This is a genomic window from Pseudomonas sp. NPDC087612 (assembly GCF_044743505.1).
Taxonomy (GTDB): Bacteria; Pseudomonadota; Gammaproteobacteria; order Pseudomonadales; family Pseudomonadaceae; genus Aquipseudomonas.
In genome coordinates, this window is sequence record NZ_JBIUWO010000009.1 from 51,048 (window position 1) to 106,679 (window position 55,632).

General features: G+C 63.3%; 53 protein-coding genes, 1 tRNA gene and 3 pseudogenes (2 of these 57 running past the window's edge). 38 read left to right on the plus strand and 19 right to left on the minus strand.

Annotated features, from left to right (window positions below; all coding sequences use genetic code 11):
• On the plus strand, window positions 1–114 hold the 3' portion of the coding sequence (locus ACIOVF_RS19175) for a DNA cytosine methyltransferase (RefSeq protein WP_401291604.1). 1,485 nt of this gene lie to the left of the window's left edge; only the last 114 of its 1,599 coding nucleotides appear in the window; its start codon lies beyond the left edge, outside the window; its stop codon occupies window positions 112–114.
• Here ACIOVF_RS19175 and ACIOVF_RS19180 read toward each other — a convergent pair.
• Entirely contained in the window at window positions 111–266 is a 156-nt protein-coding gene (locus tag ACIOVF_RS19180) for a hypothetical protein (RefSeq protein WP_401291607.1), read from the minus strand. The two genes, ACIOVF_RS19175 and ACIOVF_RS19180, sit on opposite strands and share 4 nt — an antisense overlap.
• 186 nt (window positions 267–452) lie before the next feature.
• Here ACIOVF_RS19180 and ACIOVF_RS19185 point away from each other — a divergent pair.
• From ACIOVF_RS19185 to ACIOVF_RS19195, 3 genes and pseudogenes are all read left to right on the plus strand, one after another.
• A pseudogene (locus tag ACIOVF_RS19185) lies at window positions 453–545 on the plus strand (DNA cytosine methyltransferase); the annotation flags it as partial.
• A 351-nt stretch (window positions 546–896) separates the two neighbouring features.
• Complete coding sequence (locus tag ACIOVF_RS19190; protein WP_401291610.1) at window positions 897–1,073, plus strand: hypothetical protein; 177 nt, start codon at window positions 897–899, stop codon at window positions 1,071–1,073.
• Window positions 1,074–1,175: 102 nt separating this feature from the next.
• Window positions 1,176–1,409, plus strand: coding sequence for a hypothetical protein (locus tag ACIOVF_RS19195; protein ID WP_401291613.1), 234 nt, complete (start codon window positions 1,176–1,178; stop codon window positions 1,407–1,409).
• A gap of 42 nt (window positions 1,410–1,451) precedes the next feature.
• On the opposite strand, the gene ACIOVF_RS19200 is transcribed toward ACIOVF_RS19195, so the two are convergent.
• Complete coding sequence (locus ACIOVF_RS19200; protein WP_401291616.1) at window positions 1,452–1,751, minus strand: hypothetical protein; 300 nt, start codon at window positions 1,749–1,751, stop codon at window positions 1,452–1,454.
• A 147-nt stretch (window positions 1,752–1,898) separates the two neighbouring features.
• Here ACIOVF_RS19200 and ACIOVF_RS19205 point away from each other — a divergent pair, with 147 nt between their 5' ends.
• From ACIOVF_RS19205 to ACIOVF_RS19225, 5 genes are all read left to right on the plus strand, one after another.
• Complete coding sequence (locus tag ACIOVF_RS19205; protein WP_401291619.1) at window positions 1,899–2,288, plus strand: hypothetical protein; 390 nt, start codon at window positions 1,899–1,901, stop codon at window positions 2,286–2,288.
• The gene (locus ACIOVF_RS19210) at window positions 2,285–2,569 is read left to right on the plus strand and encodes a hypothetical protein (RefSeq protein ID WP_401291621.1); all 285 of its coding nucleotides are present in this window, start codon (window positions 2,285–2,287) and stop codon (window positions 2,567–2,569) included. Before ACIOVF_RS19205 ends, ACIOVF_RS19210 begins: the two co-directional genes overlap by 4 nt.
• Entirely contained in the window at window positions 2,566–2,922 is a 357-nt protein-coding gene (locus tag ACIOVF_RS19215; protein ID WP_401291624.1) for a hypothetical protein, read from the plus strand. Before ACIOVF_RS19210 ends, ACIOVF_RS19215 begins: the two co-directional genes overlap by 4 nt.
• A gap of 394 nt (window positions 2,923–3,316) precedes the next feature.
• A complete protein-coding gene (locus ACIOVF_RS19220; protein ID WP_401291627.1) occupies window positions 3,317–3,562 on the plus strand; it encodes a DUF4224 domain-containing protein in 246 nt (81 codons plus the stop codon).
• Window position 3,563: 1 nt separating this feature from the next.
• Window positions 3,564–4,616 (plus strand): tyrosine-type recombinase/integrase, encoded by a 1,053-nt coding sequence (locus tag ACIOVF_RS19225; protein WP_401291630.1) that lies wholly within the window; start codon window positions 3,564–3,566, stop codon window positions 4,614–4,616.
• Between the two features lie 96 nt (window positions 4,617–4,712).
• Here the strand turns inward: ACIOVF_RS19225 and ACIOVF_RS19230 are convergent.
• Window positions 4,713–4,786, minus strand: a tRNA-Cys gene (locus ACIOVF_RS19230).
• A gap of 309 nt (window positions 4,787–5,095) precedes the next feature.
• Here ACIOVF_RS19230 and alkB point away from each other — a divergent pair.
• Together alkB and ACIOVF_RS19240 are read left to right on the plus strand one after the other, a co-directional pair.
• Window positions 5,096–5,752 carry a DNA oxidative demethylase AlkB gene (gene alkB, locus ACIOVF_RS19235; protein ID WP_045196661.1) on the plus strand — a complete coding sequence of 219 codons (657 nt, stop codon included), beginning with the start codon at window positions 5,096–5,098 and terminating at the stop codon, window positions 5,750–5,752.
• Between the two features lie 105 nt (window positions 5,753–5,857).
• Entirely contained in the window at window positions 5,858–7,135 is a 1,278-nt protein-coding gene (locus tag ACIOVF_RS19240) for a bifunctional O-acetylhomoserine aminocarboxypropyltransferase/cysteine synthase (protein WP_045196659.1), read from the plus strand.
• Between the two features lie 54 nt (window positions 7,136–7,189).
• Here the strand turns inward: ACIOVF_RS19240 and ACIOVF_RS19245 are convergent, their stop codons facing one another.
• Entirely contained in the window at window positions 7,190–9,040 is a 1,851-nt protein-coding gene (locus tag ACIOVF_RS19245; protein WP_045196657.1) for a polyurethanase, read from the minus strand.
• Window positions 9,041–9,292: 252 nt separating this feature from the next.
• On the opposite strand from ACIOVF_RS19245, the gene ACIOVF_RS19250 reads away from it, so the two are divergent.
• On the plus strand, window positions 9,293–11,233 hold the full coding sequence (locus ACIOVF_RS19250) for a DNA topoisomerase III (protein ID WP_401291634.1): 1,941 nt from the start codon (window positions 9,293–9,295) through the stop codon (window positions 11,231–11,233).
• 43 nt (window positions 11,234–11,276) lie between these two features.
• Here the strand turns inward: ACIOVF_RS19250 and ACIOVF_RS19255 are convergent, their stop codons facing one another.
• Window positions 11,277–12,101 carry a class I SAM-dependent methyltransferase gene (locus tag ACIOVF_RS19255; RefSeq protein ID WP_401291637.1) on the minus strand — a complete coding sequence of 275 codons (825 nt, stop codon included), beginning with the start codon at window positions 12,099–12,101 and terminating at the stop codon, window positions 11,277–11,279.
• 98 nt (window positions 12,102–12,199) lie between these two features.
• Between ACIOVF_RS19255 and ACIOVF_RS19260 the strand changes: the two genes are divergently transcribed.
• Entirely contained in the window at window positions 12,200–12,592 is a 393-nt protein-coding gene (locus ACIOVF_RS19260) for a VOC family protein (protein WP_045196649.1), read from the plus strand.
• A gap of 9 nt (window positions 12,593–12,601) precedes the next feature.
• Here the strand turns inward: ACIOVF_RS19260 and ACIOVF_RS19265 are convergent, their stop codons facing one another.
• The 5 genes from ACIOVF_RS19265 to ACIOVF_RS19285 form a co-directional block, all read right to left on the minus strand.
• On the minus strand, window positions 12,602–14,695 hold the full coding sequence (locus ACIOVF_RS19265) for a TonB-dependent siderophore receptor (RefSeq protein WP_401291640.1): 2,094 nt from the start codon (window positions 14,693–14,695) through the stop codon (window positions 12,602–12,604).
• Window positions 14,696–14,798: 103 nt separating this feature from the next.
• The gene (locus ACIOVF_RS19270; RefSeq protein ID WP_401291643.1) at window positions 14,799–15,746 is read right to left on the minus strand and encodes a p-hydroxyphenylacetate 3-hydroxylase reductase component; all 948 of its coding nucleotides are present in this window, start codon (window positions 15,744–15,746) and stop codon (window positions 14,799–14,801) included.
• Window positions 15,747–15,804: 58 nt separating this feature from the next.
• Window positions 15,805–16,974 carry a p-hydroxyphenylacetate 3-hydroxylase oxygenase component gene (locus tag ACIOVF_RS19275; RefSeq protein ID WP_401291646.1) on the minus strand — a complete coding sequence of 390 codons (1,170 nt, stop codon included), beginning with the start codon at window positions 16,972–16,974 and terminating at the stop codon, window positions 15,805–15,807.
• A gap of 218 nt (window positions 16,975–17,192) precedes the next feature.
• Window positions 17,193–18,605 carry a DOPA decarboxylase gene (locus ACIOVF_RS19280; RefSeq protein WP_401291649.1) on the minus strand — a complete coding sequence of 471 codons (1,413 nt, stop codon included), beginning with the start codon at window positions 18,603–18,605 and terminating at the stop codon, window positions 17,193–17,195.
• An 84-nt stretch (window positions 18,606–18,689) separates the two neighbouring features.
• Entirely contained in the window at window positions 18,690–19,634 is a 945-nt protein-coding gene (locus ACIOVF_RS19285) for a LysR family transcriptional regulator (RefSeq protein ID WP_045196636.1), read from the minus strand.
• 159 nt (window positions 19,635–19,793) lie between these two features.
• On the opposite strand from ACIOVF_RS19285, the gene ACIOVF_RS19290 reads away from it, so the two are divergent.
• The 9 genes from ACIOVF_RS19290 to ACIOVF_RS19330 all read left to right on the plus strand — a co-directional run bounded on the left by ACIOVF_RS19290 (window position 19,794) and on the right by ACIOVF_RS19330 (window position 32,781).
• Window positions 19,794–21,281: an aldehyde dehydrogenase family protein gene (locus ACIOVF_RS19290; RefSeq protein WP_401291652.1), complete on the plus strand. Its 1,488-nt coding sequence runs from the start codon at window positions 19,794–19,796 to the stop codon at window positions 21,279–21,281.
• A gap of 139 nt (window positions 21,282–21,420) precedes the next feature.
• Window positions 21,421–22,854: a purine-cytosine permease family protein gene (locus ACIOVF_RS19295; protein WP_401291655.1), complete on the plus strand. Its 1,434-nt coding sequence runs from the start codon at window positions 21,421–21,423 to the stop codon at window positions 22,852–22,854.
• Window positions 22,851–23,681 (plus strand): nitrilase family protein, encoded by an 831-nt coding sequence (locus tag ACIOVF_RS19300; protein WP_401291658.1) that lies wholly within the window; start codon window positions 22,851–22,853, stop codon window positions 23,679–23,681. The genes ACIOVF_RS19295 and ACIOVF_RS19300 overlap by 4 nt, the downstream gene beginning before the upstream one ends.
• Window positions 23,682–23,877: 196 nt before the next feature.
• Entirely contained in the window at window positions 23,878–24,741 is an 864-nt protein-coding gene (locus ACIOVF_RS19305) for a LysR family transcriptional regulator (RefSeq protein ID WP_123567655.1), read from the plus strand.
• Between the two features lie 167 nt (window positions 24,742–24,908).
• Window positions 24,909–26,939: a type VI secretion system Vgr family protein gene (locus ACIOVF_RS19310; protein WP_401291663.1), complete on the plus strand. Its 2,031-nt coding sequence runs from the start codon at window positions 24,909–24,911 to the stop codon at window positions 26,937–26,939.
• On the plus strand, window positions 26,936–27,874 hold the full coding sequence (locus ACIOVF_RS19315) for a hypothetical protein (protein WP_401291666.1): 939 nt from the start codon (window positions 26,936–26,938) through the stop codon (window positions 27,872–27,874). Before ACIOVF_RS19310 ends, ACIOVF_RS19315 begins: the two co-directional genes overlap by 4 nt.
• Window positions 27,871–31,122, plus strand: coding sequence for a T6SS effector BTH_I2691 family protein (locus ACIOVF_RS19320; protein ID WP_401291669.1), 3,252 nt, complete (start codon window positions 27,871–27,873; stop codon window positions 31,120–31,122). Before ACIOVF_RS19315 ends, ACIOVF_RS19320 begins: the two co-directional genes overlap by 4 nt.
• Window positions 31,123–31,174: 52 nt before the next feature.
• Complete coding sequence (locus tag ACIOVF_RS19325; RefSeq protein WP_401291672.1) at window positions 31,175–31,978, plus strand: DUF6708 domain-containing protein; 804 nt, start codon at window positions 31,175–31,177, stop codon at window positions 31,976–31,978.
• A gap of 194 nt (window positions 31,979–32,172) precedes the next feature.
• Complete coding sequence (locus tag ACIOVF_RS19330) at window positions 32,173–32,781, plus strand: DUF6708 domain-containing protein (RefSeq protein WP_326839236.1); 609 nt, start codon at window positions 32,173–32,175, stop codon at window positions 32,779–32,781.
• Between the two features lie 34 nt (window positions 32,782–32,815).
• Here ACIOVF_RS19330 and ACIOVF_RS19335 read toward each other — a convergent pair.
• Window positions 32,816–34,019: pseudogene (locus tag ACIOVF_RS19335) on the minus strand (HPP family protein).
• Between the two features lie 285 nt (window positions 34,020–34,304).
• A complete protein-coding gene (locus ACIOVF_RS19340; protein ID WP_401291675.1) occupies window positions 34,305–35,228 on the minus strand; it encodes a hypothetical protein in 924 nt (307 codons plus the stop codon).
• Window positions 35,229–35,455: 227 nt separating this feature from the next.
• Between ACIOVF_RS19340 and ACIOVF_RS19345 the strand changes: the two genes are divergently transcribed.
• From ACIOVF_RS19345 to ACIOVF_RS19355, 3 genes are all read left to right on the plus strand, one after another.
• A complete protein-coding gene (locus ACIOVF_RS19345; protein WP_401291678.1) occupies window positions 35,456–36,076 on the plus strand; it encodes a hypothetical protein in 621 nt (206 codons plus the stop codon).
• A gap of 99 nt (window positions 36,077–36,175) precedes the next feature.
• On the plus strand, window positions 36,176–36,700 hold the full coding sequence (locus tag ACIOVF_RS19350; protein WP_093384146.1) for an AAA family ATPase: 525 nt from the start codon (window positions 36,176–36,178) through the stop codon (window positions 36,698–36,700).
• A gap of 45 nt (window positions 36,701–36,745) precedes the next feature.
• The gene (locus ACIOVF_RS19355; protein WP_401291681.1) at window positions 36,746–37,576 is read left to right on the plus strand and encodes an alpha/beta fold hydrolase; all 831 of its coding nucleotides are present in this window, start codon (window positions 36,746–36,748) and stop codon (window positions 37,574–37,576) included.
• Window positions 37,577–37,597: 21 nt separating this feature from the next.
• Here ACIOVF_RS19355 and ACIOVF_RS19360 read toward each other — a convergent pair.
• Window positions 37,598–37,957: pseudogene (locus ACIOVF_RS19360) on the minus strand (glyoxalase superfamily protein); the annotation flags it as partial.
• 361 nt (window positions 37,958–38,318) lie between these two features.
• On the opposite strand from ACIOVF_RS19360, the gene ACIOVF_RS19365 reads away from it, so the two are divergent.
• The 7 genes from ACIOVF_RS19365 (at window position 38,319) to ACIOVF_RS19395 (ending at window position 44,816) form a co-directional block, all read left to right on the plus strand.
• Window positions 38,319–38,990 carry a bifunctional 2-polyprenyl-6-hydroxyphenol methylase/3-demethylubiquinol 3-O-methyltransferase UbiG gene (locus ACIOVF_RS19365; RefSeq protein ID WP_093384155.1) on the plus strand — a complete coding sequence of 224 codons (672 nt, stop codon included), beginning with the start codon at window positions 38,319–38,321 and terminating at the stop codon, window positions 38,988–38,990.
• A gap of 36 nt (window positions 38,991–39,026) precedes the next feature.
• A complete protein-coding gene (locus ACIOVF_RS19370; RefSeq protein ID WP_045201321.1) occupies window positions 39,027–39,245 on the plus strand; it encodes a DUF4287 domain-containing protein in 219 nt (72 codons plus the stop codon).
• Window positions 39,246–39,261: 16 nt separating this feature from the next.
• Window positions 39,262–39,927, plus strand: coding sequence for an ABC transporter ATP-binding protein (locus tag ACIOVF_RS19375; RefSeq protein ID WP_093384163.1), 666 nt, complete (start codon window positions 39,262–39,264; stop codon window positions 39,925–39,927).
• Window positions 39,927–42,380, plus strand: a complete 2,454-nt coding sequence (locus ACIOVF_RS19380; RefSeq protein ID WP_401291686.1) for an ABC transporter permease — start codon at window positions 39,927–39,929, stop codon at window positions 42,378–42,380. The genes ACIOVF_RS19375 and ACIOVF_RS19380 overlap by 1 nt, the downstream gene beginning before the upstream one ends.
• Window positions 42,370–43,434, plus strand: coding sequence for a lipocalin-like domain-containing protein (locus ACIOVF_RS19385; RefSeq protein WP_401291689.1), 1,065 nt, complete (start codon window positions 42,370–42,372; stop codon window positions 43,432–43,434). The genes ACIOVF_RS19380 and ACIOVF_RS19385 overlap by 11 nt, the downstream gene beginning before the upstream one ends.
• A gap of 550 nt (window positions 43,435–43,984) precedes the next feature.
• Window positions 43,985–44,386 (plus strand): hypothetical protein, encoded by a 402-nt coding sequence (locus ACIOVF_RS19390; protein WP_045201317.1) that lies wholly within the window; start codon window positions 43,985–43,987, stop codon window positions 44,384–44,386.
• Between the two features lie 37 nt (window positions 44,387–44,423).
• Entirely contained in the window at window positions 44,424–44,816 is a 393-nt protein-coding gene (locus ACIOVF_RS19395; RefSeq protein WP_045201316.1) for a GFA family protein, read from the plus strand.
• Here ACIOVF_RS19395 and ACIOVF_RS19400 read toward each other — a convergent pair.
• On the minus strand, window positions 44,813–45,004 hold the full coding sequence (locus tag ACIOVF_RS19400) for a hypothetical protein (protein WP_401291693.1): 192 nt from the start codon (window positions 45,002–45,004) through the stop codon (window positions 44,813–44,815). The two genes, ACIOVF_RS19395 and ACIOVF_RS19400, sit on opposite strands and share 4 nt — an antisense overlap.
• Before the next feature lie 123 nt (window positions 45,005–45,127).
• Here ACIOVF_RS19400 and ACIOVF_RS19405 point away from each other — a divergent pair, with 123 nt between their 5' ends.
• Window positions 45,128–46,156 (plus strand): DUF1176 domain-containing protein, encoded by a 1,029-nt coding sequence (locus ACIOVF_RS19405; RefSeq protein WP_401291696.1) that lies wholly within the window; start codon window positions 45,128–45,130, stop codon window positions 46,154–46,156.
• Window position 46,157: 1 nt separating this feature from the next.
• On the opposite strand, the gene ACIOVF_RS19410 is transcribed toward ACIOVF_RS19405, so the two are convergent.
• Window positions 46,158–47,087, minus strand: a complete 930-nt coding sequence (locus ACIOVF_RS19410; protein ID WP_258610385.1) for a LysR family transcriptional regulator — start codon at window positions 47,085–47,087, stop codon at window positions 46,158–46,160.
• A 139-nt stretch (window positions 47,088–47,226) separates the two neighbouring features.
• On the opposite strand from ACIOVF_RS19410, the gene ACIOVF_RS19415 reads away from it, so the two are divergent.
• Both ACIOVF_RS19415 and ACIOVF_RS19420 read left to right on the plus strand, forming a co-directional pair.
• Window positions 47,227–48,354 carry an alkene reductase gene (locus tag ACIOVF_RS19415; protein WP_401291700.1) on the plus strand — a complete coding sequence of 376 codons (1,128 nt, stop codon included), beginning with the start codon at window positions 47,227–47,229 and terminating at the stop codon, window positions 48,352–48,354.
• Between the two features lie 112 nt (window positions 48,355–48,466).
• On the plus strand, window positions 48,467–50,884 hold the full coding sequence (locus ACIOVF_RS19420) for a TonB-dependent siderophore receptor (RefSeq protein WP_401291703.1): 2,418 nt from the start codon (window positions 48,467–48,469) through the stop codon (window positions 50,882–50,884).
• 137 nt (window positions 50,885–51,021) lie between these two features.
• On the opposite strand, the gene ACIOVF_RS19425 is transcribed toward ACIOVF_RS19420, so the two are convergent.
• Entirely contained in the window at window positions 51,022–51,501 is a 480-nt protein-coding gene (locus tag ACIOVF_RS19425) for a VOC family protein (RefSeq protein WP_045201310.1), read from the minus strand.
• A 65-nt stretch (window positions 51,502–51,566) separates the two neighbouring features.
• Here ACIOVF_RS19425 and ACIOVF_RS19430 point away from each other — a divergent pair, with 65 nt between their 5' ends.
• Entirely contained in the window at window positions 51,567–51,917 is a 351-nt protein-coding gene (locus ACIOVF_RS19430) for a hypothetical protein (RefSeq protein WP_401291707.1), read from the plus strand.
• A gap of 16 nt (window positions 51,918–51,933) precedes the next feature.
• Here the strand turns inward: ACIOVF_RS19430 and ACIOVF_RS19435 are convergent, their stop codons facing one another.
• Window positions 51,934–52,107: a hypothetical protein gene (locus tag ACIOVF_RS19435; protein ID WP_177329180.1), complete on the minus strand. Its 174-nt coding sequence runs from the start codon at window positions 52,105–52,107 to the stop codon at window positions 51,934–51,936.
• 141 nt (window positions 52,108–52,248) lie between these two features.
• On the opposite strand from ACIOVF_RS19435, the gene ACIOVF_RS19440 reads away from it, so the two are divergent.
• A complete protein-coding gene (locus tag ACIOVF_RS19440; protein ID WP_401291710.1) occupies window positions 52,249–53,274 on the plus strand; it encodes a DUF1176 domain-containing protein in 1,026 nt (341 codons plus the stop codon).
• 66 nt (window positions 53,275–53,340) lie between these two features.
• Window positions 53,341–54,486, plus strand: coding sequence for a hypothetical protein (locus ACIOVF_RS19445; protein ID WP_045201307.1), 1,146 nt, complete (start codon window positions 53,341–53,343; stop codon window positions 54,484–54,486).
• Between the two features lies 1 nt (window position 54,487).
• Here ACIOVF_RS19445 and ACIOVF_RS19450 read toward each other — a convergent pair whose 3' ends face one another.
• Entirely contained in the window at window positions 54,488–55,117 is a 630-nt protein-coding gene (locus ACIOVF_RS19450; protein WP_045201306.1) for a DUF3885 domain-containing protein, read from the minus strand.
• A gap of 87 nt (window positions 55,118–55,204) precedes the next feature.
• On the minus strand, window positions 55,205–55,632 hold the end of the coding sequence (locus ACIOVF_RS19455; protein WP_401291715.1) for a U32 family peptidase. The gene runs 1,570 nt beyond the window's last position; 428 of the gene's 1,998 nt are visible here — the last part of the coding sequence; the start codon falls outside the window, past its right edge; the stop codon is at window positions 55,205–55,207.

Consider the following 55,632-nt stretch of genomic DNA (forward strand, 5'->3'; position numbering starts at 1 on the left):
GAGGACTGCCCAGACGGCCCACGCTACAAGGCGATCGGCAACAGCAAGGCCGTGTTAGTCGTCCGGTGGATCGGGCTCCGGATTCAACGGCAGCTCACTTCTAGCGCTGTCTAAATTTGTGGCAGATCGTTTTCTCGGTATATTTCAACTATTCGGTTCTCCTCACTGAGAAGCACCGTGATGCGGCCGGGTTCGTAGCTTTCAGGAAACTTGTCAGATTCCTTTACGAACCGGCACTTCTTGCCGATGAGGTCGGTGATCTGCATGGACTTCATCTTCGACCTTATAGGCCAAGGCGTCCAATCATCCCTGGAAATGCTCCAAGGCCATGGATGTGAATCGTCCCCCGGACCCTTCGCTTGTTTCATCACCAGCCCCTTCGTGATAACGAGCCACTCTTCCTCCTATTAGCAATAGTCGAACTGCTGCATAACCGCCAGCGAGGTATCCCCATGCCCACAGCAATCGATCTATTCGCCGGCCTCGGCGAATGGAGCACCGGCGCGCACGCCGCAGGCGTCCAGGTTCTCTGGGCGACCACCCATCAGCGAGTGATCGAAGCGTTTTTGCGAGCTGCATAGGATTACTGGTCGATATCGAGCCGTATCGAGAAGAGGCAGTTGTTGGCGCCATCCGGAATCACCAACTCCTCGCCGACTCGATAGATTGGCCCAACTAGGTCACCGCTCATTGCGTACAGACCGTTATCGATAATTTGAAAGCGCTGCACTCCCTGGTCATTAAGCACAGTGCCGTCAGGCTGTATCGGGCCAACCGCGGATGCGACAGGCCAATGACCTGCATAGAGCGTGTACCTGTGCGTCTTGAATCCCTCGAACATAACAAATGATCCATGGCCAAAAAATCAACTGTAACTGATACGAGTAGGTATCCCCATGCCCACAGAAAACCGATCCAGCAACACCGAAAAAATGGTCAGCGAGAACCAACGCGAATGGCTGAAGACCCTGGCTGACGCGATCCAGCATACAGATGGCAAGCCTATGCCAGTAGACCCGGTTGTGGCCGAATTGCTGCGCACCCTTCTCGCCCAACCAGCCGCCCAGCACTAGGGCGAGCCGGTGGCGTACTGGGTAATTGATGAGTTCGGGCAGAAGAAGGTTGTCTTGCCCGGGTCGGAAACCGTAGCAAGAGGAAAGGCCCGGGGTTACGCCATGCGACCGCTGTACTTCCACCCACCAACCTCCGATGGCTTCAGCGCCGGTGACATAGCCGACCAGGGTGCCAAGGCGTTCGCTGCGCGTGATCTGGAAGTTGAAGAGTTGCGCCGGGCGCTGGGCGGCATGCTCTTCGCCTTCGACGATGGCGTTGGCCAGGATTGGTCGCAGAGCCTGCTCGATTACGCCCGCAAACTGACATCAGCGGTCGAGTTCAAGCCGGCCGAATGAACAAGGAGCACATTTATACTCCACTCGACAGCAGTGGGGTGTTCAGGCTTTCAGGGCAAGCGGCTGCGAGTTGGCGACCCTCTGCTCAGCCATCCGCCGGGCCTTGTCAACGCCCCAGGCCAGTGCGCGAGTCATCGACTCGTTAGGCCTAGAGTTGAACGCCTCCTCGTAGATAGCCATGCCAGCGGAGCCGTACACGCCAATGAACATCTGGGTAACCCCAGTGCGCGAAAGTCTTACCTGAACATCGATGGACGTACCGTCCCCGAGAGCCTCTTCGTGGCTTTGAGAATGAAGAGCAGGATCGGCCCATCCCCAATATTTATCGCCTCTGGTTCGCATTTTGATTTCCTCTGTATCCCTTAATTAAGGCACACAAAACTTTAGTGCGATGCACCTTCGGGCAGTTGCACTGAACCATTTGGCTATCAAGCGGCATCCATACACCCCTCTATTGAACAGCCGCGATATGGCGGCAAGGAAGAAGTCATGCCTCAACAAAAGCAACAGGCCGCACCGAAGGCATGCACCTTCCAGCGCGGCACCTGGGAGTGTCGTGGTGACGGCTATCTGTGGGATGCGGATAGCGATGGCTGGGACCCCAGCGAAAAAGATAATCCCTGCCCATGCTGCAACACGCTCGAATACCTGGAGCGTGCAAAAGAAGAGGCTGAGAGCTGTAGCGCTTGGTCGAATGGGTATTCCTCAGGCACGGGCGAAGACATCTGGCTCAATTGCTTGAGCTGGGCGGAGGCGGCAAACCCTGAAGGGCTTCCGGCGATCCTCCAGCAGATCGGCCCGGTAGAAGCCCTGGTCAGTGATCCAGGGTCGCCCGACGGCTACTTTGTCCGCACCAACAACGCTGAGGTGCGCCCATGACCCGCCTCGCCCTCTGCCTCCTGCTGCTGGCCACCCTGGCCGGCTGCGACACGCGACCGGAAACGCCTCCGCAGGCCTTGGACGTGCTGCACGATGATGCCCGTGGCGTGACCTGCTGGCAGAGCAGCAGAAACTACGTATCTCTTTCGTGCCTTCCAGATTGGATGCTGCAAGGCCAGTTGCAGGCCGGCAACAAGCGCCAGCTCTCCCCGCACGAACAAGACACCCCTACCCCTGCAAAGGCGCCAGTGCGCTGGAATGAAGAGAGGTATGAGCTGTGAAGCTGACCGACAAACAGCAGGGTGTTCTCGATGCCCTTCGCGAGGTTTCCCGCGCAAACGTGCTCCGATACCGAAACAAAACGCCGTACCTCTATGAGCAAGACTGCAAAAAGCTTGCGCGCGGCGACCAAGCCTGCGCCTTCGGCCTGGGCGGGTTGAGCTACCAGGTGGGTGCCCGCCTCGACCTCTCCGCTGCATCTGTGCTCAGCACGTTCAAAGCCCTTGAGCGCAAAGGCCTTGTTCTGCGCGAAGCCAGCTACCCCGAGCATCACCGCCCGCGCTACTGGTGGCCGGTGGGTTTCGCTGCCGAGATGGCTGCCGAACTGCTTCCCGCTGAAGGACTGACACCATGATCCTCCTACCCATCGCCGCCCCGCTCTTCATGGCCTGGTTGATCGGGAGAGAGGGGCGTTTCGGACGCATTGGGTTCTGAGGCGGAGAGAGCTGCAACGAAGGCGCTCCAGGCCTCGAAGCTATCTCGGTGACGTTTGCATGACGCACCCCATATGGGGCCGCTCATTTCATTACTCGAGACCAGCCCCATCGCATACGACGTTTCCGCATCGAGCTGGATCAACAACTTATAGGCCTGTATGCGCCCATCGTCTTTTGTAGACATCACGCGAACTCACTTCTGACGTTCTGGGACATGGATTGCAGCATTATGCGCTATTAGTTCGACATCACCTCAACCTATCAATTCCCCCTCCCCACCTCTGCCGCCATGCGCGGCGTGGAGCCTATCCCATGGAAACCGAAATTCTCTCGGAGAAAGAACTGGCCGAGCTGACCGGCTACAAGGCTAGGGGTCACCAGCGCCGGTGGCTTAAGGAGCGCCACTGGCACTTCGTTGAGAGCCGCGGCGGCCGACCTCTGGTAGGTCGTCAGTATGCCCGCCATAAGCTTAGCGGCCTGGTAATCGACACGGTGCCGGTTACTGCGACACCTCCCCCGGCGCCGGCCTGGACCCCTGATTTTTCCCGAGTGAAGTGAAATGCGACCCAGAAGCATCGAAAACCGCGACTTGCCGCCAGGAGTGTACCGACGCAAGCGCACCAGAAAAAATGGAAGTGTGTGGGTCGGGTACTACTACCGCGACCAGACCGGAAAGGAAATCCCGCTCGGTACCGACCTGGTCAAGGCCAAGCTGAAATGGGCTGACCTTGAGGCCAAGGCCACGCCGGCTGAGCTCAAAGTTATGAAGGGCATCTTTGACGAGTACGAGAAGAAGATCATCCCCGGCAAGGCGGCGAGGACCCAGAAGGACAACATTTACGAGCTCAAGCAGCTGCGGGCCGTGTTCGACTCGGCACCCATCGATGCGATCACGCCAGCAATGATCGCCCAGTACCGCGATTCGCGGTCAGCCAAGACACGAGCAAACAGGGAGATAGCCCTGCTCTCGCACGTTTTCAACACCGCAAGGGAATGGGGACTCACCACCCGGGACAACCCGTGCCTGGGCGTGAGGAAGAACAAGGAAAAGCCGCGCGACTTCTACGCCAACGAATCTGTTTGGCAGGCCGTGTATGCGGAGGCTCCTGACGAGCTGAAGGATGCAATGGATCTGGCGTACTTGACCGGCCAGCGGCCGTCAGACGTGCTGTCTATGAGGAAGGACGACATGGAGGGGATCTACCTGCTGGTCAGCCAAGGCAAGACCGGCAAGCGATTGAGGATCGTCCTGGAAGCGGATGATCTGAAGAACAGCCTGGGGCTGCTGCTAGAGCGCATCATGCGGCGCACCAGCGAACATTTGTCGCCGTTCTTCATCGTGAACGAGCACGGTAAGCGGATGAGCTGGCCAATGTTGCGCAACCGGTGGGCGGACGCACGCGAGGCCGCAAGGGTGAAAGCAGAGCTGGAGAAGAAGGCTGACCTTGCCAATCGAATAGCCCAGTTCCAGTTCAGGGACATCCGACCGAAAGCGGCATCTGAGATCAACGATCTGAGCGATGCGAGCGTGCTGCTCGGCCACTCGAAAGAGGGAATCACCGAGCGCGTTTACCGTCGCGTCGGGGCCATCGCTAAGCCCTCCAAAGCCTGAAGTTTCGGAACTCCATGCCTTAAGTTTCGGAACTCTCGGCTTTTCCGACCCACAAAGAAAAACCCCGCAGACGTTAATCTGCGGGGCTTTCAATAATGGAGGCCGAGGTCGGAATCGAACCGGCGTAGACGGATTTGCAATCCGGAGCATAACCACTTTGCTACTCGGCCTCAAATGCCCGAGACCCTGAAACTGCGATCTCAAACATGTACAACTCTTTAAGGAAACAACTTGCTAAAACTGCTATCTCCTTGAAAACGCTAGGCTTTTTTCGTGCCTCGTTTTCGATGGACGCAATTATGTACTCATTCCCCTGCTCTGGCAACCCCTTGAATTCAAAAAGTTTTATTTTTTTCTTCGAGGGGCTTCGGGCGCCCTGCAGTGCGGGCTTTGCGCGCAAGTAACAGGGTGACAGCACAGGCGCCAAAGCGCGTTACTATACAGGCTCTACACACCATCCGCTGCCCAGATTGCTGCTTATGATGCAAACCGAACTGGACCTGTTCAACCCCGCCAGCCCCGCCGAGCCGCAATGGATCGGCAAGCAGGCCGTGGTGTTGCCCGGCTTTGCCCTGGCCTGGGTCGAGGCGCTGCTGCCTGAGTTGCGCAAGATCATCACCTGCGCGCCGTTTCGGCACATGGTCACCCCCGGTGGCCTGAACATGGCGGTAGGTTTGACCAACTGCGGGGCGCTGGGCTGGGTCAGTGATCGCCGCGGTTATCGCTACAGCCCGGTCGACCCACTCAGCCAGCAGCCCTGGCCAGCGCTGCCAGCGGCGTTGAGCGAGCTGGCAGCGCTGGCCGCTGCAGCCGCAGGCTTTGCCGATTTTCAGCCCGATGCCTGCCTGGTCAACTGCTACCAGCCGGGCAACCGCCTGAGCCTGCACCAGGACCGCAATGAACGCGATTACAGCCAGCCGATTGTTTCGGTGTCGCTGGGTTTGCCGGCGGTGTTCCAGTTCGGCGGCCACAGCCGCAGCGAAGCCACGCAGCGCATCGGCTTGCGCCATGGCGATGTGATGGTCTGGGGCGGCGCAGACCGCCTGCGCTTTCATGGCGTGCTGCCGCTCAAACCGGGCAGTCACCCTGTGCTGGGCAGCCGGCGGATCAACCTGACCTTGCGCAAGGCAGGCTAGGCAGCTCGAAATTGCGTAGCAAGCCCGCGCCTGCAGGCCTTGACCGTCGCTCCCTGGCCGCTCCATGCTCTAGCCCCCTTCCCCCGACTTTCAAGGAACGATTGCATGAAGCTGGAAACCCTGGCCATCCACGCGGGCTTCAGCCCCGACCCGAGCACCAAGGCCGTCGCGGTACCGATCTACCAGACCACCTCTTTTGCCTTCGACGACACCCAGCACGGTGCCGACCTGTTTGACCTGAAAGTCGCCGGCAACATCTATAGCCGGATCATGAACCCCACCAACGACGTGCTTGAACAGCGCATGGCGGCGCTGGAAGGCGGCGTCGGTGCGCTGGCCGTGGCCTCGGGCATGGCCGCGATCACCTACGCGATCCAGACCGTGGCCGAAGCCGGTGACAACATCGTCTCGGTGGCCAAGCTCTACGGCGGCACCTACAACCTGCTGGCCCATACCCTGCCGCGCTTCGGCATCCAGACCCGTTTTGCCGCCCACGACGACATCGCCGCCCTCGAAGCGCTGATCGACAGCCGCACCAAGGCAGTGTTCTGCGAGTCGATCGGCAACCCGGCCGGCAATATCGTCGACCTCCAGGCCCTGGCCGATGCCGCCCACCGCCATGGCGTACCGCTGATCGTCGACAACACCGTGGCCACGCCGATCCTCTGCCGGCCGTTCGAGCACGGCGCCGATATCGTCGTCCACTCGCTGACCAAGTACATCGGCGGCCACGGCACCAGCATCGGTGGCATCGTCATCGACTCGGGCAAGTTCCCCTGGGCCGACAACAAAGAGCGCTTCGCCCTGCTCAACACCCCCGACCCGTCCTACCACGGCGTGACCTACACCGAAGCCTTTGGCCCTGCGGCCTTTATCGGCCGCTGCCGGGTGGTGCCGCTGCGCAACACCGGCGCGGCGCTGTCGCCATTCAACGCTTTCCTCATTCTGCAAGGCCTGGAAACCCTGGCCCTGCGCATGGAGCGGCACACCGAGAACGCGCTTAAGGTCGCCCACTATCTGCAAGGCCATGAGCAGGTCGCTTGGGTGAAGTACGCCGGTCTGCCTGATCACCCTGAACATGGACTGGCCCAACGCTACACTGAAGGCAAGCCGGCTTCGATCCTGTCGTTCGGGATCAAGGGCGGCCAGGAGGCCGGTGCGCGCTTTATCGATGCGCTGCAGCTGGTGGTGCGCCTGGTCAATATCGGCGATGCCAAATCCCTGGCCTGCCACCCGGCCTCCACCACCCATCGCCAGCTCAACGATGAAGAACTCGAACGCGCCGGCGTGCCGCGGGACATGGTGCGCCTGTCGATCGGCATCGAACACAGCGATGACATCATTGCCGACCTGAGCCAGGCGCTGGAGGCCAGCCGCGGCTGATGCCATCCGGCGACATCAGCGCGGCCTGATGAGACTAGCGGGCGCAGCGGGGACTCAAGCGATCACCACCTGCGCCGCACTCAGGCTATCTGCCGACACCCCGACCAGGGTCACGCTATCGCTACCGAAGCTCAGCACCGCATCACTGCCCACCTGGCTCAGGTGCTGGCGAATGTCCGGTTGCGCCGTGCCACCTTCGACGCCGATGAACACCAGTCGGTCATTGGCGTCGAAGCCCTGCACCTGATCCTGGCCGAAGTGGCCGCTGAACAGGAAGGTGTCGCTGCCACCGCCCGATACCAGCACGTCATTGCCGGCGCCACCGACCAACACATCGTTGCCACGGCCACCTTGCAGATGGTCGTTGCCGTCCAGGCCAAACAGCCATTGGCCTTGCGCGCCCGCCTTGAGGCTGTCATTGCCTGGCGTACCGTTCTGGCTGGCGGCGTAGGCGTGAACCTTGCCGCTGCTCAGCAGCCCCGCCGGGTCGATCTGGTGGCTGACTTGCTTGCTGAAGAACAGCAGGCTCGATTCCTTGCTGACCAGGGTTTCGACCTGCTTGACCAGGCTAATGCCGCCGCTGCTGTCACGCAGGTACAGGGTGCCGTTGCCATCACGGGCGACATCAAATTTGTCCAGCGCCTGGCCGAGCTTCAAGGTGTCGTGGCCGGCGCCGCCGTCGATCAGGTTGTAGCCGCCATCGTCACGGAAAGTGTCGTTGCCGGCGCGCCCTTCCAGGTAATCATTGCCGCGCCCGCCATGAATCAGGTCGCCGGCGTCGGAGCCGATGATAAAGGTGCTGCCCTTGTGCGCTTCGGCGTTGCGGTTCAGGTCCTCGACCCAGGTCGAGCCACGGCGAACGTCGGACAGGTTGCTGACGACAATGGTCGAGTCCTTGGCCGTCCATTCATAGAATGCCGAGTCCAGCACCCGCCCCAGGCCGTCGCCGTAGGCGCTCGGCAAGTGCGAGAGCCAGGTGGCGATGTTGCCGATCGAGTACGGCAGCAGGTTCCAGGCATCGGAGGCATAGTGGTCGTTGAAGTTGACGATGTTGTCGGTGCTCGAAGGCTTGGCCGCATCGTGCACGCCGAAGGTTGCCCAGTCGGTTTTCGAGCCATTGAGCGCGCGGAACACCGGGTCGTTCTCGTAGCCGATGTTCAGCACCTTGCTGCTGTCGCTGGCCTGGGTGGGTGAGGCAAAGGCAACGTAGCGGGCGTCCTGATAGAACCCGCCCCAGGTGTCGTTGCTAAGCTCGGCCAGGCTGTTGACACCAAGGCCACCGAGGCTGTGGCCACTGACGGTGATGTCGCTGCCGCTCAGGCCGTTGGCCTGGGCGAACCGGGCGACATCATCGAACAGCCGGCCGAAGGCATTGGCGGCGTAGTTCTTGGCAAAGTCAGCCGGGCCAAAGGCCGCCATCAGGTCGTGGATGGCATCGCTGATGGTGTCGCCGATCAGGTTTTCCCGCGGCCCGCTGGTGCCGCGAAAGGCGATGCCCAGGCCGCTTAACTGGCCGGCGGCGTCGTACTTGCCAAGTATCTCGACCTGGGCACTGGTGTAACCGCGGGTTTCACCATGGAAGGTGCCACGAAAATCCGTAGTGCCCTGGTAACCCAGCTGGCTGGCGCTGATCGGCGTCCAGCCTGCCGCCTTTACCGCGGCCAGGGCCTGGGCTTCGGCGTCGGGGTTCCAGGGGATGCCAGGGATCGCGCCCTGGCTGTCGGTGCCGCCGATCAGCGCCTTGATCAAGGTGGCCGGTAAACCGAGGCCAAAACCGTGCTGCTGGTAGCCAACGGCAAAGCCGTTGTCGATGCCGTGGTAGGCATACAGAGTCAGCGCCATGGCGTCGCTGTAGAGGGCTTTGGAAGCGGCGCTGTCGAGGTGGCGGTAATCGAAAACAGGCATGGCTATACATCCTTGTGCAGGTGGCAGGTAACCCTGGCGACATCGTCCGTTGACACACCCGTGGGCAAACCCAAACGCTGCCACAGGGGCAATTGGCCCGTCCATGGCAACATCGATGGCAAGCTGGCCAAAAGCGCGGGGGATTCCTCGTCAGCACCGGCAATATCAAGCTGTATATCCATACAGATAAAACTTGCCACGCCCTTCAATCCTGCGCATCCTATGGCCCTCACCCACCATAGATCGAACGGCATGCGCCTGTTTCTCTGCGAAAAGCCTTCCCAGGCCAAAGACATCGCCAAGGTTCTCGGCGCCAACCGCCGTGGCGACGGCTGCTGGGTCGGCACCGAGGTTACCGTCACCTGGTGCATCGGCCACTTGCTCGAGACCGCTCCACCCGACAGCTACGACACGCGTTACAAGCGCTGGGTACTGGCCGACCTGCCGATCGTGCCCGAAAAGTGGAAAATGCTGGTCAAGCCCAAGACCGCCAGCCAGTTCAAGGCGGTCAAGCGCCTGCTCGGCGAGGCCCGCGAACTGGTGATCGCCACCGACGCCGACCGCGAAGGCGAGATGATCGCCCGCGAGCTGGTCGAGCATTGCCGCTACCGCGGGCCGATCAACCGCCTGTGGCTGTCGGCACTGGACGACGCCTCCATCCGCAAGGCCCTGGCGGCGCTCAAGCCCGGTAGCGAAACCTTCAGCCTCTACCATTCGGCCCTGGGCCGCTCGCGGGCCGACTGGCTGATCGGCATGAACATGAGCCGGCTGTTCACCCTGCTCGGTCGCCAGTCCGGCTATCAGGGCGTACTGCCGGTGGGTCGGGTGCAAACGCCGACCTTGCGCCTGGTGGTCGACCGCGACCGCAGCATCGCTGACTTCGTGCCGGTGGCCTACTGGGCCATCGACGTGCAGCTGCAAAGCGCCGGCGAGCAATTCGCCGCGCAGTGGCGCGCCGCCGAAGATGCCTGTGACGACCAGGGCCGCTGCCTGAACCCGGCCCTGGCCCGGCAGGCCGCCGCCGCCATCGGCGCGGCCAGCAGTGCGCGGGTGGTCAAAGTGGCCACCGAGCGCGTGCGCGAAGCCGCACCGCTGCCCTTCGACCTGGGTACCTTGCAGGAGCTGTGCTCGAAGAAGTTCGGCCTCGGCGCCCAGGAAACCCTCGACATCGCCCAGGCCCTGTACGAGACCCACAAGCTGATCACCTACCCGCGCAGCGACTGCGGCTACCTGCCGTTAAGCCAGCACAGCGAGGCGCCGGCCATTCTCGCCGCCTTGCAGCGCGCCGACGCCAGCCTTGCGCCGCTGCAGCCGCACCTGCAGGCCCAGCGCCGTTCACGGGCCTGGAACGATGCCAAGGTCAGTGCCCACCACGGCATCATCCCCACCGCCGCCGCCAGCGACCCGTCGCGCCTGCCGGGCAAACACAAGGCGGTCTACACCCTGATCCGCGCCCGCTACCTGGCGCAGTTTTTGCCCAACCACGAATACGACCGTACCCAGGCCGAGTTCGATTGCGCAGGCCAGGCGTTGCGCGCGGTGGGCAAGCAGATTGTCGAGCCGGGCTGGCGCCGCGCCCTACCCGAGGCCCTGACCCCGGCCAAAGGCCGTGAGGCGCCGGTGGCCCAGGTACTGCCGCTACTGCGCGAAGGCCAGGACTGCACGGTGGCCGCGGTCACCCTCAAGGACCTCTGGACCCAGCCGCCCAAGCCGTTCACCGAGGGCGACCTGATCAAGGCCATGAAGAACGTCGCCAAGCTGGTGGACGACCCGCGCCTCAAGCAAAAGCTCAAGGACACCACCGGCATCGGCACCGAGGCCACCCGTGCCGGAATCATCCAGGGCCTGCTCGATCGCGGTTACCTGGTCAAGAACGGCAAGGCCCTGAGCGCTACCCCGGCAGCCTTCAGCCTGATCGATGCGGTGCCGCGGGCAATTGCCGACCCAGGCACCACGGCGATCTGGGAGCAGGCGCTGGACATGGTGCAAAGCGGCGAAATGAGCCTTGAAGAGTTCGTCGCCAAGCAATCAGCGTGGATGAGCAAGCAGGTGGAGCGTTGTGCCGGCCTGCGCCTGACCATCAGCGGCCCGGCGACCCCGGCCGGGCGCGGTGGCACGCCGTGGAAGAAAAAGCGCAAGAGCAGCGCTGCGGCAGGCAAGCGAACGCGCAAGCCGAAGGCAAAAGCGCAGTGAGATTGCTGGCCTTGCCAGCGATGAGGCCATTACGGCCAACATCCTACCCCTGCTTGACCGCCTGCAAGGTATAACTCAACGGCAAGCGCCAGCGATCCTTGTCCAGCGACCACTCGCCGCCTTCGTCCTTGCTCATCTGCCCTGGCAGCGCCTCCCAGGGAATGCTGTCATGTTCTTCCAGTGCGGTAATCTGCAGCCCATGCTTGAGCAAGGCGCTGATGATCTCGCCCAGGCCATGGTTCCATTCGTGGGTTACCGTCTGCTCCAGCACCCCGTCGGTCTCGACATAGGTCTCGCCACTGTCCCACACCGTCGGCGCCTCGCGCTCGAAGTACGGGTACTCGATGACCAGCTTGTCCTGATGGTCCTCGTTCACCGCCAGCAGCATCGGATGGCCCTCGCGCAGAAACAGTCGGCCACCAGGCTTGAGCAAAGCCGCCACGGTACGCGCCCAGCGCTCGATGCTCGGCAGCCAGATCAGCGCGCCGATACCGGTGTACACCAGGTCGAAGGCCGCGGCTGGCAGCACCTGGTCGGCGGCATAGACATCCGCCTCGACATAGTCGATCCGCGCGGCACAACGCTGCGCCAGGGCCCGCGCCTGGGCCAAGGACTGTGCAGAAAAATCCAGCCCGCTGACCTCGGCGCCCAAGCGCGACAACGACAAGGTGTCGGTACCGATATGGCATTGCAGGTGCACCGCGCGCTGGCCGCGAATATCGCCCAGGCGCGGCAGGTCGAAACGCACCACTTCGGACAGGTGCGCGGGGTCGGCGACGAAGTTTTCCACTTCGTAGTCGCCGGAGGCGGCATGCAGCGGCGCACGCTCATCCCAGTTGCGACGGTTGAGTTCGATCGGGTCGGTCATCTTGGCGCTCCTTTGCAGCCGCAACCTTAGCGGCGTACCCAAGGCCTGGGCAAGTGCTGTATAAACCGCCCACACCCTCCTCAATCAAGGATGCATTGATGAAACTCGGATACACCATCGTCTACGTCCCCGATGTCGCCGCCTCGCTGGCTTTCTTCGAGCAGGCCTTCGGCTTGAGCCGGCGCTTTCTCCATGAGTCCGGCGACTATGGCGAACTGGACACCGGCGCCACCACCCTCGCCTTTGCGTCATTGGCCCTGGGCAATAGTCACTTTGCCGGCGGCGTGCTGGCGGCCAGCGAATCGACAAAGCCATTGGGTATGGAGATTGCCCTGGTTACCGACGACGTTGCCAGCGCCCATGCCCGCGCCGTGGCGGCGGGCGCGGTGGCGCTGAAGGCCCCCGAAGCCAAGCCCTGGGGGCAAACCCTGTCGTATGTACGCTGCCCCGATGGCACCCTGGTGGAGCTGTGCACGCCGGTTGGCATCTGATCGCAGCCGTTACAGCGCCAGGCTCAGGCTGACCATCAAGTTGCGCGGCTCCCCCGGCATGTTCCACACCGCGTTGTAGCCGCGCTCGTAGTACTTGCGATCGAACAGGTTGTTCAGGTTCAGGCCCACCGTGGCCTGTTCGCTGACTTTGTAATGGGCCAGCAGGTCGACCGTGCTGTAGCTGGGTAAACGAAAGCTGCTGCCGGCCTGGCCGGAACGCTCGCCGACGTAGTTGGCTGCAGCGCCAATGTCCGAGCCAAGCAATGGTCCGCTCTGAAACTCATACACCGCCATCAGGCTGCCGCTATGTTGCGGGATGCCCAGCAAGTCGCTGCCCTTGGGCAAGGCGGCATCGCCCTTGGTCACTTCGGCATCGATATAGGCATAGGCACCGATCACCCGCAGCGCTTCGCTCAACTGGCCGCTGAACTGCAGGTCGAGCCCCTGGCTGCGCGCCTTGCCGGCGGCGATGCTGTCGCCGAAGGCATCGGTGGTGATGACGTTTTCCTTGTCGATCTGGAACAGCGCGACAGTCGCCCCCAGGCGGCTGTCGAACAGGTCCAGCTTGAGCCCGGTTTCATAGCCCAGGCCCTTTTCCGGTTTGTAGATCTGGCCCTGGGTGCCGATGCTGTTGGGCTTGAACGAGGTCGAGGCATTGGCGAATACCCCGACTTCAGGTGTGAGCTGATACAGCAGACCCACGCGCGGGGTGGCGACGTCCTTTTCCTGAGTGTTGCTGACGCGCGTGGAGCGGTTCTGCGCGGTTTGTTCGATATGCTCCAGGCGCACGCCCACCAGAGCGCGCAAGCGCTCGGTAAAGGCGATCTGGTCCTGCAGGTTGAGCGCGTAGCTCTCGGTGCGCTCGAAAAAATCATTAGGGTTGATCAGCGCCGGTTTCGCCTGGCCATACACCGGGTTGTAGATGTCCAGGCCATAGCCGAGCGAAGTGGCGCTTTGCGGGTACTTCTGGCTGTTGCGGTAGTTCTCGTACTCAAGGCCCAGCAGGCTCTGGTGCTCCCAGCCGGCGAACTGGAACTGGCCATGCAGTTCGGCCTGGGTGATGTTGTCGTTCCACTCGAAATCGCGCTCGCGGTAGAAGCGGCTGATGCTGGTGCCGACCACTCGGGACGGTTCCGAGCTGTTGCCCTTGAGCCGGCCCTGGGTGTAGTGGTTGGCCAGGCGCAGCTTCCAGCTGTCGTTGAGGTGGTGCTCCAGGGTCAGGTCGAGGGTCTGGTTGTCGTTGCGGATGCGCCCGTCGTTGGGCTCGCCGAGAAAGGTCGAACGGCTGACCGAGCCCAGTTCGTTGTTGACCGCCGGGATGCCGCGATCGAACACCGACTCGGTACGCGAGAACTCGGTGTCGATCGACAGCAGGGTCTCGGGGCTCAACTGCCAGCTCAGCGACGGGCTGACAATGCGCCGTTCGCTACCGACGTAATCGCGAAAGCTGCCGTTGTCTTCGACCGCCATGTTGACCCGCGACAACACCCGGCCGTCTTCGCTGAGCGGCGTGTTGACATCCAGGCTGCTGCGGTAACGGTCCCAACTGCCGGCGCTGGCCTTGAACCGAGTGAAGGCTTCGGCTTGCGGACGCTTGGTGACGATGTTCACCAGCCCGCCGGGGTCGCCGCGCCCGTACAGACTGGCGGCCGGGCCCTTGAGCACTTCGATGCGCTCGATGTTGGAGGTGTCGGGGGCGCTGTAGCTGCCGCGGTTGACGGCAAAGCCGTTCTTGTACAGCTCGCCGGTGGTGAAGCCACGCACGCTGTAGTTGAGGAAGGTCAGGCCGCCGAAGTTGTTCTGCCGGCTGACCCCGCCGGCAAAATCCAGGGCGCGGTCGATGCGCGTGCTGTTGAGGTCCTCGAGCACCTGGCTGGGCACCACGGCGATACTTTGCGGGGTGTCGCGGATGTCAGTGTCGGTCTTGGTCGCGGTGCCCGAACGGGTTGCACGATAGCCCTGCACCGGGCCGCTCGCGCTTTCTTCATAGTGGCGTTCGTTGACGTTGAGGGCGTCGAGCAACACGGTATCGGCAGCGGCAGCTGGCAAAGCGAGCAGCGAGGCGGACAGGCCGAGGGATAACCTTCCTACGGGGTAGTTCATGAGGGCTCCTTAAAATTATGTAATAACATAACAATTTAAGAAGAAAGATAAAAGCAGCACAGCGCAAGCCCCTGTAGGAGCGGGCTTGCCCCGCGATCACCCCTCAACAGCTACGAATCACCGCCTGCAACACGGTCTTGAAGGACGCGATCTGCTCTTCGCTGAATTGCCCGAACACCTTGTCCTGCTGCTCGCGGGCGATGCTCCACAGGCCTTCGGTCTGGTCGTTACCGGCAATGGTCAGGCGCACATGCCCGGCCGCTTCGCTGTCGCACACCAGGCCCTTGCGCTTGAGGTTGGCCACTGCCTCGTCGATTTCCCGCGCCGGCATCGCCACTTCGCGCTGCAGGTCGGCAAGGTTCAGCCCGGCGTCGTTCTCCAGCACCATAAGCATCCGTGCCTCGCTGGTTCGCAGGCCGCTGGACAATTGCCGCGGCTGATAGCTGCCCTGGTAGGCGCGCAGGGCCTGGGTCATCAGGTAGTACAGGTTATGGCTCAGGCGCCCCTGGAAGTGGCTGCTCGGCGGCTGACCTTCTTCGCGGCGGGTCATGCGCGTGTGTGGCAGCACCATGGAATAGGCGCCCTGGTGATACAGCAACGGCGAGCGGCCGCAGTCATCGAAGGCCACCACCTTGCCGAGCATGATCCAGTGATCGCCACCGTCGAGTAGCTGCTGGGTTTCGCACTGAAAGCACGCCGAGCAATCGGCGAGGATCGGCGCCCCGCCCTCACCTGCCTGGTAGCTGATACCGGCAAAACGGTCATCCTTGGGCTTGGCGAAGTTGTTGGACAGGTCGATCTGGTCGGCGGCGAGGATGTTCACGGCAAAATGGCTGGCCGCCTCGAACACCGCCAGGCTGCTCGAGCGTTTGTCCAGGCTCCAGAGAATCAGCGGCGGGTCGAGGGATACCGAGTTGAAGCTGTTGGCAGTGACGCCGACCAGGTTGCCCTGGGCGTCGGCGGCAGTGACCACGGTGACGCCGGTGGCGAAGTTGCCCAGGGCACGGCGAAAGGCGCGGCTGTCGAAGGCCGATGCGGTTGCGGTAGACATGCAAGACTCCCCGGCTGCCGTGCGCGGCAGCCGTCATTGTTGTTATTGGCGAGGCCTATCAGACCATGCTTGGATCAGGTTCCAGGCCCATCAGCTCGCGGCCGAGAATCTGCGCGCAAACGTCGTAGTCGGTGTAGGCATGGGCGCCGGTCATGTGCGCATCGCGCCACAGCCGCTGCATTTCGTTGCTGTCGAACCAGGCAGTGCCGCCAGCGGCTTCGAACAGACGATCGACCGCCTGAATGCACATCTTCACCGCATAGCCCTGATTGGTGCGCCAGAACGCCAGGGTTTCGCGCGTCGGGTACTGGTGACGTTCGCTGTGCTCGGCGTGTTCCTGCCAGGTTTTTTCCAGAAATGCGCGAGCGGCGGCAACCTGATGGGTGGACTCGGCCAGGCGCATCAGCGCGGGTGTGGCGGCACCGACATTGACCCCGGTATAAGCACGCACACGGTTCTTGGTCTTTTCGCGGAAGGCTTCGAGCATGCGCTCGGCGATACCGAGGCTGACGGTCGAGAAGCCGCTGGCGAAATACGGCCGGTACGGCGAGTAGAACACCTTGCTGTCCGGATACAGGCCAAAGCCTGCCGACTTGCCTTCCATCATGTCCTTGGCTTTCTGGATGCGGTGCTCGGGGACGAACACCTTGTCGATCACCAGGGTCTTGGTGCCGCTGCCCTTCATGCCGGCGGCGAACCAGTCGTCGCGAATCTCGTAGTCGCTGCGCGGCAGCACCGCAAAGCAGTAGTCCTGGGTGCCTTGGGCATTGGCCCGACGGCAGCCGACAATCGCCCACTCGGCATGGTCGCTGCCGCTGCTCCAGCCCATCTCGCCGCTGAACAGCAAGCCGCCCTCGACCTCCTCGACCTTGCCGAACGGGGCGATACTGCTGCTGGCGGTGGCGTCGGGGTTGTCGCCCCAGATCTCCTCCTGCAGCTTGGCCGGGAACATCGCCAACTGATGGCTGTGGGTGCACAGCAGGCTCATGGCCCAGGCGGTGCTGGCGCAAGCGCCGGCAAGCAAGGCGATGCAGTCGGCAAATTGCGGCAGGGAGATTTCCAGGCCGCCGTAGGGCTTGGGCAAAAAGGCACGGTGCAGGCCGATGCTTTTCAGCAGGGCGATGTTTTCGGCCGGGACTTTGCGGTCCTGCTCGGCACGGGCGGCGTTGGCGGCGATGGCAGGCAAAATCGAACGAAGGTCTTCGAGCAGCGGGTTTGGCTTTTTCATGAGGGGCCCTGCTTATTATTGGATGTCCGCCAGGGCCTGCGAAGTGGCAGGTGGCGGCGGATGCAGGGGCCAGTATGGGAGGCTTGGCTCAGGGGGAAAATGCAACTTCCATAGGCAAGATTGTACTTTTCATAGGATGTTAAAAGCATCGCGGGTCAAGCCCGCTCCCACAGCGAACACCATCAATTCTGTGGGAGCGGGCTTGCCCCGCGATAAATTCACCCCGCCACGACGTTCTGCAAATTGCGCCAAAGCTCAGCCACATGCTCACGCTCGGTCGGCAACGCCCCCACCGACACCCGCACCATCCAGCGGCCATGCAAGGTCGCCGGAGTGACGTAGGCTACCCCCGAGGCATTGAGCTGATCCGCCCAGCGCCGGGTATGTGCATCCAGCGCCTCACCCTGCAGGCCCTCACCTCGATGGCGAATGCACAAGGTCTGCAGCTGTACCGGCGCCAGCAACTCCCAGCCCTCGGCCCCGCGCACCTGCTCGGCCAGCCACTGGGCGTTGTCCAGGTCGCGGCGCAAGCGCTGTTGCAGGTTCTCGATGCCCTCGCTGCGCAGCATGAACCACAGCTTCAGGGCACGGAACCGCCGCCCCAGCGGGATACCCCAGTCGCGCAGGTTCTTGACCTTGCTGTCGACCGCCGACTGCAGGTAGCTGGGGTTGGTGCTCATGACCCGGATCAGGTGCTGCGGATCACGCACGAAGTACAGCGAGCAATCGAAAGCCACACCGAGCCATTTGTGCGCATTGACCACAATCGAGTCGGCCTGCTCGATGCCGTCCCACATCCAGCGGCATTCCGGCAGGATCATCGCCGAACCGGCCATGGCCGAGTCCACGTGCAACCACAAGCCATGTTCGCGGGCGATCTGGCCGATCGGTTGCAGCGGGTCGAGGGCGGTGGTTGCCGTGGTGCCGGTGGTGGCCACCACCGCGCAGGGTTGCAGGCCGTCGGCCAGGTCCTGTTCGATGGCTGCGGCCAGCGCTTGCGGGCGCATGGCGAAGTCGTCGTCGGTGTCGATGTAGCGGATGTTGTCCTTGCCAAAGCCTGCCAGCAGCGCGGCCTTGTCTACCGAGCTGTGGGCCTGGGCGCTGGTGTAGATCATCAGCGGCTTGCCCTGCCCCTGCAGGCCGCCCTTGGCCAGGGCGTAGTCGCTGCTGCGCTCGCGGGCGCTGATCAAGGCGACCAGGGTGCTGGTGGACGCGGTGTCCTGGATCACCCCGCTCCACTGCGCCGACAAACCGACCATCTGCCGCAGCCAGTCCACGGTGGTTTCTTCCAGCTCGCTCAGGGCCGGGCTCGATTGCCACGACAGGCCGAGCACGCCAAGGCCGGTGCTGAGAAAATCGCCAAGCACCGACGACAAGGTGCCGTTGGAGGGGAAGTAGCCGAAAAAGTCCGGGTGCTGCCAGTGCGACAGGCCGGGCATCACTAACTGGTCTACGTCCTTGAGAATATTCTCGAACGGCTCGCCCTGAACCGGCGCCGAGCCGGGCAAGGCCGCCTTGAGGTAACCGGGCTCGACCTGGGCCATCACCGGCAGTTCGCCGACACCCTGGCGGTAGTCGGCGATCAGGTCGATCAGTTGGTGGCCATGTTTGCGAAATTCTTCCGGGCTCATGCAGCGGCTCCTGTTATTGGCGGTAAGTGGGCCTGAGTCTAGGCCCTGGCTGACCGCCAAAAAACGCCGCCCCGCGCATAGCTGCTATGGCGAATGCGCATGGCCGCCGTGCACGCCGAACTGCGACTGCTGCCACTGCTCGAACACCAGGTTGCGCAACCAGCGGTGCTCGGCCGAGCCGTGCAGGCGCTGGTGCCAGACCACCCAGTAGCGCTGGCTGTGCTCGACAAACGCCAACGGCCGCCAGGTCAGTGGATGCAGGCGGCTGAGCTGGCGGGCAATGTGCTCGGGCACGGTGACCAGCGCCTGGCTGCTGCCGACCACCTGCACCGCCGCCGAGTAGAACGGCACCTGCAGGCTGATGCGCCGGCTCAGGCCCTGCTCACGCAGGTGGCGGTCGATAAAGCTGTCCTTGTCGCCACCGCCGGAAATGCGCACATGGTTCCAGGCGCGGTAATCGTCCTGGCTCAGTTCGGTTTTTGCCGCCAACGGGTGCTCGCGGTGCATCAGGCACACCGCGCGGTCTTCACCGAGCATGCGCCCATGCAGGTTGGCCGGAGCATCGTCGAACAGCGTGGTAGCCAGGTCGACTTCGCCGCTGGCGAGCAGTTCATACTGCCCCGGTTGCCAGGTGCGGTACTCGATCGACACCCCCGGCGCTTCGCGCTCAAGGGTGCTGACCAGCAGCGGCAGCATGTGTTCGGCGATGTAGTCCGAGGCCGCCAGGCAAAAACGCCGCTCGCAGCGCTTGGGCTCGAAGGCCTGCGGTTGACGCAAGGCCTCGAGCTCGGCCAGCACCTGGCCCAGCGGCAGCAGCAGGCTTTCGCCGCGTTCACTCAAGACATAGCCGCGGCCCTGGCGCACCAGCAGCGGGTCGTCAAAGGCTTCGCGCATATGTGCCAGCTGGCGGCTGAGCACCGACTGGCTGCTGCCCAGGCGCTCGGCGGCATGGCTGAGGTTCTTCAGCTGCAGCATGCTCTGCAACGCGCGCAGGTGGGCGATGCTCAGGGAGGCGAAAATCGGGTTCAAGGGGCGCTCCTGCACAGGCGGATGCCGCAGCCTAAGGCCAAACCTTGCAGATTACAAAGCGCCTGGCAGGCCGGTGCATGGCCGGCGGCAGGCTCAGTCAAGCCACTGCCGGGGCGCTGCGCTAGGGTCGGGGCTTTGCTTTCCCTTGAGGTTCGTCCCATGAGCAACATCAGCCTTTTGCCCCAGGTGCGCGTTTTTTTGCAACGCGAGCACAGCAGCTTTATCGACGGTCGCCAGCAGCCACAGGCCGATGCCCGCTACCTGGAGGTGATCGACCCGGCCAGTGACCAGGTCATCAGCCGCGTGGCCGAAGCCACCGCGCAGACCATCGACGATGCCGTCGCCTCCTCGCGCCGTGGCTTTGCGCAATGGTCACAAACCGCCCCCGCCGTGCGTGCCAGCGTGCTGCTCAAGCTTGCCGACCTGATCGAGCAACACCGCGAAGAACTGGCGCAGCTGGAGACCTGCCAGTCGGGCAAGCTGATCACCCTTTCGCGCAATTTCGAGGTCGATCAGGCCGCGCATTTCTTGCGCTACTACGCCGGCTGGGCGACCAAGCTCAGCGGCCAGACCCTCACCCCGTCGCTGCCCTCGTTCAACGGCGAGCGCTACACCGCCTTTACCCTGCGCGAGCCAGTCGGCGTGGTGGTGGGCATCGTGCCGTGGAATTTCTCGACCATGATCGCCTTGTGGAAGCTCGGTTCGGCACTGGTGACCGGTTGCAGCATCATCATCAAGCCCAGCGAATTCACCCCGCTGACCATCCTGCGCATTGCCGAACTTGCCATCGACGCCGGCCTGCCCGCCGGGGCACTGAACGTGGTGACCGGCGCCGGCCTGGCCGGCAAGGCGCTGATCGAGCACCCGGGTACCGACAAGGTCTCGTTCACCGGCTCCGTGCCCACTGGCCTGGCCGTCGGCCAGAGCGCCATGGCCGCCAACCTGACCCGCGCCACCCTGGAGCTGGGCGGCAAGAATGCGGCCGGGTTCCTGCGCGACGTACCAGTGCACACGGCGGTGGACGGCATCATCGAAGCGGGCTTTTTGCACGCCGGGCAGATCTGCGCGGCAGCCGAGCGCTTTTATCTGCATCGCTCGCAGATCGAGGCGGTGACCGGGGCCTTGAGCGAGCGCCTGGCACAGCTGAAGATCGGCTCACCGCTGGATGAAACCAGCGAATTCGGCCCGGTCAGCAACAAGCAACACCAGGCCAGGCTCGGCGCGCTGTTTGAGAAGGCGCGCAGCGAGGGCAGCCAGATCATCCATGGCGGGCGCCTGCTCGAAGGCCCGGGCTGTTACGTCGAGCCGACGGTGATCCTGGCCGGCTCGGTCAACGACAGCCTGCTCAACGAGGAGACCTTCGGGCCGGTGGCAACCTTCTTGCCGTATGACGATGAAGAGCAACTGATCGCACTGATGAACGCCAGCCCCTATGGCCTCAGTGCCAGCCTGTGGACCAACGACCTGAGCAAGGCCTTGCGCCTGGTGCCGCAGGTGCAGGCCGGTACGGTGTGGGTGAACATGCATACCCTGCTCGACCCGGCCGTGCCGTTTGGCGGGGTAAAGGCTTCAGGCATAGGCCGTGAATTTGGCGGGGCGTTTATCGAGGATTACACCGAGCTGAAGTCGGTGATGATTCGCTACTGACACTGCCCGCGATGGGCTGCGCCGCAGCCCATTACTTCTGAATTCCATGAAGTAATTTTTTGATACCAACGATTCCCCTCACCCACCGTCTGTCGGACCATCGGCCAGTTACCCCATAAAAACAACACGAGGTACTGCCGTGGACAACGCCAACAAGGCGGGGGCTGCACGCCCGCGCATCGAGGTTCGCTCAATCGACTATGTGCCGCGCAGCGAGCGCCACGGCAAGGTCTGGCACCAGGCGCCGTTCTGGTTCACCGGCAACTTCGTGCTCACCACCATGGTCACCGGTTTCACCGGCCCGGCCCTGGGCCTGGGGGCGCTGTACTCGATCCTGGCGATCGTGCTCGGGGTGTGCTTTGGCACCTTCTTCATGGCCTTTCACGCCAACCAGGGCCCGCGCATGGGCCTGCCGCAGATGATCCAGTCGCGCGCCCAGTTCGGCCTCAAGGGCGCCATCGTGCCGTTTGCCGCCGTGGTCTTCGTCTACATCGGTTTCAACGTCTTCAACGTGATCCTCGCCACCGATGCGATCAACACCGTGCTGCCCGGCCAACGCACGCCCTGGTACCTGGGCCTGATCGTCATCGCCGTGCTGCTGGCGGTGGTCGGCCACGACTTGCTACACACGGTGCAGCGCTGGCTGACCTACGTGATGATCCTGGTGTTCGGCGTGCTCACCGTCAGCGCCCTGCTGACCCTGCAGGCCGACGCCGCCCTGCAGGATCCGCAGTTCTCGTGGGGCGCATTCCTGGTGCAACTGTCGGCGGCCGCCGGTTACCAGATCAGCTATTCGGTGTACGTCTCCGACTACTCGCGCTACCTGCCCCACGACACGCCGACGGCGAAAGTGGTGTTCTGGACCTACCTGGGCGCGGCCGGCTCGGCCCTGTGGCTGATGTCCCTCGGTGCCTTTCTCGCCTCGGCCTTGCCAGCGCCTGACGCCATCGCCAGTGTGCGCGAAGTGGGCAACCAGTTCCTGCCGGGCCTGGGCACCTTCACTGTACTGATCTCGGTACCGGCGCTGGTGGGCATCATGGCGGTCAACTGCTACGGCGCCATGCTCACCAGCATCAGCGCCATCGACTGCTTCAAGCAGGTCACGCCGTCGCTGAAGATCCGCGTGGCCGGCATCAGCGTGATTGCCACCATCGTCTTTATCGTCGCCCTGGCCATCCCCGAGAGCTACCTGGGCAGCTTCAACACCTTCGTGCTGCTGATGCTGTACTTCCTGGTGCCGTGGACCGCGGTCAACCTGGTGGACTTCTACTGCGTGCGCAAGGGCCATTACGTGATCAGCGAAATCTTCAACCCCGACGGCATCTACGGTGCCTGGGGCAAGCCCGGGCTGATCGCCTACGGCCTGGGTTTGCTGGCGATGGTGCCGTTCATGGCCTTGAGCTTTTACACCGGCCCCGCAGCCGCCGCGCTGGGTGGTGCCGACATTGCTTTTGTCATTGGTCTGCTGGTCACCGGCAGCCTCTACGCCCTGCTCTGCCGCTCGCTCGACCTGCCCGGCGAACAACGCCTGGCGGCAGCCAGCGAGCGCCAGCTTGAGGAAGCCCACGCATGAATCCAGCCCTGATCCAGGTCGCCTGCTGCCAACTGGCGCCGCAGGTCGGCGAACTTAAATACAACCGCGAGCGCGCCCTGCAGGCTGTCCGCAGCGCCGCCGGACAAGGCGCCCAGGTGGTGGTGCTACCGGAGCTGGTGCAAAGCGGCTATGTGTTCGCCGACCGCAACGAAGCCCTGAGCCTGGCCGAAACCCCCAACGGCGAAACCCTGCGCCAGTGGGCAGCGCTGGCGGCGGAGCTGGACATCGTCATCGTCGGCGGCTTTTGCGAGCGCACCGAGCGCGACGAGTTGTACAACAGCGCCGCCCTGGTCGATGCCGACGGCGTGCGCGCGGTGTACCGCAAGGCGCATTTGTGGAACGACGAAAAGCGCATCTTCAGCGCCGGTGGGCAACCGCCGCCGGTGATCGATACGCGCTTCGGACGCATTGCGGTGATGATCTGCTACGACCTGGAATTTCCCGAGTGGGTGCGCTTGCCGGCGCTGGCCGGGGCCGAACTGCTGTGCGCGCCGGTGAACTGGCCGGACGGCCCGCGACCGCTCGGCGAGCGGCCCGCGGAAGTGGTACGGGTGCAGGCCAATGCTTCGGTCAACCGCTTGTACATCGCCGCCTGTGACCGCAACGGCCATGAGCGCGAAGTGGATTGGGTCGGTGGCTCGGTGATTGTCGATGCCAACGGCTACCCGCTGGCCGGGCCGCTGCATGAAGCGCCGGCCGGCACGCAAATCATCCACGCCCGCCTCGACCTGAGCGAGGCGCGAGACAAGCGCATCAGTGCCTTGAACGATGTGCACCGGGATCGCCAGCCGGTGTTGTACGACTGATTTTTCGGGGCTGCTGTGCAGCCCATCGCTGGCAAAGCCAGCTCCCACAAGGTCAGATGTACACAGTACCTGTGGGAGCTGGCTTGCCAGCGATCGAGCCCACAGGGCTCGCAATCCGGGACAAAAGCCACCACAACCACGCCCCAAACCCGTGCAAAGCCACTAGAATAGGCCACCACAAACACCAGGCTGCCCCATGGATATCGAGCTCGCCCGCACCTTTCTGGAAATCGTCCGCACCGGCAGCCTGGTGTCCGCCGCCGAGCGCCTGCACGTCACCCAGACGGCCATCACCGCGCGGGTGCAAAAGCTCGAACAGCAACTCGCCTGCCGGTTGTTCATCCGCAGCCGCAGCGGCGCCAGCCTCACCGCCGACGGCGAGGCCTTCGTGGTGTATGCCAACCAGCTGGTGCAAACCTGGGAGGCCGCGCGCCGCGACCTGCCGTTGCCCGAAGGCTGCCACCAGGTGCTGCACATCGGCGGCGAAGTGAGCCTCGGCAACCCCATGGTGCTTGGCTGGGTCAGCGCCCTGCATCGGGAAATGCCCGGCCACGCCATTCGCAGCGAAGTCAGCGACGGCGAGTCGTTGCTGCACAAGGTGGAAATGGGCGTGCTCGATGCCGTGCTGGTCTACCAGCCCACCTACGGCCCCGGCCTGCAGGTGGAGCAACTGATGGAAGAAAAGCTCATCCGCATCCGCCGCAAGGACAAACCCGAGCCCTACGTGTACATCGACTGGGGCCAGGCCTTTCGCCGCCGCCACGACGCCGCCCTGCCCGAATGCGCGCGCCCGGCGCTGAGCTTCAACCTCGGGCCGCTGGCGCTGCAGTACATCCTCGAACACGGCGGCAGCGGCTACTTCCGTACCCGTGTGGTGCAGGCCTACCTGGACAGCGGCGTATTCGAACGCGTGCCGCAAGCGCCCGAGTTCACCTACCCCACCTACCTGGTGTATGCCCGCGAGCGCGACAGCGAGGCGCTGCAACAGGCGTTCAGGGTACTGCGCGAAGTGGTCGCCGGTGAGAGCGACTGGTCTCAGCGCTGGGATCCGGTGATCTGAATCAGCGGTATCTGTCCGACACATCTGACAGACAAAGGCGAAGGACGCCGTAGGACCTCTCTTGATTGCAGCTCATCCCTTGAGGCGTGAGCTAGCACCTGCCTAGATTTCCCGGGGCTGCCCGCATGGCATCCCGTCATCTGCCGGTCTAGTCAAGAGAGCCCCCCATGCCCCGCCAAAGCGACCTGCGCTTCACCTTCGAGCCCCTGCAGGGCGACGCCTTCGAAGTGGTCGAGTTCCGCCTCGAGGAAGGCCTGTCCCAGCCCTTTCGCCTGAGCCTGGAGCTGGCCAGCCACGACCCGGCCGTGGACTTCAACCGCGTGCTCGACCTGGCCGCGCTTTTCACCCTGTGGCGGGGCGACACCCCGGTGCGCTACGTGCACGGCCTGGTCAGCCTGTTCAGCCAGGGCGACACCGGCTTTCGCCGCACCCGCTACCGCGCCGTGCTCGAACCCAGCCTGGCGCGCGCCGGCCTGCGTTCGAACTGGCGCATGTTCCAGGGCCAGAGCGTGCCCGAGATCATCCTCGCGGTGCTCGAGGCCCAGCGCCTGAGCGAGGTCAAGAGCTACCTGTGCTTCGACCATCCGCCGCGCGAGTACTGCGTCCAGGCCGGCGAAAGCGACCTCGACTTCATCGCCCGCCTGGCCGCCGAAGAGGGCCTGCTGTACAGCTTCGAGCACCGTGCCGACGGCCATACCCTGTGGCTCACCGACCGCGTCGGCGGCCTGGGCACCATCGGCACCCACGAGCACTGCCCGGTGCTCTACCAGCCGCTGGCCGGCGGCGACAGCGCCGAGCCGGCCCTGCAGCGCTTTCACTACACCGAACAGGTGCGCAGCGCGCGTCAGGTGCAGCGCGACTACACCTTCACCCACCCCTATTACAACCTGCAGCACAACGCCGTCGGCGCCAGCGACCTCGACCACCAGCAAACCGACTACGAACGCTACGACTACCCCGGCCGCTACAAGCGCGACGCCAGCGGCAAGCCCTTCACCAAAACCCGCCTGACCGCCCTGCGCAGCGACGCCCGCCTGGCCCACATGGAAGGCGACGACGCGCGCCTGCAGCCGGGCCTGGCCTTCGACCTCAACGACCACCCGCGCGAGGACTTCAACGACCGCTGGCGCACCATCGCCATCGAACACCACGGCACGCAGCACAGCAGCCTGCTCGAAGAGGCCTTCGCCAGCGACAGCGGCACCGCCTACCGGCTCAGCGCCAGCGCCATCCGCTGGGACGCCGACTGGAAAGCGCCACTACGGCCCAAGCCGCGCATCGACGGCCCGCAGATCGCCAGCGTGGTCGGCCCGCCGGGCGAAGAGATCTACTGCGACGAATGGGGCCGGGTCAAAGTCAGCTTCCCCTGGGACCGCGACAGCCACCAGGACGACCACAGCTCCTGCTGGATCCGCGTCGCCCAGGGCTGGGCCGGCGCCACCTGGGGCGCCATGGCCATCCCGCGGGTCGGCCAGGAACTGATCATCAGCTACCTGGACGGCGACCCCGACCAGCCCATCGCCACCGGCCGCGCCTACCGCGAAACCAACCTGCCGCCGTATCAACTGCCCAGGCACAAAACGCGCATGACCATCAAAAGCCGCAGCCACAAGGGCCAGGGCTTCAACGAGCTGCGCTTTGAGGATGAGCTGGGGCAGGAAGAGGTGTTCATCCATGCCGAGAAGGACAAGAACGTTCATATCAAGCACAACAATGGGGTGTTTGTTGGCAATGATCGCAGTGAGACGGTGGGCAACGATGAAACCCTCTCCATCGGTCACAACCAGTCCCAGGACATAGGCCTGAACCGCTCGCTGAACATTGGCCAGAACCATGAGATCAGCATCGGCAATGACCGCTGGGAGCGCGTCGGCAATGACCGTTTTGACGCCACCACTGCCAACCATCGCACCGAAGTCGGCGGCCACAGCGAGCACCTCACCCACGGCCAGCATCACCTGAGCGCCGGCCAGGGCATGCAGCGCACCACCACAACCTACCAGCTGCAAGCCAGCGAGCGCCTGGTCATTCAGGGCCCTGGCGGCAGCCTGACGATCGATGCCCAGGGCATTCACCTCAATGGCCTGGCCATTACCCTACAGGGGCCGGTGCAAATGACTGCGCCGGGCAGCGCACAGACCTTTTCCCTGCAGCTCTCGCCCGAGGCAGGGCAAGCCTGTGTGGAGAAAAACCGATGACGCCGGCGCTTGTGCAGAAGTTCGTTGATGAGATCTACACGCCCGAAGCAACGCTGTACCTGCTGCTCGACCCGTTGGCTGACTGTGCCTCGGACGATCCCCTGCATATCGAGGCGCTGCGCCAGACACTGGGCGACGACGCCCTCACCCGCGTGTGGCGTCCGGACCTTGAGCACACGCCGCACGCCTGCCCGGTGCTGGTGACCCTGGCGAGCCCCGGCGCCCGGCCTTCGGAGCGTCTGCTGTCACTCTCGGCGCAGCGTGTAAACGAGGACGCCAGGCGCTCCCGACGCTACGTCTGCGGCTGGCTCAGCAGCAGCGTCACCACCGCTGCATTCAGTGCGCACCTGATCGCGCTCGGGCATCTGCCCATGGCACAGGGCACACAGTTCTTTCCGGTGTATGAACCGCTGCGCCTGGAATTGCTGGCCGGCACGTTGAAGCAGGCGGAACAGGGGTTCTGGTGGCCGATTCAGCACTGGCTGTTTCCCATGTCCAGCGGTGCCAGCAGCGTCATCAGTAGCTATCCGCACGCGAGTGTCGTACCTCGTCCACTCGCTGGCGAGGTGCAGCAGGAGGTGGTGCTGGTGTCAACCTTACTTGCCACCTGGCGACGCGCCCTCAGCCTGCCGCTGACGTTCGCGCCGGCGCGCTGGACAGGTGCAACAACACTGCCGCCCCATGCCGCTGCCAAGGCCCATTACCAGATACACCAGGCCCGTCAGTTGGGCCTGAAAAACCATCACGACATCATCACCCTGGCCATGCACTGCCTGTTGCTGGATCTGCGGCTATATGAGCACGCCCGCGTCCGAGCACTGATCGACCAGGCGGCTCGAGGAACAGCATCGCTCAGTACCCTGCTCGCCCCTTGCAACGACAACAGCTGGCAACGGATTGTCACCGACCTGAGCCATGCAGGAGCATACCCTTGAGCCTGACTTCGCAACTCGCCATCGCCACCACCGAATGCCTGGTCAACAACGACCAATGCACGGTCTGCCAGCGTCAGGGCCTGCCCATTCTGCCGCTGCGCAAGGCCGTGGTGCCGCGCCTGGCCCATGAATACCCCCTGCCTGACGACAATACCCGCATGGGTTGGCGCACCCTGCGGGCAGGTTACCTATACGTGCTGCTCGACCGCCAGGTCTGGCAGGCCTATCAGGTCACGCCCGACGGTTACCTGCGTCAGTTCAACCCCTACCAGCCTGCGGCCACCAACGAGACACCGTTGGCCGATAGCTGCATCGCGGCCGGGCATGACTGCCCAGCGGCGTTCCTGAACATCGACACGCAAAAATACACCATGGCGTGGCTGGCCTTTGCCAGCGACCCGTGGCCCGCCAGCGTCCTCGCCGCCTACAAGAGCGGGCGTTTTCCCGAGCGTTTTCTAGCGCTTGACCTGGGCACAGCACGCAACGATCCGGCCAGCGTCGGCTGGGCCATGACGGCCGAAAACCTGCAGGTGGACAACAAAGTCTACGAGTACCGACAGCAGCCCAGTCCAAGCTTTGATAGCGTGCATGGTTTTTACTCTCGAGCCGGGCGCCTGACCGCGTTGCGAGGCTACCTGCGCAACGCCATCGCCCATCATGATCTGCCACACGGCGTGCTGGCCCTGGAACTGGACGACAGCATCGGCCTGGTGCAGGAACTCAACAGGATTCGCAACGGCTGGATTGGACACCGTCAACAGTGGATGAACACCCCGGACCGGGCCTATCAACAGCAGACCTCGCAACTGCTGCTGGCGATCCGCGCCATGCATCGCGACTGGGCAGAGCAGCAAACGCCAGCCACCCCCGACCCGCTCACCGGCGATGGCCCACCGGTGTTTGCCGATCCGCAACGGGTGCGCGAAAGGCTGGTCAACGAGCGCGCCCTCGAGCACACCAGACGATTGGAAGAGCGTTACAACGAGCAGCAACGCGCTGAGTTCCAGCAGCGCTATGACCAGCAGTTGGCAAGCTTCCAGCGCATCATCGACGGTGCCGGCCGAGCCTACGCCGGGGCCTGCCGCACGCCGGCCTTTTTATGCTGCGAACAGCACGATTACGACGGTGCCGATTTTGCCTCGGGCCAGGCCTACAGCCAGACCATGGCGCTGTGCCTGAGTGGCGGGATCAGCGAGGCCCCGGTAACAGACAGTGCTGACGCCGACTCGGGGCCTACGGCGATGCTCTGGGACACCTGGCTGCGCAACCCGCAGAGCCCCGTCTACCGCGCGCTGCTGCGGCGTGACAGGCAACTGCTGGCCGAGCTGCTGCCGAGTTTCAAGGCCAGCACCGATACCGACTGGAACGACAGCGAAAAACTCTACGCTGCACTGAGCAAGATACTGGCCAGCGACGAGTCGATGCAGTTGCTGCGCCCGTCTGTGCAAGACGCCATGGCCCAACTGCTGGGCGCCCTCAATGCCGCCAGCGCACGCTTGCAGCCTGCGCTCGGGCCAGGTGTCGAGCGAGCTGTTTCCCGGCTAAACAGCGCCATTCAACTGCTGCACAACGGCATTCACCTGACCGAGCTCAAGGTGCAGATGAAGCTCAGCGAGTACTACGCCCTGCAGTGTGAACATCTGCGCGAGCTGCAACGTAAGGCAGCCGATACCAGCGACCGCGCCATCAACAACCTCAAAGACAAGTTGGGAGAAGTGGACCACGAAGCCCGCCAGGTTCGCACAGCGGTCCGCCCCATCATCCTCAACGGGCTGCTGAGCATGGCGGTACTGGACCCCAGGATTGCAGCGCTGACGGTGACCATTAGCATCTGGGTAAACGCCAAGGCAAGCGAGATTGCGCAACTACAGGCCTCGCTGATGCGCACTGCCAACCTCGGTGCAGAACAACTGGGCAAAGGCGCCCACGCCGCCCTTGGCAGCATCGCCGTGGGCATCGGCACCCTCGACCCCCACGCGCGAAAACTGCTCCAGGGTCTGCAAATTCCTGTGCATCAAACCGCCACCTGGGTACGTACGGGTTTCAGCGGTTTGCGCGGCGCGGCTGGCAGCGGCGAGCTTCTGCTGGCGTTGGGTGGCCTGTACCTGCTTGGCGATGCGATGAAAAAGAATCTTGAGGAAGTCGACCGGGTGATTGGCGAGAAGTCCATGGAAGCCAGGCTGGCGCTGTATGGAAGCAGCCTAGGGGTGCTGGGGAGCGGGATGGAGGTGGTGGGGATTGCATTGCGCAGGGGGGCGCAATATGTGCAAAAGATGAACGTGGCCCCCGCATATGGCGCAGCAGCACATTCTCCGATTGCACAGATAGGCAAGACACTCTCTAAAGTTGGCGCAACCATTGGTGCGGCTTCAGGCTTCTATGATGCGGCACAAGCAAGCTTTGCTATTAGCCGGACATTGAATCGCGGTGACACTCTTGCTGCGCAGCTGTACGCCGCATCTGCAGTACTTTCAGGCGCAGGAGGAATTATCGGCATGGCTGCCGCTTTATCAGGAGCCTCCGTATTACTGGGACCACTTGGCATAGCCATAATGCTAAGCGTGGCGGGATATGCATTTTACAAAACTGCCGAGAAACAAGAATCAACTCTTCTAGAGCTTTGGGCAAAACGTTGCTTTTTCGGCGTCCACGATGAGAAGCCCCCGATCCACTGGAACAGACCCGAGCATGGGCCTACAGCCATTGCCGAGTTAAATGCAGCTACTTTAGGGATCGAAGTAGGGATCAACTTTCAACTACTGACTTCCAGCGGTAGCTCTCCTAGAGTCGGCTACGGCACTGCAAGTGGTGGTACTCCATCAGTACAGCAAATACTGAAATACCGTCTACGCCTGCCGCACTACGATGCGAGTCGTTCAGCTTACTATTGGAAATTGACCATTAGCCGTAGAGGAGAGAAATCATCCAGCAATTATAGAAATGGTGAAACTCTAGTTGAAGGCAGTCTGAGCCCCTTGCCTATAGCAGCGAATGAGCCGACGACCGCACCGGGCTTTTCGAAAAACACCGTCCCTACCGAAAACATCAACACACCCTCCACATCCATAACAACTGTACCGTCCACGAATAAAAACACGATACAGATCAAAGAAATCAGCGGCTTCATTGATCTATCAAAACATACAGACGGCCACAATATAGAAACGGCCACCCTGACATTAACTTACTGGCCAGACCGATATACCCCTGAAGCGTATGCTCAATTGAACTTATCTGATAGACCTTGAAGCGACGCTAGCAACTCTACCCCTACGCCCATAAAACCACCACGGAAATGCAATGAACTCAGCCAAACCTTTATTAGAAAACCCTGCACCTCACTGGAAGTATGATCTTCCCGTTCCCAACGATCCGCCATCACGGGCGCCCTCTGCCCAAACACTAACAAACCCGCCCAATCATGTTAACGACGTATATCTTGAGCTACCACGCTCGTCTTTTAAGACTCGTGGATTTTGCGTGTGGGCCGCAATAGCTCTTTTTATTTTGGCGATAACCTCCTTTTTCTTTCAAATAAGTATCATTACAAACCTGCGGAGTTTTCATTCATTGGCAGCGTTTTTTTTTGGACTTACAGCATCTATAGTAAGCTTCTGGGGAGGCGTTTATTACTGGCGTATGGACGTCGAGGCCCCTCGGGACGAACCCATTCGCTTCAACCGCCTGCGCAGAAAAGTCTACGTCTACCGTTTTCATCAAGACGGACTTCGCCCTTTCAGCCGCGTGGCTTGGGGGGTACGCACCGAAGCTTACAACTGGGAAGACCTTCGCGCTGAAGTCAGCAGTGTGTACGGTCCGATGGGTACAGGCGGTCTGATTGAAACTGTCTCCCTGGCAGTAGTTGAGCCGGGCACCAACAAGGTGATCGACCGTTTTCATTTTGCACATGAGAGCGATGAAGGCGAGATGTATTGGGCCATGGCGCAACTATTCATGCAGCAAGGTCCGCAGGCATTACCCCACTTCCCTCGCCCACCCCGGGACTGGAGTAACGAGTCCGTGACCTTCAATCTCGCCCGACGGCTGGCGCCCAAGGTGAAGTGGCCAGAAGACATGGACCTTGAGTCAAGGTCGGCGCCGTGAGACTTCCTAAATCGCCATTACTGAACAAGCCTGCACCTCACTGGAAGTATGACCTTCCCGCACCTAACGACTTGCCTACAGAAGTACCGCCCCCCTGGGTGCTGCCAAATCCCCCAAACCATGTTGACGATACATACTTGGAACTCTCTCGATCGACCTTCAGGGTACGCGGCATTTGCGTATGGATTGCGATAATGTTCTTTATAACCTCTACAGCCTACCTGAGCTTTATTACTATAGTTACGCTCAAACACGCACCTCTTCACAACATTCAACTACTTCTAATTGAGCCATTGATAGTTACAATAGGTTATTGGGGAGGACTATATTACTGGCGAATGGAAGTAGAAGCCCCTCGAGACGAGCCAATCCGCTTCAACCGTCTCCGCCGCAAAGTCTACGTCTATCGCTTCCATCATAATGGACGCCGCCCTTTCAGCCGCACAGCCTGGGGTGTACGCGCCGAAGTTTATGACTGGGATGACCTGCGCGCCGAAGGCTGCAGCGTGTATGGACCGATGGGCGCTGGAGGCCTGATTGAAACCATTTCCTTGGCAGTGGTCGAACCGGGCACCAACAAGGTCATCGATCGCTTCCATTTCGCCCACGGCATCCAGCAGGGTGAAATGTACTGGGCCCTGGCTCAGTTGTTCATGCAGCAGGGACCGCAGGCGCTCCCTGCCTTCCCTCGCCCGCCCCGGGACTGGAACAACGAAAAGGTCACCTTCAATCTCGCCCGCCGCCTCGCGCCCAAGGTGAAATGGCCTGAAGACATAGACCTGGAATCGAGGACAGCGCCTTGAAGCCAACGGCAGGCCCCCGCTGATAAGCGACGCGCTAATTGAGCGCGCGGTCCTTGCCGAGCAACCCAACCTCACTCAACAACTGCCGCTTGAGCCCGGCAATCAGATCGGTCTGGGTAATCACCCCCACCAGCGCCTCGCCGTCCATCACCGGCAAGCAATGCAGCCCCTGCTCGCTGAGCAACGGAATCAGCGCCACCGCCGGCTCGTCGCTGCGCACGGTGATCACCGGCCGGCTCATGATCTGTTCCAGCAGCACCTTGGGCCGGCGCCCGAGCAATGCGCGCCAGCTGAACCGCCCCTGGGCCATGGCCGGGCCGATCAGGTCGGTGAGGCTGACTATCCCCACCAGGCGCCGGGCGTCATCGAGTACCGGCAAGGTATGCAGATGGTGGCTCGACAGCAACTGCCAGGCCTGTTGCAAGGTGGTTTGCGGGGTCGCCAGTTGCACGTCCCGGGACATCACCGAGGCGGCGGTAATGCCGCCCAGGCTGCGTTTGAGCGCGTGTTGCTCGGTGGCCATGATGATGCGTTCGAGTTCGTCGCGGGTGACGTCGACGAACTCGCCGAGCTCTTCCAGCGCCTGGTCGAGGTCTTCACCACTGACGCCGACCCGTTCACCTGGCAGCACGTCGGCAGTGTGGTGCAGGTCTTTGCGCGCTGCGGCGGTCTTCGGGTAGCGCACGCCGGTCAGGCGGTTGTAGATCACCGCCACGGCCACCAGCACCAGGGCATTGAGCATGATCGGTTCGAACACCTGGTCGCCCATCGCCGCCAGCGACGAGTCGGCCAGCACCACGCTCACCGCCACGCCGCCACCCGGCGGGTGCAGGCAGCGCAGCAGGCACATGAGCAAAATCGCCACGCCCAGGGCCAACGCCGCGACCCACAGGGCCGAACCAAAGCAGTGATGCAGCACCAGGCCCACCGCGGTGGCGCTGGCATAGCTGCCAATAAACGGCCAGGGCTGCGCCAGCGCCCCGGAGTGCACGGCAAACAGTAGCACCGCCGAGGCCGCCAGCGGCCCGAGCAGGTGCAGCGCCACTGTCGGGCCAAAGGCCAGGCTGCAGGCCAGGCCTGCGAGAAACAGACCGAGCAGTGCGCCAACGCCTGCGCGTAGCCATTCTTTTGGGGGGATGTTCAGAGGGGCCGGCAGCAGCCGGTTGAAGCCGTTGTTCAGAGCGCGCAGAGACATGGGTAGATCGGGCACCTGGGCAGTAAAAAAAGCCCGGCCAAATTGGCTGGGCTGAGTATTGCGAGGGGGCAATACCAATGGGCTCCGTCCGTGGAGATGGAATTTTTGGGTGTTGCGTGGGCGGGGATTTTGCCGGGGTTGGGCTGGCGGGTGGTAATTCAAAAAACTGAGGGGTGAGTGCAGTTTTTTTGAGGGATGGCACGAGTCGGCGGCAAGGCCGCCGACTTCGCCAGGCAATCAATGCATGAACAGGGCGATCAGGATGATCACCGGAATCGGTACACCCAGCATGAACAACAGTAGTGAACGCATGGTAGTTCTCCTCGGTTCAACGGACTTGGGCACTGACGTAGTCATCGACCAGCACCACGGCATCGCGACGACGGCCACCGTAAGTGGCGGCGAGGCTGGCGAAGAACGCCCCGCACAGCAAGGCAATGAACATCCACAATGCCGACAGCGCAGCCGCCTTGCTGGCGGCATCAGCCGCTTCACGGGCAGCCTTTTTGGCGTCGTCCGCTGCCTGGCGCGCCTGGGCGAAGACCTGGTCGACACGCTGCTCGGCCTGGGCCGGCGCAAGGTTGGTGCGCTGGCTGACCAGTTGCGCCAGGTACTGGCGGTCTTCGCCGCTCAGTTGCCCGCCGTTGCTCAACGCGCGCGCCATGATCCGGGTCACCGCTACTTGTGCAGCATCTTCGTTGACCGCCACCGTGCCATCGCCACGGAACAGGGTATCGACGAAATAACCATAGGGGTCGCTACCCTGGGAACCGCTGGCAGCCGTCGCTGCCGCAGTAACGCCACCTGCAGCACCGGCGGCGACCTGAGCCCCCGCCTGCACGCCGCCAGCGACGATACTGCTGACCGAACCGACCACCAGCGTTGCCGTGACCAGCGTGGCAACGGCCCAGGCCAGAAAGCCGTGGGCGGTATCGCGAAAGTACACCTCATCGCCATGCACGCTCGCCCATTTGACCCGCAGACGGCCCGCCAGGTACCCCCCCAGGCCAGAGGCGATGATCTGCGTCAGCGCCAGCCAGACAATCGTCGAGATACCCAGGCCCTTGGCGCTCATGCCGTCGCCAACCCACGGCGAAACTGCCGAGAAGCCCAGCCCGATACCGAGCAAAACCAGTATCAACGACAACGCCGCGGCGCCCGCCGCGCCGGCAAATATAGCCGCCCATGACACGCCGGAGCGGCTTTGCGCTTCGACGATGGAGGTGGAGTGGGTTTCTGATGTTGTAATCATTGTTGTAGAGCTCCCGTGAGGAACATCGAATGTTCACTAAAACGGGTGCACGCCCTGTGCCAAACCGGTTGAAAGGGCAATGGCTATAAATTCAATAGGTTGCAGCACGTTGCGAACATGCCCATCATGCAAAGTGCATGATCAGGCCAGCGCCAGCGGGTGTTCTGCACACCAGGGCAATCGCCAGGGGCCGGTCTTGTCCGCAATTTTTCGACCCAGAGCCCGCGATGACTAATGAAGCGTTGATAATCGATTTGTTTGAAGCCGCTGACGCCTTGGCCAATGGCGACAACAGGGCAATGCAGCGCCTGCTTGCACCGATCAAGAACCGCGAATCCTATAACGGCACTCCTGTTCTGTTCTATGTGGCTGAAAACATTCAGGCGCTGGAATTTCTTGCGGCCAATGGCGTTGATTTTCTGCAAAAAAACAGCCTTGGCGGCAATAACCTGCTGCACCGGGTGTCATTGGACAGTGATGACCCTGTGTTCGAATGGGTGCTGGCCTGGTACAGCAGCAACAACAGTGTCGATGCAGCGAGCGACGATGGCTTCACCGTACTCTCGACGCTGCTCAAGTTCGGTCGGGCGGACCGCGCCAAGCGCTTGATCGAGTGTGGTGCAAGCCTTTCATCGGTCGCCAACAACGGCCTCACCCCGGCCCGGCAAACGGTCATTTGCATGGAGCAAGAGCACGATGCGCTTGAGGGTCTGGCGCTACTCCTGTCCCACGGATTGACCCTCGGCACTGCAGAGTTGGCCTATCTGGCGCACATGGCGCGCGCGATCAACCGGCACCGGCTTGCCCAGTGGATTGAAGACGATCTGATTCCCTCTGCGCCCGGCTAGTGAGTGCCCGGATAGCTGCAAAATCCCTACCGATACACTTTCACTGCCCCGACAAAACCTGCACAATCGCCGGCTTTTTTTCCGACAAGGCAGTCCCTCATGCAACGGATCGTAATTCTGGGCAACGCCGGCAGCGGCAAGTCCACCCTCGCCCGCGCCCTGGGCAAGCAACTGGGCCTGGCGGTGGTGCACCTGGACAGGTTGTTCTGGGAGCCCGGCTGGGTCGAGCCGGATGCCGAGCAGTTCCGCTCGCGCGTGCGCGAGGCAGTGTCGCAGGACGCCTGGGTGTGTGAAGGCAACTATGCGCGGCGCACCTTCGACCTGCGCCTGCCGCAGGCTGACCTGGTGATCTGGCTGGATACGCCGCGCCTGACCTGCTTGATGCGGGTGATCAAGCGCAGCGTGCTGAACCGCCCGCGCCCTGACCTCGCCGACGGCTGCAGCGAAAAGCTGGACCGGGCGTTTCTGACCTTCCTGAAATTCGTCTGGACCTTCGATCGCGGTTATCGCCCGGGGATTGAAAGGGTACGTGAAGCCATCGGGCCGCAGGTACCGGTGGTGCATTTGTGCGGTAGCCGGCAAATTGCGGCGTTTGTCGAAGGCTTCAATCACGTTCCAGCCTGATCTCCTATGCTCATGGTTCGCCCACACCAAAGAGGAGCAGCGAACATGGCATTCGTGACCACTAACGATGGCGTTGAGATCTTCTACAAAGACTGGGGCCCGCGTGACGCCGAGGTGATTTTCTTTCACCACGGCTGGCCGCTTTGCAGCGACGACTGGGATACGCAGATGTTGTTCTTCCTGGCCCAGGGTTATCGGGTCGTCGCCCACGACCGCCGTGGCCATGGGCGCTCCAGCCAGGTCTGGGATGGCCACGACATGGACCATTACGCCGATGACGTGGCGGCGCTGGTCAAGCACCTGGGTGTTCAAAAGGCCGTGCATGTCGGGCATTCGACCGGCGGTGGCGAAGTCATCCATTACATCGCCCGCCATGGCCAGGAGCGGGTGTCCAAGGCCGCCCTTCTCGCCGCGGTTGCGCCGCTGATGGTACAGACCGCCAGCAACCCCGGCGGCCTGCCAAAATCAGTATTCGACGACCTGCAGGCGCAACTGGCGGCCAACCGCGCCCAGTTCTGCCACGACATCCCTTCCGGGCCGTTCTACGGCTACAACCGTCCGGGCGCTAAGCCGTCGCAAGGGGTGATCCTCAACTGGTGGCGCCAGGGCATGATGGGCAGCGCCAAGGCCCACTACGACGGTATCGTCGCCTTCTCGCAGACCGATTTCACCGAGGACCTGAAGAAGGTCACGGTACCGGTGCTGGTGATGCACGGCGATGATGACCAGATCGTGCCCTACGACAACTCCGGGCCGCTGTCGGCGAAACTGCTCGGCAACGGCACGCTGAAAACCTACAAGGGGTTCCCTCACGGCATGCCTACCACCCATGCCGACATCATCAATGCCGACCTGCTGGCCTTTATCCGCAGTTGATCGCGGCTCAATGCCGTTCTATCAGCTCTGGCAGAAGCGTATCCGGTTCCCAAACGGGTCGTAGACTTCCAGCACTTTACCCCAGCCCTGCTCGACGATATCCGGGCGTCCATAGCCATAACGCTTGGCCTGCAGTTCGTCGCGCAGTTGCTCGATGTTGTGCGTGGGCACGAAGATCGTCGCCCCCGGGCTGGCATCGCCATGATGTTCGGACAGGTGCAGTTGCAGGCCGTCACGGCTGATGCCCAGGTACAGCGGCAGGTCAGCTTCGAATCGGTGCTCGAACTCAACGCTGAAACCGAGGAAATCCAGGTAGAACTCGCGGGCCTTGGCTTCGTCGAAGCTGCGCAGGATGGGAATGGGCTTGTCGAAGCGGATTGCCGTCTGCTTGGCTTGCTCGGTTGAAATCATCGTTTTTCTCCTGAAGCCGAGGCCGTGTGGGCGCGAGCGGCGGGCAGCATTAGCCTGGGGGCGATAGTACACAGATGATCGAAGCGCTGTCGATTTCGCCGGCGCCGGTTCGACTAGTGTCAGGCAGTTCCGCCTGCAGCCCCATCAGGAGCCACTCATGCGCAAGCTCATCGTTGCCGCCTTCACCAGCCTCGACGGCGAGCAGCACGCCAGGTGGAGTGCTGATCGCCCGTTATGTGCTTGACGGGGAGGTGCGCACCGGGTCATTTGCCTAGACTGCAGCTGTGCATGCTGGCCTTGCCAGCGCTGGTAATGTTGAATGGAGAGCGCAATGCCTGCCCCCGAGAACGAGCTGTTGCAAAGCTGGCAAGACAACGCCCAGGCCTGGATTGAAGCCGTTCGCAGCGGCGCCATCGAAAGCCGCCAGCAAGTCACCGACCAGGCGATTCTGCTGGCGGTGCTCGGCCGCCAGCCCGAACGCGTGCTCGACCTGGGCTGTGGCGAAGGCTGGCTGTTGCGCGCACTGGCCAAGCGCGGCATCGACGCGGTGGGGGTGGACGGCGATCCGACCCTGGTCGAGGCGGCGCGGGCAGCGGGGACGGCCCAGGTGTATCTGGCCAGCTATGAAGCGCTGGCAGACGCACAGGTTGATATCGGCCGCGACTACTCGCTGGTCTGCGCCAACTTCGCCCTGTTGCACCAGGACATCATCCCCCTGCTCGGCGCCATGAACGCCCTGCTCGCCGCTGGCGGCGCCCTGGTGATCCAGACCCTGCACCCGTGGGCGGCCGCGGCCGGCAACTATCAGGACGGTTGGCGGCAAGAAACCTTTGCCAGCTTTGCCGGCCAGTGGCAGCCCATGCCCTGGTACCTGCGCACTTTGTCCAGCTGGTTCACTGCACTGGACATGGCGGGTTTCAAGCTGGTCGCCGTGCAGGAGCCGCAGCATCCGCAAAGCCCGCTGCCGCAATCATTGTTGTTGATAGCCGAGCCTAAAGATTGAAGCGCATCCCACCCACCTAATAAGGAACCACACACCATGAGCGAAGAGACAAAAGTAAAAGGACCCGCGTCGTACTTCCCCTCCATCGAGAAGAAATACGGCCAGCCCGTCAGCCACTGGCTAAAGCTGATCGGCACCGTCAGTGGCAAAAAACATATGGAGATAGTGGACTGGCTCAAAGCCGAGCATGGCTTGGGCCATGGTCATGCCAATGCACTGGTGGCGTATTTTTTGGCGAGCGCTAAAAACAGCTGAGGATAGAACCCGCCCCATGCTGGTCATCGAACAGTTGCACAAGTCGTTCAGCACTGCCCAAGGCCTGCTGCCGGTATTGCAGGGCGTCGACTTGCGCCTGGGCCAGGGCAGCAGCCTGGCATTGATGGGTGAGTCCGGCAGCGGCAAAAGCACCCTGCTGCACCTGGTCGCCGGTCTCGATCGCGCCGATAGTGGGCGCATCCTGATCGATGGCCAGGCGCTGGACGCCCGTTCGGAATCAGCCCTGGCGCGCTGGCGCCGGCAAGGCATCGGCCTGGTGTTCCAGCAATACAACCTGATCAGCAGCCTCGATGTGGCGGCCAATCTTGCCTTTCAGGCCAGGCTGGCGGCGCGGTTTGACCGCCAATGGCTGGACTACCTGGCTGCCCGCCTGGGTCTGGCCAGCCTGTTGCAGCGCTACCCCGAGCAACTCTCCGGCGGCCAGCAGCAGCGGGTCGCCATCGGTCGGGCGCTGGCCGCTCGCCCGGCGCTGGTGCTGGCTGATGAGCCCACCGGCAGCCTCGACGAGCGCAGCAGTGATGAAGTGCTGGCGTTGATGCTGCAACTGGTCGCCGAAGCTGCCAGCAGCCTGCTGATGGTGACCCACAGCCCGCGCCTGGCAGCGCGCCTTGAGCAGCGCTGCGTGCTGCACGCCGGGCGTGTGCAGGTCGAGGCGCACTGATGGGCCCGCTGCTGATTGCCCTGCAGGCGCTGCTGAGCCACTGGCGGCGCCATCGATTGCAGTTCTTCAGCATCTTTACCGGTTTGTGGCTGGCCACTGCGCTATGGACCGGGGTGCAGGCGCTCAACAGCCAGGCGCGGGCCGACTACGCCCGCGCCAGCGCAGTGCTGACCGGGCCCACCCAGGCGCAGCTGATAGCCGGCAACGGTGAGCGTTTCGAGCAAGCACTGTACCTGCAACTGCGCAGGCTCGGCTGGCAGGTGTCGCCGCTGCTCGAAGGTCGCTTGCGCTTTGCCGGGGAGCAAGCGCTGACGGTACGGCTGATCGGTATCGAGCCGCTGAGCCTGCCAACGGCAATGACCGTCGCCGGCACGCCGTTGCAAGGCTTCGATGTGCAGGCATTCATTGGCGAGCCCGGGCAAGCCTGGATCGGCCCCGATACCCTGCGGCAACTGCCTCTGAATGCCAGCGGGCAAGCAACCACCAGCGACGGCCAGGTACTGCCGCCGTTTGTTGTGCAGCCGCAGCTGGCACCAGGGGTGATCGTGGTGGATATCGGCCATGCGCAAACCTTGCTGCAAGCCCCCGGGCAGCTGTCGCGACTGCTTTTGAATGATAACGCCAGGCCCTTGCCCGCAGACATCGCCGCGCGCCTGACCCTGCAAGCGCCCAGCGACGACGGCGACCTGCAGCGCCTGACCGACAGCTTTCACCTCAACCTCACGGCGCTGGGCCTGCTGGCGTTCGTCGTCGGCCTGTTCATCGCCCACGCCGCCATCGGCCTGGCCCTGGAGCAGCGCCGCGGGCTGATTCGCAACCTGCGTGCCTGTGGCATCAGCCTCAACACCCTGTTGCTCGGCCTGAGCCTGGAACTGGGAGTTTTCGCCGTACTCGGCGGCCTGGCCGGGGCCGCCAGCGGCTATGGGCTGGCCGCGCTGTTGCTGCCCGATATCGCCGCCAGTTTGCGCGGCCTGTACGGCGCCCAGGTGGCCGGGCAACTGAGCCTGCCAGCCGGGTGGTGGCTGGCGGGCATCGCCGTGAGCGTGCTCGGTGCCTTGCTGGCCGGAGCCGGCAGCGTGTTGCGCGCCGCCCGTTTGCCGCTGCTGGCCCTGGCCCAGCCGCAGGCCTGGCGCATGGCCCAGGGGCCGTGGCTGCGCCGTCAGGCAGTGGTCGCCGGGCTGTTGCTGGTGGTCGCGCTCGCTTGCTGGCAATGGGGCAACAGCTTGGCCAGTGCCTTGATCCTGCTGGCAGCGCTGTTGCTGGCGGCGGCCTTGTTGCTGCCCGCCCTGCTCGACGGCGCGCTGGCCTGGCTGGCACGCGGGTGTCGCGGGGCGCTGGCCGAGTGGTTTGTCGCCGACAGCCGTCAGCAGCTTCCGGCACTGAGCCTGGCGCTGATGGCGCTGCTGCTGGCATTGGCCGCCAGCGTCGGCGTCGGCAGCATGACCGAGGGCTTTCGCAAGACCTTCAGCGGCTGGCTCGACCAGCGCCTCTCTGCCGACTTGTACCTCACACCGCAGGACACGACTCAGGCCCTGCAACTCACTGACTGGCTCGCCGAGCAACCGGCAATCACCACGTTGCTGCCCAGCTGGCGTGCCGAAATACGCGTGCAGCAGTGGCCGGTGCAGGTCCAGGGCATCATCGATCACCCCGCCTACCCCGCGCGCTGGCCATTGCTGGAGCAAAGCCCGCAGGCCTGGGCGCAACTGGCCAGCGGCAATGCGCTGATGCTCAGCGAGCAACTGGCCCGGCGCCTGGGCGTGCAGCTGGGCGACAACCTGCAGTTGGCCAATCAAACCATGGCTGTGGTGGGCATCTATGCCGACTATGGCAACCCCAAGGGCCACCTGCTGGTCAATGCCGACTGGCTGCGTGGGCACCTGCCGCAGGCGACGCTGAGCACCATCAGCCTCAATCTTGCGCCCGAGCGCATCGCCACGTTCAAAGACGAGTTGCAACAACGCTTCGCCCTGGACGACAGCCGCGTGGTCGAGCAAGCCAGCTTGAAACGCTGGTCCACTGAAATCTTCAGCCGCACTTTCGCCGCCACCACCGCCCTCAATAGCCTGACCCTGGGGGTGGCGGGCATCGCCCTGTTCATCAGCTTGCTGACCTTGAGCCAGAGCCGCCTGGGCCAGTTGGCACCGCTGTGGGCCTTGGGTGTGCGGCGCACGCAACTGGTAGGGTTGTCGCTGGGGCAAACCCTGATGCTGAGCAGCCTGACGGTGCTGCTGGCGATCCCTCTCGGGCTGTTGCTGGCCTGGTGCCTGGTGGCGGTGGTGAATGTTCAGGCTTTCGGCTGGCGCCTGCCGCTGCATGTGTTTGCCGCGCAACTGCTACAGCTGGCGCTGCTGGGCCTGTTGACCAGCCTGCTGGCCAGCGCCTGGCCCTTGTGGCAACTGGCGCGGAGCCAACCCAGCGAACTGTTGAGGCAGTTTGCCGATGAAACCTGACCTTTGCCTGATGATCGGCCTGTTGCTGCTGGGCGGCTGCGACCAGCCCACACCTGCTCCCATAGGCTTTGCCGGGTTGGGCCAGGACGCTGCGGCCTTCACCCCGGTAACCCGCGATCATCCGCTGCTGTTCCCCCTCGATCACGGGCCGCACACCGGCTTTCGCATCGAATGGTGGTACGTCACCGCCAACCTCACCGACGGCCAGGGCCGCGACTGGGGCGCGCAGTGGACGCTGTTCCGCTCGGCCCTGCGCCCAGGCACTGAAACCACCGATTGGAACAGCCCCAACCTGTGGATGGGCCACGCCGCGCTCACCGGCCCCGGCGGCCATCAATACGCCGAAACCCTGGCGCGCGGCGGCATCGGCCAGGCGGGTGTTACCACCCAGCCGTTTCACGCCTGGATCAACGATTGGTCGCTACAAGGCAGCGACGACATCGGGTGCCTGCGAATGAGCGCCAATGGCAAGGGTTTCAGCTACACCCTCAAGCTGGTCAGCAACGGCCCGCTGGTGCTGCACGGTGCCCGGGGCTACAGCGAAAAATCCGGCAAGGGCCAGGCCTCGTACTATTACAGCCAGCCGTTCTACCAGGTCAGCGGCGAGGTCGAACGCAACGGCCAGCGCGTGGCGGTGACCGGCAACGCCTGGCTCGACCGCGAATGGAGCAGCCAGCCCCTGGCGGCCGGGCAGTCGGGCTGGGACTGGTTCTCCCTGCACCTGGACAGCGGCGCCAAACTGATGCTGTTTCGCGTGCGCGAAGCCCAGGGCACGCCCTACCGCGCAGGCACCTGGATCAGCGCCGAAGGCAACGCCCAGGCTCTGCAGGGTGCGCAGATCCAGCTGCAGGAGCTGGCCTGGAGCAAGCAGGACAACGGCCACAAGCTGCCAACCCGCTGGCGTGTGCAAGTGCCGGCGCACGGGGTGGATGTCCAGGTCGATGCACTGGAGCCCAAAGCGTGGATGTCGACGCGTTTTCCGTACTGGGAGGGGCCGGTGCGCTTTAATGGCAGTGTGAGCGGCAAGGGCTATCTGGAGATGACCGGGTACTGATGCTGCAGGTGCGGGCTCGCACCAATCCTGTGGGAGCGGGCTTGACCCGCGATTGAGCGCAAAGCGGTCGCAGTCCGGTCAGCACCTGATGTGCTGGCTGTAACGGCCTCATCGCTGGCAAAGCCAGCTCCCACAGAGATCCTGCAAGCACCCACTTCAGTGGGAGCCGGACTTGCCGGCGATCGAGCGCGTAGCGGTCGTAATTCGGCCACCACCTGGAGTGCTGGCTGTACCGGTCTCATCGTACGCCTGCCAATCCGAATCCGCTTTCACTGTAGGATCTTTCCGATTCCATCCAGCGGTGCGCTAGATCGCGAGCGGCGGTGCTAGGTTCCGGCCTTCATTGCCCAAGGAACCTGCGCATGACAAGGATGCCACCCTCAACACCTTCCCCAGCTCACTCGATATTGTCTTCCTCAGAGTCACTGCAGCCCAGCGTCTACGTCGTACCGCGCAGCGTGACGGGCAGTCAGGTAGTGGCTTTGGGAAGCATGATTGGCAACACATCTGGTGATCTTGCTGGAGAACTATTCTACAACTGGACAGGCTTATGAGTATTGACCCTCGTTCCTGGCCTCTGGGATTACAGATGGTGCTGATCCTTGGCCCGTGGATCATCATGCTGACTGGGGTCTTGATAAGCGCGTGCATCGCAAATGGCCGAGATTTTGCGAGGTCGCTTTCAGCGCTGCAAAGCAGTACCTGGCTGGAGCAGCAGATTCGCGTTTGGGGGACATCAAGCCTAGGGGCGCGTTGGGTGCTTGTCGGAGTGATCAGTGGCTTACTGGCCTATCCACAAAAACATATACGCCAAGGCCAGCTCGACGCAGTGCAAGTGCGCAACTTCCCCCGGCGGCTCCGACGTCGCTTGCTTGTTTCCGGCAGGCTGATCGCTATTGGGTTCGTGTTGATGACCATGAGTGTCGGGTTGTACAAATTCTGCGAACCCTAGCCCGTGAGAGCCACGAACACACAACAGGAGACGCACCATGGACCACTTCACCGGCGGTTGCCTGTGCGCCAACGTGCGATTTACAGCCTCGGGACGCCCCTACCGGGTCGGCCTGTGTCACTGCCTGGACTGTCGCAAGCACCACGGCGCGCTGTTTCACGCTTCGGCGATTTTCCCCGCAGAGGCAGTCAGCATCGAAGGCGAAACCCGTGACTACGCCGGGCGCTATTTTTGCCCACGTTGCGGCTCGTCGGTGTTCGCCCGCTCAGGCGATGAAGTCGAGATCAACCTCGGCGCGCTGGATGCCCCCAACCTGTTCACGCCCACCTACGAAAGCTGGACCACCCGCCGCGAATCCTGGCTGCCACCCTTCCCGCTCAGCCACCACTACGAAAAAGATCGCGATCCGTCGGGGCGCTTCGAGGACTAGAGAGCCAGCTGTCGCTGCATCCCCTGCGACATCAGGCTGGACCCTTCGCGCAATGGCTGCGGGGCGCCGACCGGCTGAAAGCCATGGGCCTGGTACAAGCGCATCGCAGGGCTGTCGGCGAGGGTCACGCCCAGGCCCACCCGGCGCACGGCCACGCTCGCGCAGATCGCGGTAGCTGGGCCATTCATGGGGTAAAACGGGGCGGACGGCGATCACAAGGCTTCCTTGGCTGATTGATCCTGAACAGCTGCCAGACTACCACCAAGATGCGATCATGCCGCCCTTCATCGACACCGCAGGATCGACCCACGATGTTTTCAGCAAGATGGACCTGGCTGGCCCTTGGCCTGTTACCCGCCCTGACCCAGGCCGCAACACCGGAACCGGTGCCACTGACCCGGGTGTTCCAGGACTGGCGCCTGGCCTGCGACAACACCCGCCGCTGCACCGCGGTGTCGGGCAGCACCGACAACCCCGGGATGGGCCTGTACATCGTCCGCGAAGCCGGCGCCAAGGGCAGCACCCGGGTCAGTGTGATCGGCTACGACGACGTCGGCCTGCGCTACGAGTTTCACCTCGATGGCCGCCCCACCGAGCCCTGGCAGTACGGCTCGCACGACCGTGAGTACTATTACCTCGAGGGCGACGCCGCCGTTGAAAAACTGCGCGAGCTGCGCAACAGCGACACCTTGAGTTCCAACAGCAACTTTGGCGAGCGCCGGGTATCGCTGCAGGGCTTGAGCGCCGCCCTGTTGCTGATGGACTCGGTGCAAGGGCGCATCGGCCACCCCAGCGCCTTCGTGCGCCCGGGCTACCAGGCGGACAGCCGCGTGCCGCCGGCCCCGGCGATTCCCAAACTGCCGCGCTTTACCCTGGCCCCGGCCTTGAGCGACGCCGAGCAACAGGCCATCGGCGACTACCTGATTGCCCTGACCAAGGACGAACTGAGCGCCGCGCCCCATCAGAACTGGCAGGCCCAGGCCGAGGTCTACCCCCTGGACCCGGCCCACGCCCTGGTGCGCCTGCGTTACGGCTGCGCCGAGGACGGCTGCAACCACAGCCTCTATCGTGTCTCGCGCACGGCGCCGTACCAGGCGATACCGCTGGAACTCAAGGCGGCGCCCGAGGCTCACTTCTCCCCTGACCTGTATGGGCAGATCAACTTCAACCCGGTCAGCGGCCAGTTAAAGATTTTCCGCGAGATGGGCAAGGACTGCGGTGATAGCTCGACCTGGCAATACGACGGTGCGGCCATGCAGCTCAAGGACCGGCGGACCATGTGGCGCTGCGACAGCATCAACGAGGAGTACTGGCCGGTGACCTGGCGTGCCAAGGGCTGACTCAGGCGCCGAGGTCATCCCAGTACGGCGGCGTGCCGATGGCGTCGAGAAAGTAGTCCCACACCCGCCGCACCTTCTGCGAGCGCAGGCGGTTTTGCGCTGACAGCAGGTGGATCTGGCTCGGCGTCGCCTCCACGGCGCCTTGCCAGTCGGGCAGCAGTTGCACCAGGGCCTTGCTGGTAAAGCTGTGCTTGCTGAACAGCCAGGTCGGAAAAAACACGATGCCGCGCCCGGCCAGGGCCGCTTCCACCAGCACCTGGGCATTGTTGCTGCGCAGCGGCCCGTGCACGTCGACCACCTCGACGCTGTCGCTACCCGACGGACGCAAGTACCAGCGCTGCGCGCCGCCGGTGCCTTTGTAGACCAGGCAGCTATGCTGGCGCAGGTCCTGCGCGCAGGTCGGCTGGCCATGTTTTTCAAGGTAGCTGGGGCTGGCACACAGGACATAACGCTGGGTGCAGATCTGCCGGCCGATCAGCCCCGAATCCTGCAGATGGCCGACGCGAAAGGTGATGTCGGCGCCCTCCTGCACCGGGTCGATGTAGGCATCGGTGGCGGTCAGTTCCACGGTCAGTTCCGGGTATTGCTCATGCAAGCCATTGAGCAGGCGCACGAGATGCAGATGGGCAAAAGCCACCGGCGCGTTGATCCGCACCAGGCCGCGAATGTCGCCGGGCTTGCCGCTGATCGACTCGTCGGCAGCATCCAGCAGCTCCAGCACTTCGCGAATCTGCAGGTAATAGCGCTCGCCGGCTTCGGTCAGCTTCACCGCGCGGGTGTTGCGGTACAGCAACTGCTGCCCGACCTCGCGCTCCAGCGCGGCGATAAAACGCGACACCGACGAGGCCGGCACCTGAAAATGCCGGGCGGTGGCAGAGAAACTACCGGTCACCGCGACCATGGCGAAGAAGCGGTGGGCCTTGAGGTGCATGGGCGGCTCCTGAACGGGAAATCCGTCCAGTATAGGTGCTCATATTGCTGTTACAGCAATAGTGTTTTGCCTTTAGCCTTGATTGTGGCTGTTTTCGCAAGCCCCTAGCATGGCGCCATTCCACCCAGAGGCCCCACGCATGAAAGACCTGTTTGCCCCTTATGACCTCGGCCCACTGCAGCTGAGCAACCGTTTCGTCATGGCGCCGATGACCCGTTCACGCGCCCCGCAAGACATCGCCACCGAACAGATCGCCCTGCATTACACCCAGCGCGGCACCGCCGGCCTGATCGTTTCCGAAGGCACGCCGATCTCCCGCGAGGGCCAGGGCTACCTGTTCAATCCGGGCATTTTCAGCGAGCAGCAGATCCACGGCTGGAAGCTGGTGACCGACTCGGTGCACAGCGTCGGCGGCAAGATCTTCGCCCAGCTGTGGCATGTTGGCCGGGTCTCGCACACCTCGATCCAGCGCGATGGCCTGGCCCCGGTCAGCGCCACCGGCAAGGTCGCCCAGGGCGCGATTGCCTTCGGCTACACCGACAGCGGCGAGCCGGGTTTTGTCCCGACTTCGACGCCGCGCCCGCTGAACACCGAAGAAGTCGGCCGGGTCGTCGAAGACTTCGCCCAGGCTGCCGCCAACGCCATTGCCGCAGGCTTTGACGGCGTCGAAATCCACGGCGCCAACGGCTACCTGATCGAGCAGTTCCTCAACCCGCTGGTCAACGACCGCAGCGACCGCTACGCCGCCGACACCCTGGAAAACCGCCTGCGCTTTGTCTTTGAAGTGGTCGATGCGGTGGTCAACCGCATCGGCGCCGACAAGGTCGGCATCCGTATCTCGCCTTACGGCCAGCTGTTCGACATGCCGATCTACGCGCAAATCGACGAGACCTACTCGGCCCTCTGCGCCGGCATGGGCGCGCGCGGTATCGCCTATGTGCATGTGATGGACCAGACCCACTTCTTCCTCGCCAGCGAAGGTGCCGTGGCCCAGGAACAGGCCCTGCGCGCGCTGCTGGCCCATTGCAAGGCGCAACTGCGCCAGACTGCGCTGATCCTGGCCGGCGACATGACCCTGGAGCGTGCCCAGGACCTGGTTGACGCCGGCCTGATCGACCTGGCAGGTTTTGGCCAGCCGTTCATCGCCAACCCCGACCTGGTCGCCCGGCTGAAAAACGGCTGGCCGTTGACCACCCCGGACCGCGACACCTACTACGGCGGCGGCGCCAAGGGCTACCTGGACTACGCCCCGTACGCACCGGCCTGAAGCGCGAGCAGGCCTGCCGTGGCCAGGCGTGGCATTATTTGCGCATACCGCTGTCCCCTTTTGTTCGCTCGCTTGTCATCAAGGGCATGTGAACCGAAAAGAGAGCGCAACAATGCCCGCACTGACACGCCACCGAACGCGCCTGGCGTCTTCGTTTTCTTCCCCTACCCTGTGCCTGGTGCTGGGCCTGGCGTCGTTAGCGCCACCCGCGGCGCTGGCCGACGGTGCCAGCCGCAGCTACCAGGTACCGGCTGGCGAGCTGGGCACCGCGCTGACCCGCTTTGCCGCCCAGGCCGGGGTCAGCCTGTCGGTCGACCCGGGCCTGGTCAATGGCCGGCGCAGCGCCGGCTTGAGCGGCAGCTTCAGCGTCGATGAAGGCTTTGCCCGGCTGCTGCAGGGCTCGGGCCTGCAACTGCAGCCGGTGACAGCGGGCGCCTACACCCTGGTGCCTACACCGCAAAGCGGCGACGCCGTGGAGATCGCCCCGACCAGCATCCTCGGCGCCCACAGCGGCGGCGACGATGATGGCCAGCGCTATGCCGGCGGCCAGGTTGCGCGCCGGGGCTCGCAAGGCCTGCTGGGCTCGCGGGACTTCATGGAAACGCCGTTCAGCATGACCACCTACACCCGCGAGGCGATCAAAGGCCAGCAGGCGCGCACCCTTGGCGACCTGATCGCCAGCGACCCGTCGGTGCGCGCTACCAACCCCGCCGGTGGGCGCTTCGAGCAGTTCACCATTCGCGGCTTCAGCCTGTTCAATAGCGATGTTGCCTACAACGGCCTGTACGGCATCCTGCCGACTTACTCCATCGACATGGAAATGGCCGACCGCGTCGACATCATCAAGGGCCCCAGCCAGCTGATCAACGGCATCTCGCCACGCGGCAGCGTCGGCGGTGGCATCAACGTGGTGCCCAAGCGCGCCAGCGACACACCGATCACCGAGTTCACCGGCAACTACGCGTCCGACAGCCAGGTGGGCGGTGCGGTCGACATCGGCCGGCGCTTTGGCGAGGACGGCAAGTTCGGCCTGCGCTTGAATGGCGTCAAGCAAGCCGGCGACACCGAGTGGGACCAGCAGAGCGTCGACCGCGAAATGGCCGTGCTCGGCCTGGACTTTCGCGGCGAGCGCCTGCGCCTGTCGAGCGATATCGGCCATACCGAGCGCAACACCGATGCGCCCCAGGAGCGAGTCATCGTTGGCGCCAATGCCAAGGTGCCGGACGCAGGCGACGTGCGCCGCAACTACGCCCAGGCCTGGAGCAAGGCGCGCACCAACGATACCTTCGGCACGGTCAACGCCGAATACGACATCAACGACGCGCTGATGGCCTACGGCGCCGTTGGCGCGCGCAAAAGTAACCACGACTTCCTCCGGCATAACGTACCGGTGTCCAACGATGCCGGCGACTTCAGCGTCCAGCCGCGCGACTTCACCCGCGACGAGAACGTGCGCACCGCCACCGCCGGCCTGCGCAGCTGGTTCGCAACCGGCCCGGTGAGCCACGAGCTCAACCTGGCGGCCAACTACTTCTACATGGACTTCGAGAACGGCGGCGGGCGCTATGCCGCCGGCCCCAGCAACCTCTACAACCCGCGCCCGACCCCGACGCCCGGCGCCCGGCTGCGCTCGGACCCCAAGGTCTACACCGAGAACCGCTTCAGCGGCGTGGCGTTGTCCGACACCCTGGGCTTTTTTGACCAGCGCCTGTTGCTGACCCTCGGCGCGCGCTGGCAGCGGGTCCAGGTCGATGACTGGAGCGATGGCATCAAGGGCGACACCGCCTACGACGAAGAGAAGCTCTCGCCCTCGGGCGGCATCCTGTTCAAGCTCAGCGACCAGCTGTCGCTGTATGCCAACTACATGGAAGGCCTGAGCCAGGGCAAGATCGCCCCGTCGACCTCGATCAACGAAGACCAGATCTTCGCGCCGTTCATTAGCCGCCAGGTAGAAGTCGGCGCCAAGTACGACCTGGGCAACTTCGCCCTGACCGCCAGCGCCTTTCGCATCAAGCAGCCAGCCTACGAGACCAACGCCACTACCCGGGTGTTCGGGCCCAATGGCAAGCGTGAGAACAAGGGCATTGAACTCAACGTGTTCGGCGAGCCGCTCAAGGGCTTTCGCCTGCTCGGTGGGGTGATGTACATCGACAGCGAACTGACCGACACCGTCGGCGCCAGCTTCGACGGTAACCGCGCCCCGGCAACGCCGGAGTACAACCTCAGCCTGGGCGCCGAGTATGACGTGCCTGCCCTCGCCGGCCTGACCCTGACGGCCCGGGGCATCCACTCAAGCGCGCAGTACCTGGACCAGGCCAACAGCAAGCAGATCGACGGCTGGGAGCGTTACGACCTGGGGGCGCGCTATGCCTTCAAGGTCGATGACAAGGCCATCACCCTGCGCGCCAGTGTCGAGAATGTGCTGGATGAGCACTACTGGGCTTCGGCGGGCGCCTCGGATGACAGCGAGGCCGGGCTGACGTTGTCGACCCCGCGCACCTACCTGGTGTCAGCGACCCTGGGTTTTTGAGGGCACAGCGGTTAGCTGCAACAGGATCCCTGTGGGAGCTGGCTTGCCAGCGATGAGGCCAGTCCAGTCAATACATCAAGTGCTGACCGGACTACGACCGCTGCGCGCTCGATCGCTGGCAAGCCAGCTCCCACAGTTCAACCCCTGACCGCCGCCTCAATCGCCGCGATATCAATCTTGCGCATGCCCATCATCGCATCGAAGGCGCGCTTGGCGGCGGCACGGTCAGTGCTGGTAATTGCCTCGACCAGCACCCGTGGCGAAATCTGCCACGACAGCCCCCACTTGTCCTTGCACCAGCCACAGGCGCTTTCCTGGCCGCCATTGCCGACAATGGCGTCCCACAGGCGATCGGTTTCGGCCTGGTCTTCGGTGGCCACCTGAAACGAAAACGCCTCGCTGTGGGTGAACATCGGCCCGCCGTTAAGCCCCACGCAGGGAATGCCCAGCACGGTAAACTCGACGGTCAGCACATCGCCCTCTTTACCCGAAGGAAAATCGCCCGGCGCGCGGTGCACGGCACCGACCTTGCTGTCGGGGAAGGTCTTGGCATAAAAGGTCGCAGCCTCCAGCGCGGTGCCGTCGTACCAGAGGCAGATGGTATTTTTAGGGCTCATCCTGGTTCTCCACGGTTGGTGAATGGCAGGTTGAGTCTAGTCACCTACGTGAGGTTTTTTGCAACATGAGCCGAATCAGCATTGCCTGTGCCTTACCCTCCAAGGACCTTGAAATCGCCGTGTTTCTGCATCAACGCTTGAAGATGTCGATCAGCGGTGCCCGCCAACTGTTGGCCAGCGGCGCCCAGGGCTTTTTCTACAGCGCAGACCTATACGGCAACGATCATGTCCAGTGCGACCAGGACATCCGCGACATCCTGGCCTTCTTTGGGCAAAAGCAACTCTCCCTGCTGCTGGTTGAAACCGACGAGGGCCAGGCGCCGCAGGCGCTGGATGCAGACGACCTGGAGCATTGCTCAATCGCCGAGGAGCCCCTGCTCAACGCACTGGATGCCTGCCGGGGGCTGTACCGTTAACACGGTTTCACTCCGATTAATTGCCGTCTCCCACCTTGCGTTCAATCTCGGCAATCTTGCGGCTAAGTTCTTCGGCGGCCTCAGCCTGAGTACGGTGATTGGCCGGAGTGATCGGCCGATTGGCAAGGTCTTCATCTTCAGCAGGCTTGTCCGTCTCGTTGGCGGGCGCCTCGCGCTCGTTGCTGGTCATTGCAGTTACCTCCCGTGTCATACCCGTTGGATAGCACAGCAGCCTTGGAGTTCTGATCGGCAACGGCTTGAAGTTGGCCCGGCTTCTGCGATGATGCCCGGCCAGGACGGACGTTCGCTTACCCTGCAGGATTGAAACACCATGGTTGACCCAAGATGGAACTGGCTGTGCTTGATGCTCCTGCCGGCCCTGGCCCTGGCTGCGCCGGAACCGGAGCCGGTGCTCAAGCAGTTCAAGCAATGGGTCGTGGGCTGCGACAACACCCTGCGCTGTACCGCCGTGTCGAGCAGCGTCGATCAAGGCGTGGGCCTTGAGCTGGTGCGCGAAGCCGGGGCCCAGGGGACTACCACCCTGACCCTGTTCAGCGACGCCGGAGTCGAGCTCGGCGCCCGGCTGCTGCTCGACGGCGGCCCGCTGCCAGCGGGGTTTCGGCCAGGCTCGCAGGGGCAGATGCGTTATCACGCCAAAGGTGACGTCGCGGTGCGCTTGATGCGCCAACTGCGCAACGGCCAGACCCTGACCCTGGACACCAGCAACGGCCAGCACCCGGTGTCGCTGCAGGGCTTGAGTGCCTCTTTGCTGTTCATCGACTCGGTGCAAGGACGCATCGATCACCCCAGCGCCTTTGTAAACCCCGGCACACGCCCCGACAGCCAGCTGCCGCCAGCACCGCCGACGCCCACCCTCGCCCCCTTCACTCCGGCGCCAGGGGTGAGCGATGCCGAGCAGAAGGCCATCGCCGACGCCGTCATTGCCATCACCCGGCATGAATGGAGCGAACCCGAGTACGACAACTGGCAAGCCGAAGCCGAGGTCTCGCCGCTGGACGCGACCCATGTGCTGGTAGGCCTGCGCTACGGCTGTGGGAGCCAGGGCTGCATGTACAGCTATTACCGCGCCTTGCGCAGCGCGCCCTATCAACCCACCTCGCTGCACATCGAGGTCCCCAGGCATGATGTGCTGGGCGGCGAGATGTATGGCTTTTTCAAGTTCGACCCGGCCCGCGGCGAGCTCAACCAGTTGCAGCCGGGCGGGCGCTACTGCGGCGCCAATGCAACCTGGCGCTATGACGGCGCGGTGATGCAGCTCAAGGCATTCAGCCGCATGAGCTGGTGCGACAGCGTCGATACTGCCCATTGGCCGCAGATCTGGCGTACCCGGGGCTAGCGCCAGGCATACAGCTTGGCGCAGGCATTCGCTACACTGCGCGCTTTGCCCCAAGAGCCTATGCGCATGGATGCCCTCGCCCGTTTTGCCCTCAAACCGCTTGCTGCGAGCCTGGCTGTGCTCACCCTGGCCGCTTGCAGCCACTTTCAAGCCGATCCGCCAGGTGCCGGTCAGTTGCCCGAGTACCAGAGTCCGGCCCCCGACTGGCGCGTGCTGAACCTGGACGAAGATCAGGACTGGCTGCTGATCGACCGTAACAGCCTGCAGCATGAAGGCGACATTACCTACGCCTGGACCGGCATCCAGCGCCACCGCTATCCGATGCAATACGGCCACGCGGTGATGGCCCTGCACAGCCGCGAGCGCCTGGCGTTCTATTGCCAGCGCCAACTCATCAGCCGGCAAAGCCAGGTGTTCCTCGACAACGACGATCGCCTAGACCGCACCCGACTCGAATCGCAGCCCTTCAGCGCGTTCTACCGGCAGGCCCCTTTGTACTATCAGCAGTTGTTCGACGCCGCCTGCCAAGCGCCGGCCGAGCTTGCCAAGCTTGCCCCGCTCAAAGCCCGTACACCGTTGCCGCCGCCGTTTTTGCCGCCCAGGGCCAGGCCTGAAGTGCTTGCGGCCATCGCCGCCCTCGACCTGCCGACACCACGCCTGAGCCTGCACCGGCTGGATTATCGCTACGACGCCAACGTCAACGACGGCGACAATGCCGTCAACAGGCCGCGCCAGGTATTCCTCAGCACCGACAGCCGCTCCGGCCAGCTGTTGCTACAGGCTGTGGACCCGACGATAGCGCAACAGCTGCAACTGAGCTTTCGCGGCCTGTTCGATCTGGCCGCACGCGGCATCGACATCATGACCGGGCAGGAGCAGGACGCCAGCGACAGCTTGACCGCGCTGTCATTCAGCGGCGACTGGCAAACCCTGCCCGCCCATGCGCAGCTGAGCTACACCAGCAGCCACGCCGGGCAAACTGCGAGCATTACCCGCACCACCCATTGCCAGGTCGGCAAGGCGCAAGCGGCCAGCGCCCTGCACCCGGCCCTGCAAGGCAGCGCCAAGCCGTTGACCTGCACCTGGCAGAGCCCGCGCGGCAACCGTTGGCGCGAAGGCTACAGCTACCTGGTCGACTACGGCGTGTTCGTCCGCACCCGCGAAGACAACCCGCTGGGCACCTGGCGCTGGAAAATCGAGTCGCTGCAGTGAGTCAATGCAGGACGGTGGCGAAGCTTGCGTCCATGCGCTCGCGGTCGTAGTCCAGCAGCCACGGCTGGTGCTGGCGGTACAGCTGCGACAACAGCGCATGGTTGGGGCCGACTACGTCCATGCCGCGATCGTCATAGGGCCAGACCATCAGGCGCTGGTTGAGGTTGAACAGGTAGACGCCACAGCACAGGCTCGGGCGAATGACCCCGGCGCTGCCGGACAGCGCACACCAGAGCAGCGGTTGCAGCATCGACAGCGGCAGTTCAAACGCCAGGTGCAACCAGTACTCGGGCCGGTGCTCGTCGAACCAGTCGTCCGGGTCCAGCCGTTCACTCCACAGCGAGCGCTGGGCGGGGATGCGAATGCCGGCCGCTTGCAGGCCACGCAACAGCTCGCGCCGGGCAAAACCGTTGCCGTCGGTATGGGTGCGCAGGCACACCACCAGCGATTGCTCACCGGCAAACAGGTCCCGGCACACTGCGGTGGCCTTGCTGACCGCCAGCAGGAAGCGTTCGATGTCGCTGCCACCTTCGGCCAGCTCAAAGCGCAGGCCGTGCGGGTAGTTATAGAAAAGCGGCCTGGCGAAGGCCAGGCCGCTGAAAATGTGCTGGATTTGCAATTGTAGATTCACGTTACCTTCCTGGCTGTCGGCCCCGCACAGCTGGGGCCAGAGTCCATTGCGGCCAACACCCTGAAGGTGCTGGCCGCGGTGTTTCACTCAATGCGGCGCGCGGGGGATGGTCTTGAGCAGGTCTTCAGGGCTGATATGCCCGACCACCTGCTGCACGCTGCCCGGTTGCGGCAGGCCAAGGATGTGGCCTTTCATCTTGCCGATGACGTGCATCTCGCACGGCTTGCAGTCGAACTTCAGGGTCAGTACTTCATCACCGTGAATCAGCTGCATCGGCGCCACCTTGGTGCGCACGCCGGTAACGCCCTTGGCCTGCTTGGGGCACAGGTTGAAGGAGAAACGCAGGCAGTGCTTGGTGATCATCACCGGCACTTCGCCCGCCTCTTCGTGGGCCTCGTAGGCGGCGTCGATCAGCTTGACCCCGTGACGGTGATAGAAGTCGCGGGCCTTCTGGTTGTAGACGTTGGCCAAAAACGACAGGTGCGACTCCGGGTACACCGGCGGCGGGTTGGCTT

Bases quoted from the DNA above. Each gene is read 5' to 3' on its own strand.
- ACIOVF_RS19325 (WP_401291672.1), top strand. From the start codon at position 31,175: ATGAACTCAGCCAAACCTTTATTAGAAAACCCTGCACCTCACTGGAAG.
- ACIOVF_RS19240 (WP_045196659.1), top strand. From the start codon at position 5,858: ATGAAGCTGGAAACCCTGGCCATCCACGCGGGCTTCAGCCCCGACCCG.
- ACIOVF_RS19355 (WP_401291681.1), top strand. From the start codon at position 36,746: ATGGCATTCGTGACCACTAACGATGGCGTTGAGATCTTCTACAAAGAC.
- ACIOVF_RS19385 (WP_401291689.1), top strand. From the start codon at position 42,370: ATGAAACCTGACCTTTGCCTGATGATCGGCCTGTTGCTGCTGGGCGGC.
- ACIOVF_RS19435 (WP_177329180.1), bottom strand. From the start codon at position 52,107: ATGACCAGCAACGAGCGCGAGGCGCCCGCCAACGAGACGGACAAGCCT.
- ACIOVF_RS19380 (WP_401291686.1), top strand. From the start codon at position 39,927: ATGGGCCCGCTGCTGATTGCCCTGCAGGCGCTGCTGAGCCACTGGCGG.
- ACIOVF_RS19280 (WP_401291649.1), bottom strand. From the start codon at position 18,605: ATGAGCCCGGAAGAATTTCGCAAACATGGCCACCAACTGATCGACCTG.
- ACIOVF_RS19190 (WP_401291610.1), top strand. From the start codon at position 897: ATGCCCACAGAAAACCGATCCAGCAACACCGAAAAAATGGTCAGCGAG.
- ACIOVF_RS19345 (WP_401291678.1), top strand. From the start codon at position 35,456: ATGACTAATGAAGCGTTGATAATCGATTTGTTTGAAGCCGCTGACGCC.
- ACIOVF_RS19410 (WP_258610385.1), bottom strand. From the start codon at position 47,087: ATGCACCTCAAGGCCCACCGCTTCTTCGCCATGGTCGCGGTGACCGGT.
- ACIOVF_RS19205 (WP_401291619.1), top strand. From the start codon at position 1,899: ATGCCTCAACAAAAGCAACAGGCCGCACCGAAGGCATGCACCTTCCAG.
- ACIOVF_RS19370 (WP_045201321.1), top strand. From the start codon at position 39,027: ATGAGCGAAGAGACAAAAGTAAAAGGACCCGCGTCGTACTTCCCCTCC.
- alkB (WP_045196661.1), top strand. From the start codon at position 5,096: ATGATGCAAACCGAACTGGACCTGTTCAACCCCGCCAGCCCCGCCGAG.
- ACIOVF_RS19270 (WP_401291643.1), bottom strand. From the start codon at position 15,746: ATGTCTACCGCAACCGCATCGGCCTTCGACAGCCGCGCCTTTCGCCGT.
- ACIOVF_RS19390 (WP_045201317.1), top strand. From the start codon at position 43,985: ATGAGTATTGACCCTCGTTCCTGGCCTCTGGGATTACAGATGGTGCTG.
- ACIOVF_RS19305 (WP_123567655.1), top strand. From the start codon at position 23,878: ATGGATATCGAGCTCGCCCGCACCTTTCTGGAAATCGTCCGCACCGGC.
- ACIOVF_RS19255 (WP_401291637.1), bottom strand. From the start codon at position 12,101: ATGACCGACCCGATCGAACTCAACCGTCGCAACTGGGATGAGCGTGCG.
- ACIOVF_RS19275 (WP_401291646.1), bottom strand. From the start codon at position 16,974: ATGAAAAAGCCAAACCCGCTGCTCGAAGACCTTCGTTCGATTTTGCCT.
- ACIOVF_RS19415 (WP_401291700.1), top strand. From the start codon at position 47,227: ATGAAAGACCTGTTTGCCCCTTATGACCTCGGCCCACTGCAGCTGAGC.
- ACIOVF_RS19365 (WP_093384155.1), top strand. From the start codon at position 38,319: ATGCCTGCCCCCGAGAACGAGCTGTTGCAAAGCTGGCAAGACAACGCC.
- ACIOVF_RS19310 (WP_401291663.1), top strand. From the start codon at position 24,909: ATGCCCCGCCAAAGCGACCTGCGCTTCACCTTCGAGCCCCTGCAGGGC.
- ACIOVF_RS19350 (WP_093384146.1), top strand. From the start codon at position 36,176: ATGCAACGGATCGTAATTCTGGGCAACGCCGGCAGCGGCAAGTCCACC.
- ACIOVF_RS19420 (WP_401291703.1), top strand. From the start codon at position 48,467: ATGCCCGCACTGACACGCCACCGAACGCGCCTGGCGTCTTCGTTTTCT.
- ACIOVF_RS19425 (WP_045201310.1), bottom strand. From the start codon at position 51,501: ATGAGCCCTAAAAATACCATCTGCCTCTGGTACGACGGCACCGCGCTG.
- ACIOVF_RS19440 (WP_401291710.1), top strand. From the start codon at position 52,249: ATGGTTGACCCAAGATGGAACTGGCTGTGCTTGATGCTCCTGCCGGCC.
- ACIOVF_RS19195 (WP_401291613.1), top strand. From the start codon at position 1,176: ATGCGACCGCTGTACTTCCACCCACCAACCTCCGATGGCTTCAGCGCC.
- ACIOVF_RS19180 (WP_401291607.1), bottom strand. From the start codon at position 266: ATGCAGATCACCGACCTCATCGGCAAGAAGTGCCGGTTCGTAAAGGAA.
- ACIOVF_RS19225 (WP_401291630.1), top strand. From the start codon at position 3,564: ATGCGACCCAGAAGCATCGAAAACCGCGACTTGCCGCCAGGAGTGTAC.
- ACIOVF_RS19290 (WP_401291652.1), top strand. From the start codon at position 19,794: ATGAGCAACATCAGCCTTTTGCCCCAGGTGCGCGTTTTTTTGCAACGC.
- ACIOVF_RS19265 (WP_401291640.1), bottom strand. From the start codon at position 14,695: ATGAACTACCCCGTAGGAAGGTTATCCCTCGGCCTGTCCGCCTCGCTG.
- ACIOVF_RS19400 (WP_401291693.1), bottom strand. From the start codon at position 45,004: ATGAATGGCCCAGCTACCGCGATCTGCGCGAGCGTGGCCGTGCGCCGG.
- ACIOVF_RS19200 (WP_401291616.1), bottom strand. From the start codon at position 1,751: ATGCGAACCAGAGGCGATAAATATTGGGGATGGGCCGATCCTGCTCTT.
- ACIOVF_RS19300 (WP_401291658.1), top strand. From the start codon at position 22,851: ATGAATCCAGCCCTGATCCAGGTCGCCTGCTGCCAACTGGCGCCGCAG.
- ACIOVF_RS19430 (WP_401291707.1), top strand. From the start codon at position 51,567: ATGAGCCGAATCAGCATTGCCTGTGCCTTACCCTCCAAGGACCTTGAA.
- ACIOVF_RS19210 (WP_401291621.1), top strand. From the start codon at position 2,285: ATGACCCGCCTCGCCCTCTGCCTCCTGCTGCTGGCCACCCTGGCCGGC.
- ACIOVF_RS19340 (WP_401291675.1), bottom strand. From the start codon at position 35,228: ATGATTACAACATCAGAAACCCACTCCACCTCCATCGTCGAAGCGCAA.
- ACIOVF_RS19250 (WP_401291634.1), top strand. From the start codon at position 9,293: ATGCGCCTGTTTCTCTGCGAAAAGCCTTCCCAGGCCAAAGACATCGCC.
- ACIOVF_RS19445 (WP_045201307.1), top strand. From the start codon at position 53,341: ATGGATGCCCTCGCCCGTTTTGCCCTCAAACCGCTTGCTGCGAGCCTG.
- ACIOVF_RS19405 (WP_401291696.1), top strand. From the start codon at position 45,128: ATGTTTTCAGCAAGATGGACCTGGCTGGCCCTTGGCCTGTTACCCGCC.
- ACIOVF_RS19330 (WP_326839236.1), top strand. From the start codon at position 32,173: ATGTTCTTTATAACCTCTACAGCCTACCTGAGCTTTATTACTATAGTT.
- ACIOVF_RS19220 (WP_401291627.1), top strand. From the start codon at position 3,317: ATGGAAACCGAAATTCTCTCGGAGAAAGAACTGGCCGAGCTGACCGGC.
- ACIOVF_RS19395 (WP_045201316.1), top strand. From the start codon at position 44,424: ATGGACCACTTCACCGGCGGTTGCCTGTGCGCCAACGTGCGATTTACA.
- ACIOVF_RS19375 (WP_093384163.1), top strand. From the start codon at position 39,262: ATGCTGGTCATCGAACAGTTGCACAAGTCGTTCAGCACTGCCCAAGGC.
- ACIOVF_RS19315 (WP_401291666.1), top strand. From the start codon at position 26,936: ATGACGCCGGCGCTTGTGCAGAAGTTCGTTGATGAGATCTACACGCCC.
- ACIOVF_RS19245 (WP_045196657.1), bottom strand. From the start codon at position 9,040: ATGCCTGTTTTCGATTACCGCCACCTCGACAGCGCCGCTTCCAAAGCC.
- ACIOVF_RS19260 (WP_045196649.1), top strand. From the start codon at position 12,200: ATGAAACTCGGATACACCATCGTCTACGTCCCCGATGTCGCCGCCTCG.